Annotated in this window: 41 protein-coding genes, 1 tRNA gene and 1 pseudogene (1 of these 43 running past the window's edge); 24 read left to right on the top strand and 19 right to left on the bottom strand. The window is 39.7% G+C overall.

The window, feature by feature from the left end:
• Positions 1-905: the 3' portion of an AraC family transcriptional regulator gene (locus ABDW33_RS23150; protein ID WP_343692476.1), read on the top strand. The gene continues 16 nt to the left of window position 1, outside the view; the window shows 905 of its 921 coding nt (coding positions 17-921); its start codon lies beyond the left edge, outside the window; it ends in the stop codon at positions 903-905.
• Between the two features lie 252 nt (positions 906-1,157).
• Here ABDW33_RS23150 and ABDW33_RS23145 read toward each other — a convergent pair whose 3' ends face one another.
• Positions 1,158-1,928, bottom strand: a complete 771-nt coding sequence (locus ABDW33_RS23145) for a hypothetical protein (protein WP_343692475.1) — start codon at positions 1,926-1,928, stop codon at positions 1,158-1,160.
• 73 nt (positions 1,929-2,001) lie between these two features.
• Complete coding sequence (locus ABDW33_RS23140; protein WP_343692474.1) at positions 2,002-2,295, bottom strand: hypothetical protein; 294 nt, start codon at positions 2,293-2,295, stop codon at positions 2,002-2,004.
• Between the two features lie 114 nt (positions 2,296-2,409).
• On the opposite strand from ABDW33_RS23140, the gene bla reads away from it, so the two are divergent.
• Positions 2,410-3,126 (top strand): subclass B1 metallo-beta-lactamase, encoded by a 717-nt coding sequence (gene bla, locus ABDW33_RS23135; protein WP_343692473.1) that lies wholly within the window; start codon positions 2,410-2,412, stop codon positions 3,124-3,126.
• Positions 3,127-3,312 carry a hypothetical protein gene (locus tag ABDW33_RS23130; RefSeq protein WP_343692472.1) on the top strand — a complete coding sequence of 62 codons (186 nt, stop codon included), beginning with the start codon at positions 3,127-3,129 and terminating at the stop codon, positions 3,310-3,312.
• Positions 3,313-4,080: 768 nt separating this feature from the next.
• On the opposite strand, the gene ABDW33_RS23125 is transcribed toward ABDW33_RS23130, so the two are convergent.
• Positions 4,081-4,539 carry a YhcH/YjgK/YiaL family protein gene (locus ABDW33_RS23125; protein WP_343692471.1) on the bottom strand — a complete coding sequence of 153 codons (459 nt, stop codon included), beginning with the start codon at positions 4,537-4,539 and terminating at the stop codon, positions 4,081-4,083.
• A 154-nt stretch (positions 4,540-4,693) separates the two neighbouring features.
• Between ABDW33_RS23125 and ABDW33_RS23120 the strand changes: the two genes are divergently transcribed.
• A complete protein-coding gene (locus tag ABDW33_RS23120) occupies positions 4,694-7,099 on the top strand; it encodes an ABC transporter permease (RefSeq protein WP_343692470.1) in 2,406 nt (801 codons plus the stop codon).
• A gap of 167 nt (positions 7,100-7,266) precedes the next feature.
• Here the strand turns inward: ABDW33_RS23120 and ABDW33_RS23115 are convergent, their stop codons facing one another.
• Positions 7,267-8,391, bottom strand: a complete 1,125-nt coding sequence (locus ABDW33_RS23115; RefSeq protein WP_343692469.1) for a DUF5009 domain-containing protein — start codon at positions 8,389-8,391, stop codon at positions 7,267-7,269.
• 450 nt (positions 8,392-8,841) lie between these two features.
• Positions 8,842-9,159, bottom strand: coding sequence for a hypothetical protein (locus tag ABDW33_RS23110; RefSeq protein WP_343692468.1), 318 nt, complete (start codon positions 9,157-9,159; stop codon positions 8,842-8,844).
• Between the two features lie 356 nt (positions 9,160-9,515).
• On the opposite strand from ABDW33_RS23110, the gene ABDW33_RS23105 reads away from it, so the two are divergent.
• From ABDW33_RS23105 to ABDW33_RS23070, 8 genes are all read left to right on the top strand, one after another.
• On the top strand, positions 9,516-10,058 hold the full coding sequence (locus tag ABDW33_RS23105) for a hypothetical protein (protein WP_343692467.1): 543 nt from the start codon (positions 9,516-9,518) through the stop codon (positions 10,056-10,058).
• A gap of 84 nt (positions 10,059-10,142) precedes the next feature.
• Positions 10,143-10,226, top strand: a tRNA-Leu gene (locus ABDW33_RS23100).
• Positions 10,227-10,714: 488 nt separating this feature from the next.
• Positions 10,715-12,538: a patatin-like phospholipase family protein gene (locus ABDW33_RS23095; protein WP_343692466.1), complete on the top strand. Its 1,824-nt coding sequence runs from the start codon at positions 10,715-10,717 to the stop codon at positions 12,536-12,538.
• Positions 12,539-12,591: 53 nt separating this feature from the next.
• Complete coding sequence (locus ABDW33_RS23090; RefSeq protein WP_343692465.1) at positions 12,592-14,670, top strand: hypothetical protein; 2,079 nt, start codon at positions 12,592-12,594, stop codon at positions 14,668-14,670.
• Positions 14,636-16,150, top strand: coding sequence for a hypothetical protein (locus ABDW33_RS23085; RefSeq protein ID WP_343692464.1), 1,515 nt, complete (start codon positions 14,636-14,638; stop codon positions 16,148-16,150). The genes ABDW33_RS23090 and ABDW33_RS23085 overlap by 35 nt, the downstream gene beginning before the upstream one ends.
• Positions 16,151-16,185: 35 nt before the next feature.
• A complete protein-coding gene (locus ABDW33_RS23080) occupies positions 16,186-17,004 on the top strand; it encodes a hypothetical protein (protein ID WP_343692463.1) in 819 nt (272 codons plus the stop codon).
• A gap of 9 nt (positions 17,005-17,013) precedes the next feature.
• The gene (locus ABDW33_RS23075) at positions 17,014-18,114 is read left to right on the top strand and encodes a hypothetical protein (protein ID WP_343692462.1); all 1,101 of its coding nucleotides are present in this window, start codon (positions 17,014-17,016) and stop codon (positions 18,112-18,114) included.
• Complete coding sequence (locus tag ABDW33_RS23070; RefSeq protein WP_343692461.1) at positions 18,083-20,488, top strand: hypothetical protein; 2,406 nt, start codon at positions 18,083-18,085, stop codon at positions 20,486-20,488. Before ABDW33_RS23075 ends, ABDW33_RS23070 begins: the two co-directional genes overlap by 32 nt.
• 492 nt (positions 20,489-20,980) lie before the next feature.
• Here the strand turns inward: ABDW33_RS23070 and ABDW33_RS23065 are convergent, their stop codons facing one another.
• The 3 genes from ABDW33_RS23065 to ABDW33_RS23055 form a co-directional block, all read right to left on the bottom strand.
• Positions 20,981-21,241, bottom strand: coding sequence for a zinc ribbon domain-containing protein (locus tag ABDW33_RS23065; RefSeq protein ID WP_343692519.1), 261 nt, complete (start codon positions 21,239-21,241; stop codon positions 20,981-20,983).
• A gap of 864 nt (positions 21,242-22,105) precedes the next feature.
• Positions 22,106-23,440 carry an HlyD family efflux transporter periplasmic adaptor subunit gene (locus tag ABDW33_RS23060; RefSeq protein ID WP_343692460.1) on the bottom strand — a complete coding sequence of 445 codons (1,335 nt, stop codon included), beginning with the start codon at positions 23,438-23,440 and terminating at the stop codon, positions 22,106-22,108.
• 10 nt (positions 23,441-23,450) lie between these two features.
• A complete protein-coding gene (locus ABDW33_RS23055; RefSeq protein WP_343692459.1) occupies positions 23,451-25,637 on the bottom strand; it encodes a peptidase domain-containing ABC transporter in 2,187 nt (728 codons plus the stop codon).
• A gap of 225 nt (positions 25,638-25,862) precedes the next feature.
• On the opposite strand from ABDW33_RS23055, the gene ABDW33_RS23050 reads away from it, so the two are divergent.
• The 7 genes from ABDW33_RS23050 (at position 25,863) to ABDW33_RS23020 (ending at position 37,254) form a co-directional block, all read left to right on the top strand.
• A complete protein-coding gene (locus ABDW33_RS23050; RefSeq protein ID WP_343692458.1) occupies positions 25,863-27,494 on the top strand; it encodes a vitamin K epoxide reductase family protein in 1,632 nt (543 codons plus the stop codon).
• Between the two features lie 800 nt (positions 27,495-28,294).
• On the top strand, positions 28,295-28,882 hold the full coding sequence (locus tag ABDW33_RS23045; RefSeq protein ID WP_343692457.1) for a methyltransferase domain-containing protein: 588 nt from the start codon (positions 28,295-28,297) through the stop codon (positions 28,880-28,882).
• A gap of 11 nt (positions 28,883-28,893) precedes the next feature.
• Positions 28,894-30,210, top strand: a complete 1,317-nt coding sequence (locus ABDW33_RS23040; RefSeq protein ID WP_343692456.1) for a hypothetical protein — start codon at positions 28,894-28,896, stop codon at positions 30,208-30,210.
• A 31-nt stretch (positions 30,211-30,241) separates the two neighbouring features.
• On the top strand, positions 30,242-31,102 hold the full coding sequence (locus ABDW33_RS23035; protein WP_343692455.1) for a beta-1,6-N-acetylglucosaminyltransferase: 861 nt from the start codon (positions 30,242-30,244) through the stop codon (positions 31,100-31,102).
• Between the two features lie 40 nt (positions 31,103-31,142).
• Positions 31,143-32,276, top strand: a complete 1,134-nt coding sequence (locus ABDW33_RS23030) for a TlpA disulfide reductase family protein (protein ID WP_343692454.1) — start codon at positions 31,143-31,145, stop codon at positions 32,274-32,276.
• A gap of 779 nt (positions 32,277-33,055) precedes the next feature.
• The gene (locus ABDW33_RS23025; protein WP_343692453.1) at positions 33,056-34,660 is read left to right on the top strand and encodes a hypothetical protein; all 1,605 of its coding nucleotides are present in this window, start codon (positions 33,056-33,058) and stop codon (positions 34,658-34,660) included.
• 341 nt (positions 34,661-35,001) lie between these two features.
• Complete coding sequence (locus ABDW33_RS23020; protein WP_343692452.1) at positions 35,002-37,254, top strand: hypothetical protein; 2,253 nt, start codon at positions 35,002-35,004, stop codon at positions 37,252-37,254.
• Positions 37,255-37,524: 270 nt separating this feature from the next.
• On the opposite strand, the gene ABDW33_RS23015 is transcribed toward ABDW33_RS23020, so the two are convergent.
• Positions 37,525-38,154: an NAD(P)H-dependent oxidoreductase gene (locus tag ABDW33_RS23015; RefSeq protein WP_343692451.1), complete on the bottom strand. Its 630-nt coding sequence runs from the start codon at positions 38,152-38,154 to the stop codon at positions 37,525-37,527.
• A gap of 133 nt (positions 38,155-38,287) precedes the next feature.
• Here ABDW33_RS23015 and ABDW33_RS23010 point away from each other — a divergent pair, with 133 nt between their 5' ends.
• Entirely contained in the window at positions 38,288-38,644 is a 357-nt protein-coding gene (locus ABDW33_RS23010; RefSeq protein WP_343692450.1) for a winged helix-turn-helix transcriptional regulator, read from the top strand.
• Between the two features lie 310 nt (positions 38,645-38,954).
• On the opposite strand, the gene ABDW33_RS23005 is transcribed toward ABDW33_RS23010, so the two are convergent.
• Positions 38,955-39,614, bottom strand: a complete 660-nt coding sequence (locus ABDW33_RS23005) for a hypothetical protein (RefSeq protein ID WP_343692449.1) — start codon at positions 39,612-39,614, stop codon at positions 38,955-38,957.
• 544 nt (positions 39,615-40,158) lie between these two features.
• Between ABDW33_RS23005 and eptA the strand changes: the two genes are divergently transcribed.
• A complete protein-coding gene (gene eptA / locus ABDW33_RS23000) occupies positions 40,159-41,688 on the top strand; it encodes a phosphoethanolamine--lipid A transferase EptA (RefSeq protein ID WP_343692448.1) in 1,530 nt (509 codons plus the stop codon).
• 235 nt (positions 41,689-41,923) lie between these two features.
• On the opposite strand, the gene ABDW33_RS22995 is transcribed toward eptA, so the two are convergent.
• From ABDW33_RS22995 to ABDW33_RS22955, 9 genes are all read right to left on the bottom strand, one after another.
• Complete coding sequence (locus ABDW33_RS22995) at positions 41,924-42,676, bottom strand: SDR family oxidoreductase (RefSeq protein ID WP_343692447.1); 753 nt, start codon at positions 42,674-42,676, stop codon at positions 41,924-41,926.
• 62 nt (positions 42,677-42,738) lie between these two features.
• Positions 42,739-43,335: a Crp/Fnr family transcriptional regulator gene (locus ABDW33_RS22990; RefSeq protein ID WP_343692446.1), complete on the bottom strand. Its 597-nt coding sequence runs from the start codon at positions 43,333-43,335 to the stop codon at positions 42,739-42,741.
• Between the two features lie 76 nt (positions 43,336-43,411).
• Complete coding sequence (locus ABDW33_RS22985; RefSeq protein WP_343692445.1) at positions 43,412-44,932, bottom strand: glycosyltransferase family 39 protein; 1,521 nt, start codon at positions 44,930-44,932, stop codon at positions 43,412-43,414.
• 330 nt (positions 44,933-45,262) lie between these two features.
• Positions 45,263-45,682, bottom strand: coding sequence for a DUF2147 domain-containing protein (locus ABDW33_RS22980; RefSeq protein WP_343692444.1), 420 nt, complete (start codon positions 45,680-45,682; stop codon positions 45,263-45,265).
• 10 nt (positions 45,683-45,692) lie between these two features.
• Positions 45,693-46,295, bottom strand: a complete 603-nt coding sequence (locus tag ABDW33_RS22975; RefSeq protein ID WP_343692443.1) for a hypothetical protein — start codon at positions 46,293-46,295, stop codon at positions 45,693-45,695.
• Positions 46,296-46,379: 84 nt separating this feature from the next.
• Complete coding sequence (locus ABDW33_RS22970) at positions 46,380-47,141, bottom strand: LytTR family DNA-binding domain-containing protein (protein ID WP_343692442.1); 762 nt, start codon at positions 47,139-47,141, stop codon at positions 46,380-46,382.
• A gap of 8 nt (positions 47,142-47,149) precedes the next feature.
• Entirely contained in the window at positions 47,150-48,085 is a 936-nt protein-coding gene (locus tag ABDW33_RS22965) for a histidine kinase (RefSeq protein ID WP_343692441.1), read from the bottom strand.
• A gap of 267 nt (positions 48,086-48,352) precedes the next feature.
• Complete coding sequence (locus tag ABDW33_RS22960) at positions 48,353-52,813, bottom strand: efflux RND transporter permease subunit (RefSeq protein WP_343692440.1); 4,461 nt, start codon at positions 52,811-52,813, stop codon at positions 48,353-48,355.
• Positions 52,814-52,838: 25 nt separating this feature from the next.
• The gene (locus ABDW33_RS22955) at positions 52,839-53,921 is read right to left on the bottom strand and encodes an efflux RND transporter periplasmic adaptor subunit (RefSeq protein ID WP_343692439.1); all 1,083 of its coding nucleotides are present in this window, start codon (positions 53,919-53,921) and stop codon (positions 52,839-52,841) included.
• A gap of 762 nt (positions 53,922-54,683) precedes the next feature.
• Between ABDW33_RS22955 and ABDW33_RS22950 the strand changes: the two genes are divergently transcribed.
• The 3 genes and pseudogenes from ABDW33_RS22950 to ABDW33_RS22940 form a co-directional block, all read left to right on the top strand.
• Positions 54,684-55,115 (top strand): hypothetical protein, encoded by a 432-nt coding sequence (locus tag ABDW33_RS22950; protein WP_343692438.1) that lies wholly within the window; start codon positions 54,684-54,686, stop codon positions 55,113-55,115.
• Positions 55,116-55,582: 467 nt separating this feature from the next.
• Positions 55,583-56,950, top strand: coding sequence for a T9SS type A sorting domain-containing protein (locus ABDW33_RS22945; protein ID WP_343692437.1), 1,368 nt, complete (start codon positions 55,583-55,585; stop codon positions 56,948-56,950).
• A gap of 16 nt (positions 56,951-56,966) precedes the next feature.
• Positions 56,967-57,671, top strand: a pseudogene (locus ABDW33_RS22940) (hypothetical protein); the annotation flags it as partial.

Below are 57,671 nucleotides of genomic sequence, written 5' to 3'. Positions count from 1 at the left end.
ATTTAAACCACGTTGCACTATCGTCGTCGCGCGAACTCCAGACATTGGTAGAAAACAGAAGGATCTTCAATCTCAGAAATTGTGAGTTAAATATATTTGAGAGCTATGAGCAGGCTCAACATGTGCCGCTCACCTTCCACGATCTCGTTATCACCTCTATGGTGCGTGGTCACAAAGTGATGCACCTGATGGATCGCCCCTCGTTCGACTACTTTCCGGGTGAAACCGTTATCGTACCGCCTAACGAAACAATGATCATCGACTTTCCTGAAGCCTCGCGGGACAACCCCACCCAATGTATTGCACTGGCCGTAGACGACTCCTATCTGAAAGATACCATAGCCTACCTGCACTCCTATTACAATATCGGGGACGATAAGACTGACTGGCAACTCTCCTTCAATAAATATCATTTTGAAAACGACGACGACATCACGGCTTTGATCAATAAACTGATCAGTGTATGTAGCAGTGGTGACAGGGCAAAGAACATTTATGCTGACTTACATCTGAAAGAATTGTTGATTCGCCTTATTCAAAGTCAGCACCTGGAACATGCACACGCGTCGTTGCATAGTTCTAATAACCAGAACCGGATGCAATACGTTTTGCATTATATACAGGAACACCTGACAGAAAAGATTGCAGTAGATGCCCTGAGCCGGAAAGCTTACCTGAGTCGTAATCTCTTTTTCAAATGGTTCCGCGAACAATTTGGTATTACGCCATTGGAATATATAAACAGGGAGAGGGTAAAGCTGGCGAAACAGTTATTATCGCAACCCGCGCAGAATGTGAATACCGTGAGTAAGCAATGTGGGTTTAGTGATGTGAATTACTTTGTAAGGGTATTTAAGCAGCTGGAAGGGATCACGCCTAAAGCGTATCAGTCTTGTATTATTTAAGGTGTAGATCTTTTAATCTGGTATATTCTGAACACGACGTATCGGTCGTGTATTAAACATATTTTAATCTGGTCAATAAACAGATGTTGACCATGACGTATTAGTCGTGTATTATACATCCTTTAATCCGGTAAATAAACAGTTCGAAGGATGCTGATCATGATATATCAGTCGTGTATTATTTGAGGTATATAGCACGTAATTTCTTTATTGGCAGGTACCTGCATGGCCGTTGCTATGGGCAATAAATATTTATTTATTACAACAAACCATTTCCTCTCCTACCGGAAATATCTTCCCCAGCTGCTCAAACATTACCGTCATTTTCCCGGCTGTCAACTGCCGGTTGATATCAGCCAGGCGCGGTATATTCAGCCCATTTTCTTTCAGCACCCGGTTAATGTCCTGCAAACTCCATCCTTTTTCTCCGGCGTATTTCCCCATCATTTCAAGGGCCCTCGTATGCTGCAATAACCGGCATACAATATCACTGATCATCTCGGTTTCATAAATATTCAGGGAATCGGGATCCATTCCATAATACAACGCAAAGATCCTGATTGCATCGTCAATATTGACTTCCTGCAATTCATATGGGATCGTTTCATGAATCCGCTCTCTTGATGTTACGATGACCGTCCACTTGTATGCAGTAAGATAAGCCAGGAGTGAAGGATCGCCTGGTGCATTATCCATACATAACAACTTATCACCGCCCATGTGCACCAATTTATCGAGTACTTCATGTACACTGGATAACTGCCAGCAATTCATCAGCACTGTAAAATCATTTTCCAGCCACAATGCATGCTGGTAGTAAGGCTGTCCCATAACATTGAGCCGACGGATTGCTGTGTTGAAAAACTGTTTCAGCAAAGCAGTTTTACCGATACCCGCTATACCGCTCACACATACGACCCTGTTTGAAATACCGGCAAAAGTATTAATAGCGTCCAGGTCGGTTCTCCTTCCTTCGAACAGGTCTTCGGCCGGAGCAGCGGTTAGTAGAGAAGGTATCGACATTTTGTACAGTTAGGTAAAAAGTTGTGCTGTTTGAAAAGAAAATCCGGGGTATTTAAAAAAGATGGGGTTTATTTTAAATTTTTCCATCCTGTGGCATCACGATACCGTTATGCGCCATGCGCATCAGGCCGGCAAGCTGTTGAATCAGGGGAGGCTGCGCTGTTAACAAAGCCACTAATTCATGTTCTGCACTTTCCTGTAAGGACCGATCAGTAGGAGATTTTCGAAGCGCCGCGATAATGGTTGCAGAAAGCCTGCTGCTAATCCATCTTGACAGGGGAGTTTCCACAGCGCCACCTATATTCAGATTAGCACTAAGCGCATTTACCGCACCGGCAGCGAGTTCTGAGATAGCTTGTTTATCCATGACAAACGAATTATTGATACTACAGATGTTAAAAGTAGGCTATCTATTATCAGGAACGAGTTAATGAGAAGTTAACAAACAAATAAACTACATTTATGGGCTCATTTTTATCAGATGAAAAGAACCATATTTTTATTACTTAGCGTCTTTGTTTTTCCGCGCTGTGTGTTCGCACAAAAAGGTCTGACGATTCAACACTTAACCGGCCCACTTTACACATATGTTACCTGGCATGAAAACGACGGGGAACAGTATCCGGCAACCGGCATGTACCTGGTGACCCGCAAAGGCGTGGTCATAATTGATACGCCCTGGGATACGACGCAGATCGGGCCATTGAATGATAGTATCCGATTGAAACATCATCAGCCGGTAGTCATGGTGATTGCTACCCATCATCATGCGGACCGCGCGGGTGGTTTTGATGTTTATAAAAGAATGGGTATTCCAACCTATTCTACTCAATTGACGTTTGCGCTTTGTGAACAATACAAAGCGCCTAAAGCGGCCTATACTTTTAAAGGAGACACTACTTTCACAATCGGGGGGTATGCATTCCAGACTTTTTATCCGGGGGAAGGGCATACGAAAGACAATATTGTGATCTGGTTTGGACCTGATAAAGTGCTGTACGGGGGGTGCTTTGTTAAGAGCCTGGCAGCAAAGGATGCGGGATATGTGGCTGAATCAAACCTGGCAGCATGGCCAGCGAGTATAGCGCGGGTGCAGCAGGCATTTCCCGGCGCAAAGTATGTCATTCCCGGGCATTTGGGAGGGACGAGCCCGGCTGCATTAGAACATACAAGTGAGCTGGCAAAACAACAGCGGTAATTGGATATTCGGGGGGAAGGTGCTATAGGCTCCTGCGCATGGACCCGTGCATTGCCTGAACAGACAGCTGGCTCCATCAGGGTAACTGATACAGCCTTACAGGTTGTCAGAAGTAAGGGAAATCAGAATGCATGGACCCGGGCATTGCCTGACCCAACACCTGGCTCCGTTACGGTAACTGATTAAGCCTTACAGGTTGTCAGAGGTAAGGGCCATCAGAATGCATGGACTCGGGCATTGCTTATACAAACAGCTGGCTCCATCACGGTCACTGATAGAGCCTTACAGGTGTCAGAAGTAAGGGCCATCAGCATGCATGGACCCGGGCATTTCCTGAACAGACACCTGGCTCCGTTACGGTAACTGATTAAGCCTTACAGGTTGTCAGAAGTAAGGGAAATCAGAATGCATGGACGGGTGCATGGCCTGAACAAACAGTTGGCTCCGTTACGGTAACTGATTAAGCCTTACAGGTTGTCAGAGGTAAGGGAAATCAGAACGCATGGACGGGTGCATGGCCTATACAAACACCTGGCTCCATCAGGGTCACTGATACAGCCTTACAGGTTGTCAGAAGTAAGGGCCATCAGAATGCATGGACCCGTGCATTGCCTGACCCAACACCTGGCTCGGTTACGGTAACTGATTAAGCCTTACAGGTTGTCAGAAGTAAGGGCCATCAGCATGCATGGACCCGGGCATTGCCTGAACAGACACCTGGCTCCATCATGGTAACTGATACTGCCTTACAGGTTGTCAGAAGTAAGGGCCATCAGCATGCATGGACCCGGGCATTCCCTGAACAAACACCTGGCTCCATTACGGTAACTGATACAGCATTATAGGTTGTCAGAAGTAAAGGCCATCAGAATTTCCCCGGTCACTAACAGGACGAAATCACATATAAACGACTCTTACTACCTTTGACAACCCATGCTGCTATCTGTTATCTACTCAGGCGTCGACACTGATCTTAATGACCACCTTTTTTACCGCCGCCGGTTTGTCAATCTTAATATTTGGCATGTGCAGATCTGTAGGAAAAAATATCGCAAACATCCCTGTCTTTAATACGGAAAAGAACAGCGGCTTTTCTGCAAACAACATAAAGTCCGCTTCCGGATCGTATGCCTTTGCCGGCTGATGATGCAACATAAAATCATGGCCTACCAGCTCCTCTCCCTTTAAGATATATTGAATATCGATATACTTCTTATGCGATTCCATTTGCTCTTCAGCCGCATCCACCGTATCATATTCATTCACGATGGCAAAAATATCTTTCCCGTCAATTTCATATTTTCCCTTCTCTACCTTGCTAAAATCGGTAGACAATAAGTATTCAAACGCCCGGGTGAATTTAGGGCCTAAAAACGTATACCTTGAATATTGTGCTAATGTATCCAGTATCATAAATTAAATTTCGACAGGAAAGATAATCAAAACCGCACAGCATTCGTATCAAAAACGGACACTTGCGCCCGCATCGACATTACAACATATTGATTTACAATTCCATTTAATTTGGCATTTTCTTAGTGAGCCACCTCTTCAAATACAGATCTGCATGCTGAAGAATTATTTAAAGATAGCACTCCGTAACCTGTGGAAGCATAAAGGCTTTTCGGCCATTACAATTTTTGGACTGGCGATTGGACTGGCTACCTGTTTGCTGATCACCCTTTTTGTGACAGATGAACTGAGTTATGACAAATTTAACCCGAACGCTGACAGGATTTATCGCCTGGATGCAGACTTCCTTATCAACGGTACCGCCTTCCATGAAAGAAATACACCTGCCGCCTTTGGCCCTACCCTGAAAAGAGATTACCCACAGATTGAAGAATTTGTCCGCTTTGGTAATATGGGCCAGGCCCTGGTGAAGAAAGGTGAAGAAACCGTTATGGAAGAAAATACCAGCTTTGCAGATAATGGTATTTTCAAAATATTCTCCATTCACTTTCTTGCCGGAGATCCTGCGACCGCGCTGACACAGCCTAATGCACTTGTTATTTCAGAACGGGTGGCACGGAAGTATTTCCAGAGTACTGACGTACTGGGAAAGACCTTGAAAATGGATAATACGGAATATTATACCATTACCGGGGTTATTAAAAACACCCCGCCCCAGTCTCACCTGCATTTTGATATGATCCGTTCCATGGCTCACCGTGCAGACGACATGATGGACAGATGGCTAAGTAATAGTTTTATAACCTACATAATGGCAAAGCCGGGCGTTTCTGCTGCCCGGGTACAACAAATCGTCAACGAGTGCACAAAGCGATATATAGAGCCGGGTCTTATTAGTTATCTCGGGGAGAATATCGCACAACTGGAAAAGCACGGCGGTTTCTTTCGTTACAATGCTATTCCTTTAACAGATATTCACCTTCGCTCTACCAATACTGACGAGGCGGAACCCGGTGGGAATATCACCTATGTATACATCTTTATTATTACTGCCATATTGATCCTGCTCATTGCCTGTGTCAACTTTATGAACCTGAGTACTGCCCGTTCTGCAGGCAGGGCCCGGGAAGTCGGGGTACGTAAAGTATTAGGTTCTGAAAAGCGGCACCTGGTCTTCCAGTTTATCAGTGAGTCTGTTTTAACTGCATTTTTTGCGCTCCTGCTTGCGGTAATCATAGCAGGCGTCCTCCTGCCCTACCTGAACAATCTTTCTGATAAATCAATCACCCTTCACTGGAGCAATCTGACCTGGATTCTGCCCGGTCTTATTGTAACCTGCCTGGTGGTAGGCTTACTGGCGGGTAGCTACCCCGCATTCTTCCTGTCTTCATTTGAACCGGTGAAAGTGTTGAAAGGGAAGTATTCCAAAGGCATGAAAGGCAGCTGGCTGCGCAATGGACTGGTGGTTTTCCAGTTCACAGCTACTATTCTGATGCTGGTTGGTACGTTGGTAATCTATAAGCAACTGAAATTTATCAGGAACAGCAATACAGGTTATAATCGTGAGCAGGTGCTGGTGTTACAGAATATCGGCGCGCTATGGACGCATGCTAAGAGCTTTCAGCAGGAGATCAAAGCGATTCCTGGGATCGTCAATGCAACCATGACCAGTTCACTGCCAACTTCTGAAAACAGAAATACGAACGCCTATTCAAAAACACCTATGGCGGGTGATGGTAAATTGATGGCGCTGGTGGAATGGATGGTAGATGCGGATTATATCCCGACAATGGGTATGAAAATGGTCGCAGGCCGTAATTTTTCGCCGCTCATGCCAAGTGATACCAATGCCGTGTTGCTGAATGAAACAGCGGCAAAAGTATTAGGATACCAGGATCTGAAGGACAGGTACCTGTATAATAATGGAAAATTTACCGTGGTGGGGATCGTGAAGGATTTTAATGCTGGTACAATGAAGAGCAGGATTCCTCCTATTATTTTCAGATTGGGCGAATATCGCCAGTATATGGCGATCCGGATTAAAAGTAATGACCTTACCGGGGTGGTGGCACAGATCAAAGCAAAGTACCAGGGACAGCAGGATATGGCGGGACAACCTTTCAGGTATACGTTTATGGACGAGGACTTTAATCGCATGTATAAGGCAGAGGAGCGTACGGGGCAGGTGTTTACAATCTTTGCGGTACTGGCGATCGTTATTGCAGCGATGGGCGTGTTTGGCCTGGTAACGTACGCAGCGGAGCAGCGGGCGAAGGAGATCGGAATCCGCAAGGTACTGGGGGCAAGTATTTCGGGTATTGTGGCGCTGTTGTCGAAGGAGTTTTTGAGGCTGGTGATTGTGGCAATCCTGATAGCGACTCCGCTTTCGTATGTACTGATGAACCGCTGGTTGCAGGACTTTTCCTATCGTACCAGTATTGGCTGGGCGGTGTTTGTCATTGCGGCGCTGGTGGCGATCAGTATTACTTTGCTAACGATCAGTTTCAGGGTGGTGAGAGCGGCGCTGGCGAACCCGGTGCATAGTTTGAAGGCGGAGTAAGGAGAAGGAAGAGGGCTTCCATTTAAACCAACATATTATGTATTTCAACGAGGTTGTATCCAAAGTAATTTGAAGACATTGAGAATTTAAAATTCCTCTCCATCAGGTATTTGAATTAAATCCGGGAAATTTTACTTTTGATACAACCTCGTTTTCTATCGCTGTCATTATATCTTCAGTCTTATATTGATTTTCTCCATTCTCCCCACTATCCAAATGACAATAAAAGCCACTGCTATGGAACGGAGAATGCCACCCGGTCCGCTGTTTAGAAAAGCGGGATACTGAAAGTTAACCAATAGCATGATTGAATATAATAAATAAGGTATCAGGTAGCAGGTCAACGTACTTGTTCCTGCAGGTTTGATAAAGGAAAACCAGTGCATCTTTCCTTTCTGGTCTACCAACCAGATCATGCCTGCGAATACGACGGTACTGATACCAGCACAGATCAATACCCAGCTGGGTGTTGAACGGATCTTTGAGATACCCTCTGTATAAGGCCTTACAATCAGGCCGATAGCAATAGCGGCGATGCCTATCCCTACCAGCAGGGGAATCGTTTTTTTAGGTATGCTGGAAATGACCACGCCTGCCATGATTAGGCTAATAGAAGAAGCGTCTCCAATGATGGGTATATTCAATGACAACACGCCGGTATGCTTTGCAAAATTGATTGCCAGGAATACACCCAGCAGGGCTACCAATGCAGGGAACTTGCCCTTTACCAACAGGAATACCGTGGCGCTGACGAGGTATGCCCAACCTATAATACCAAGGATGCCCCACCAGGAAGGCCGCATCCATTGTCCGCCTTCTCCTTTATATAATGCTGCCATAGCAACTAGTAATACAATACCCAATCCCTGTAGCAGGTACTGTTTCTTTTTATAGTCCATCCATATCAGGAAGAATGCGATGGTAATCAGGATTTCCCATACTGCGTAAGGTAGTAGCGCAGTCGCGCTGTTATATCCTTCCAGGTTGACATGAAAGAATCCCATGATGATCAGCGCGAGTGAACGGGTTAGAATATGTCCTTCAGTTTTTATAAAAGACTCCTTTTTGGTAATGCGTTTGCCGATCGCGAATGGGATTGAAAGTCCGACGATAAACAGAAACGCGGGGAATACGGTGTCTGCAAAACCCATCCCATCTTCATTGGCTTTTACATGGTCAATCCAGGCGGGTATGTTGGATACGCCGCTGACGTCGTTGACGAAGATCATGGTAAGCATGGTGATAGCGCGGAAGGCATCGATAGATAAGAGACGTTGAGACAAGTTTTTCATAAACGAACATTACAATAACAAAATAGGGATTTTATTTTAATGTTTATAGATATTTGAGGGGGCGACAGGTGGATATAGTCGTGTGGGGCATACTTACTGCAAATCCAGCTGTATAAATAAGGTAAGACATACTTCTGTTTAATGAAAGATAATACGTACGGGCTGACGAAAAGTAAACTTTCGCGGCAGCGGGAAGGCAATACTTACTATTCATGAAAGGCAATAATCTTCGGCGGGGGAAGATAACGCTTACCGGTACATGAAAGCTCACTAACCTATGTAAAAGGCATTATTTACAAGTGCTTAAGATGCAAAAATAACTGTTTGGTTTTGCTGCCCTCTACCCTATTGATACAACCGACGACTTCAGATCCATCTATTGTTTCTTTCAACATTGACCGAAAGCAAATTTATAAAGAGCGATTGTTTTCCTATCAAAATGAGGCAGTTCTATTTTCCTCTTATCATTTTCATTTGGGTACTATCTAATGTGCAATTGGTCATCGTCAACAGGAGATCCCTGTCTCTGGCATATCTGACCGGGATCATCAACAAGCCGGAGCCATTTATTGTATAGGGCACATGATAGTATTGCAATACAGCAGGGAAATTCCTGATCATATTATTGGTGAGGGGAATTACGACCATTTTACCATCGTCGACCTGGATTGGTTGTAGTTGTGTATAGGAGCTACCGTGAAACCAATAGAATACGACTAACAGGGTCAGGAGTGTAATAGCTGTCATAATACCGTTGCGTCTATTCATGGTTGAGCGTTTTTGATCCTGCGGATTAGAAAGTACTGGAATGGCGGAAGTATGGGTGTAACAATTCACTATCCGATTTAGTCCGGGTGAACTGGAGATAAATATAGGAAAACTACCATTGTCATGTAACCGGTGATGATGAAATCCTTTGGCTAAACAGGGGGCAGCTTCAATGAGCTTTCGAGGTGATACCTACATCAATAGTACATTACAAGTACATCAAAAGTACACTTGTATATCGATTGGATATTGAGGTGCACATGTAGTGATAAATTGGTGATGTATTAGTACTCATTTAGTACAAATGTTTCACTGTAGACAAGTACTATTTATTAAATTGAATCAAATTGTTTGTTATGGCTCTTGTAAAAGACAGCTTACTTCTTCATGCCGTTCGAGGCACGCTTGGCGATCAGATTACGATCTACGAAAGAAATGGCCAGATTATAATGGCTAAAAAACGCGCCAAATCAAAGAAAAAACCGACTAAAAAGCAGGTAGCAGCCAGGGAAAAAATGGCTATTGCGGCAGCTTATGCAAAGGAGATTCTGAAGGATCCGGAGGTAAAGGCATATTATCAATCGTTGGCCGGTCCGGGACAGAATGCTTATAATATGGCGATTAAGGATGCGTATAGATCTCCCGAAGTACAGCAGATAGCACTGAAAGAGGATACTGTCGTCGTGACGGCGAAGGATGAATTCAGGATAGCGGAGGTGCAGGTACGGGTGGTTGATGAGCAGGGAAAGGTGCGGGAAAATGGAAGGGCTGTTGTGGGGCGGAATGGGGTGGATTGGTATTATAAGGTGGTTGACAGGCCGGTTAAAGGGAAGATAGTGATTATAGCGGTGGACTTGCCAGGGAATGCGACGGAGAAGGAGCTGGTGTTGGGTGGGTGATGGGGGAATTTAACGGAAGAATTATTTTTTGAGATGACGAAAAATTAAATACATTTGCACCCCGCAAGTGGTGGTACTTGTTATGCCCAGATGGCGGAACTGGTAGACGCGCTAGACTCAAAATCTTGTTTCCGAAAGGGAGTGCAGGTTCGATTCCTGTTCTGGGCACAAAGGCGGAAAGGTCGGAGATATCTCCGACCTTTTCTTGTTTTAGGGGGTCAAGGTCCGCTCTGGACCGCGTTATTAGCTCTAGTAATACATGAGGTTCGGCGGTTCGAAGTTGATTTTCTGAGAAAATCAGTTTTTCAGGAAATATCGAACCAACGATTTGCTTTTTGCCGACTGGGGAGGCTGTAATGTAGCGTGTGGCTATGTTTTTTATGATTTCTCCCCCATGGGATAAATATTCCAGATAGTTATCCTTAGTTGATAGCAACTTCGTTTTCCTCCTTTCAAGCTCTTCTATCTTCTTTAGTAGATCTGTCTTTATGTCCTTAAATTCTTCAGCCGAAACCCCTATTTTTTGAGTATGGCGTTTAACGAAAAATACAAACTAGTTGGTATTGATTTGGAATAAAATACGGTATAATTTCGTCCATTAAATTATATCAACTATTAATGCAATCTTAAATTAGCATTTACATTATAATTAATTTATGTCTACCCCAACATTACCTGTTCTTCCAAACGGGATTCAGAATATTGCGCTGAGTTTTTCAGGCGGAGGCTTTAGGGCTGCTTCTTTCACTTTAGGATGTGCTTCTTTTTTACATCAGTTGCCTTATGAAGGTGAGCCGCTACTGCACAAAGTAAAGTTTATTTCTTCTGCATCGGGCGGCAGTATTACCAATTTGTTTATGAGTTATAAGCTTAGGGAGAAAGTGGGCTTTGAAGATATATTCAGGGAACAAGTGGCATTTATGACCGGCGATAAACTTATTGATAGAGTCTTTGAAACGCTGCATGACGACAGCATCTGGACAAACAGACCAGAGAAAAATCGAAACCTGATCAACGCATTTGCTATTGTTTATAACGAACGGGTGTTTGCCGGAGGAAAATTAAGTGATCTGAAAAAAGTGGGATCGGGGCAGGGATATATTGTGGATGAGATCTGTATTAATACAACCGAGTTTGATAATGGAATGAACTTCCGTTTTGGAACAGGGACTGGTTTGATAGGGAATAAATTTCTGCATTTTAACAAGGATGGAGAATCGCAGGAAACCGCAGGTAAAATTTTGTTGGGAGATATATTAGCCTGTTCTTCCTGTTTCCCGGCAGGGTTTGAACCCGTTATGTTTCCATTTGACTTTACGCATAGTGACCTTACCAAACAACAATTGAACAAGGCAATTTATCAAAGTAATAATTATACAGAAAAAGAAACAGCGGCTTCTCAAACAAATGATGAAGTTATTTTCGGTTTTATGGACGGGGGTATAGATGATAATCAGGGTGTCTATGGCTTTTTACTAGCTGATAGCAGACATCAGCAGTCGTTCGATTTTTATTTTTCCTGCGACGTAACCAGTAATTTTCTGTCGGAACCGTTCAAATACCCAACGCCATCATCCGCCGAATGGCTAAAACAATCATGCCCATCATTAATCAGCAAGATCAAACGCGGCATAAGCATATACCTGACGGTGGCAGCTATTCTATTTGTTGCGGGAGTAATATTGAATGCATTTATATCCAGGTTAGGATTAGTGCTGGCAGGCTTCTCAGCAGCGGCCATTGTTATTCCGGTTTTACTCTGGTCGATTCTTAAAAGGAAATTAGTGAATGTATTAGTGGAGCGGTTAGCTCCAAAGGGCACCGACTCCTGGGGCACTACCTTCAATAAATATAAAGGTCAATTGTTTAGTTTGCCTTTAGGTGGGTTGCTGACAATGCTGCAGTCACGATTGACTTCAGTACTGCTATTGGCCAGTACAGTATATCTTAAAAAGATCCGAAGAATCAGCTATGACTATCTCTTTGCAGTGAAGGAGCTGGACGTCTATAAAAAAATGGTAGAGGGTGCTAATAAAAGTACAGTGCCTGTGCCGCTAAATCCCGGAAAGGGCTGGAGAGATCATATGGGGGTAACAGCATTGTATTTGTTATCCACAAAGAATGATTTTATGCTGAAGCGAATTCTGGCCAGACCTGAATATGTAGGGTTAAAATTAAGCAAAGATAATAATACAGACTTGTCTCAGTATCTGCAACCTTCTATACAATTGCGAGCAATCGTTGACAGAGGCCTGGAAATGGATACTACCTTATGGTTTGCAGCACACGATGTAGCGGAGAAGAGAATGGAGTCAATCATTATTGCGGGTCAGGCTACCATGTGTTTCCACCTAATGATCAACGTCTGGCAGTTTGACGATGCCACGCCTGGACTGATAAAATTAAAACAACAGCTGATTGAAGATTGGGGAAAGTTCCAGAAAGAGCCTTCTTGGCTGTATAGGAAACTGATAAAGTAGATCAATCTGCGGCCTCCTGATAATCTGATTTCTTAAATAGATTCTTAATAGCCATGAAAATTGTACCTCCATTTCGGAAGCTAAGGGGTTATACATTTGATCCTGCTTTGTCAAGTAAGATGGAAACCGCATCTATTAACCAGATTGTTTACAATGTACTTTGGGAAGATTTAGAACCGGCTGAAACTGAAAAATTAAGAAATAACAGCACAAGGACTAAAAAGAATGAATCTGATGTAAAGCAGGGTGCCGGGCCTGTTGGGGAATATCTTGAAATTATAGATTATGACCCGACAACCAAGAAGTTTTACAAACCTGTTAATCTGAATGAAACTTATATCCTGGCACAGGATGGACTTGACCCCAGTGAAAGTAATCCTATGTTTCATCAGCAAATGGTGTATGCAGTGGCAATGACCACTATTATGAATTTTGAGAGGAGCTTAGGTCGTAAAATTATTTGGGCCAGCAGGCATTGTTTTGAGGAGATTTTTGATAAGAAAAAGAAGAGGAAATTTAAGCAAAAAAAAGAGGAATACGTTCAACGCTTACGCATTTATCCCCATGCGTTAAGAGAAGCAAACGCTTATTATAGTCCTCAGAAAAAGGCGTTGTTATTTGGATATTTTAACGCCTCGCCTGCAAATGTTACATTGCAGATGCCAGGCGCCGTTATCTTTACCTGTCTTAATCATGATATTATAGCGCACGAAGTAACACACGCTATCATTGATGGCTTGCATCGTCATTATAATGAACCCACGAACCCGGATGTTCATGCATTTCATGAAGCCTTTGCGGACATCGTTGCGCTGTTTCAACATTTTACTTTTACAGAAGTACTGAAAGATCAGATTTCAAAAACAAGAGGTGATATTGGTGCTCAACAAAGCTTGCTGGGTGAGATTGCGCAGGAGTTTGGTTATTCGATGGGTAAGTATGGTAGTCTTAGAATGGCCATTGGCAAATTTAATGAGGAAGAGAAGCGCTGGGAGCCCGCCAAGCCAGATGGAACAGAGTATCAAACCCAAATGGAGCCACATGCCAGAGGAAGTATTCTGGTAGCAGCCGTATTCGAGGCATTTATCAATATTTACAAAAAAGGTGCGGCGGATTTATTAAGGATTTATACCAACGGCTCCGGCGTACTTCCAGAGGGAGAGTTACATCCTGATCTGGTAAACAGATTGGCAACGGAGGCTTCGAGAGCTGCTAAGCATGTGCTGGGCATGTGTATCAGGGCACTAGACTATCTGCCTCCAGTGGATGTTACATTTGGGGATTTCCTGCGCGGTATAATTACTGCTGATGTTGACCTGGTAAAGGAAGATGTGAAAAACTACAGGCTGGCTTTTATTGAAGCTTTCAAAAAACGGGGTATTTACCCCGAAGGAATCCGGACCATGAGTGTGGATAGCTTACGGTATAGACTGCCTGTGGATATTAATAAGGTCGTGAAGCGGCCGCTGGACATTATTTCCGAATTTCTAAAAAAGTATAGAGATGAAATCGTGTATGTAAAAGATAGAAAAAAAATATATGACATTTCCAGAAGGTACATGTCGGGAAAAGGGAACGATGAGTTTCTGGGTCTGGAAAAACAAATTGATAACGAATTTAATAGCAGTAATAAAAAGAAGATTGAAGCGGAAAACGCTTTTGAAGTACTGACCGGTTTGATCTTTTTTAATACCTGGAAGAAATTTGGTAATAAAACAGAGGATGATAATTATGACAGACCTCCGTTTGCTGTGCAACAGTTAAGGTTGGTATCAAGAGTAGGGCCAGATGGGAGCCAGATAAATCAGATCGTATTCGCTATTACACAACGCTCTGAGCTTTCAAATACAGAAAAAGACGGTAAGAAAAAACAATTAGTATTTTCAGGCGGGTGCACACTCATTTTTGATATGGATACGATGAAATTAAAATATGCAATTAGTAAACCGTTGCTTGATTTAGAATGCTTTACAACGAATGGACATATTAAACTTAATATGACGCGTATTGAACATCAATACAACTACCAGGTGGAGCACAGGAACAGGTGCGCCAGTGAATATAACCGGTACTTCGAGCCGATGGTCGATACCATTCATGATGAACCATTTGCATTACTACATAAACACTAATTTTATGCGCCAGATAACTGATATAAGAGTACGCATGTATAAAATGGGCACTGGTGATTGTTTTGTCTTGTTTTTTGAAGCAGAGAATGAATGCACATTTAAAATGATGATTGATTGTGGTACCTGCCAGGGTACTTATGAAGACATGGCACCGGTTATTGAGAAATTATTAGGTGACGTAAGTAATTCTATAGATCTGTTGATTGTAACGCATGAACATAAAGACCATGTTCATGGATTTGATGTGTGCAAAGAATTGATTACTAAAAAACTAAATGTAAAAAATGTATGGCTGGCCTGGACGGAAAATGAAGAATCGCCTCTTGCAAATAAATGGAAAAAGGATTACGGCCAGAAGAAAAAGGCTTTAGCAAAAGCTGCCTCCAGACTTAAACAGGCAGTGGCCACGCAGGCTTTTGAAGATATGTATAAGCATGAAATGAATGGAGAACCGCTGATGATAAAAAAGCGGGAGATGGTGGAGAAGATTATGGAATTTGCCGATTTACATATGGATAAAGGAGTGGATTATGAATATAAAGGAGGTTTGGCAGGTATGAATGTGGTAAAGGAGATAATAGGTGCTCCCAATAAAATTTCCTATCCGGAGCCTGGTTCTATACGTGGAAATATTAGAGGTTTAGACGGAGTGAAGATTTATATCATGGGGCCATCTACTTCATGGGAACAGATTCGGAAAAAATCTGTGAAAGAGGGGAGCCATTATACCCGCAATTATATGGATGTAGCGGAATGGCGTGGTTTCTCTGAAGCATTACTCAGCGACAGGAACAGTACATCCCCTTTTGATGAAAGTTACGTTGTATCAGAGGATGATTTACTGAGCCGGTATCAACAGGAATCCGAATGGCGGAAAATAGATCATGACTGGCTTTATGGGGCAGGGGAACTGGGATTGAGAGTGAACACCGTTACAAATAATCTGAGCCTAGCTATTGCGATAGAATTTGGAGAAGAAAATGACCGTAAAGTATTGTTGTTTCCTGGGGACACAGAATATGGAGGATGGGCTGCCTGGCATGATCTAAAATGGGACACCGAAGAAAAGAACGGGCAGAAGCATTTAACAGAAGAATTGCTAAACAGGACGGTGTTCTACAAAGTTTCACATCATTTAAGTTACAATGGTACTCCCAGGGCATTGGGATTAGAAATGATGAACCACCGTGATTTAGTAACAATGTGTACACTCGATTATAATAAGATTGGTCCCGGATGGAGCCGTACTATGCCAAGTTATGATCTGTTAAGTGAATTGCTGATAAAAAGCAGGGGTAGATTGTTGATCATGAACGATGAAAATATTTTCGCGAATGACGAAAATACAATGCTCTTAAAACCGCACATTGAGGCTACGAAAAAGAAAAGAATGACTAAGCAGGAATTTTACGAGTTTCGGAACGCTTGCAGGGAAGAAGAGTTTTTTATAGAATATAAAGTTAGCGCAAAGAAAAAATAACAAACAATCCTTTGTAACCAAAATGATAGAAGAAAGTGGGAGTATTTCAAGAACTGCTGGACGCAGAAAAGTCCAGTAAGGTACCGGCCTCATTATGTCTTTGCTACACAGTGACATTTAAAGACCCCAGCATATTTGAGAGAAAGTATGATATTGAGTTGTTAAACTATAAACCATATGATAGTCGCAGCGCTTTGTTGTACTATGGGAGACCTTATTTCAGGGAGAATGATAGTGGTAAAATTGACGCTTATCCTCCAATTACATTTTTATTCAACTTTGACAAGTTTGATAATTTCCAACTAAACAAAGTATCTTCATTTGATGCCAGTCTATTGAGTAAAGTTACAGGGAACGAAAATTATACTATAAGCAATTTTTCCTATGAAGACCCCTGTCTCTGCATTTTACCCGTCTTTGTCAGTTTGCTTTTTGGGGACAATGATAATTTTCTAAGTGATGAAATACATTTTGAAAGACTAGATCTGCTGGTACAAAAAAGAAATGATTTGAGCATCATCCGTGATGTTTACAAGATGAAAAAAAACAAATATGGTTATCCATCAGCATCCATAGAAGTAAGGTATTTAGACAAAATGCCTATGCATCCATTCCATATCATACTTCCTTCTATTGTTCGTGATAATGACAGTTATAAAGAAGATGCATTTAAACAATTGTATAACGGAGCAGCCATTTCCTATTACGGAGAGGATGAATATGATAAACATCAGGATTTGCCTCCTATTGATTGCCACCAATTATTAAGGACCGAGGTGAAGAGAGTATTGAAGGAGATGAGTCAGGAAAAGTATGTATGTAAAGCATTCAGTTGTATTAATGAGAATATTTAACTCCTTATTGTGACATATAAAGTGAGAAATCTGCTGCAGGATGTTGTAAATTCTGTACACAAAACGGTTGATTATACTTATATAGGCGCTGTAAAGCCTGCTCCCGGTAGCGGGCGATTTGTGATGTCAATATTTAAAAACAGCCAACAGACCTATTTTTATCAGGAAGTGAAAGATGGGATAATTAATGGATTTAAGGAAATAGATATTGATAGAGAACAAATAATTACTGTAGAAAGAGGGATAACTGTGAAGGTTGGGCAGGATGCTATCTACACATTTATCAAATCTGAAAGAGTAGATAGACCAGATGAGGAGGATAACCCTGAAATGGAGATTGGGATGAATGTGGTCTTGTTATTTTTTGGTAAAAAAGAGGAGGTTGTCTCGTACCTAGCTCAATATGTAGACGATGAAAATCTGAATATTTATACAAGACTGGAGATTTCCAATTTTTTTGAACTCTACGGTAAATCTGCCGCCCTGCAGCAACGGCTGAAACCAGATTATAATATCAACATATTTGAACAGAAGCTTTCCAACAAAATATCATCTTCAGAGAGTAAGCTGGATGCAAATGAGTTTTGGGGTGAGGTGATGGACAGATTTAAAAAACTAAATAGTCTAAACGGATGTATTGCATTTTCTGATTTGATTTTTCTTGGGAAAGGAGGGACGTTTTTTCAGGACGTAAAAGTGACTCTAAATAACTTATTTAATAAAGAGATTTTTCTGGATGGAAAATATAAGAAAGCAGTTAGTGATTTTATATCCAACTCATTTAACAGGAAGCATATCACGGAAGATGATGTGACGAAAAATAATTCTCTCTTTCAATGGATGCTAAGATCGGAATATGTGGAAATGAGTGTTTTAAGTGTGTGGAAGGTGGATGAATCGTTACTGGACGTTGGCGCTGATATGGAAAAACTTAGCTTAATGGAAGTTAACGGGATAGGTGAAGTTATTCATGATGATGAGCGCCCTGATAGTGAGTACGAGTATCTCGGTAAGGCATCACCAGAGAGCTGGAAAATAGATGAAGTAATGGAAAATATTATAAAAAAATATTCAAATTATGACCGGAAAGAAGCCGATTTCGTTGAATGACAGGGAGTTTTTATTTAGTTGGTATACCCCACAGGATATTGATATTGTTATTGATGACTTTAAGCGGACCACGCTGGGTGTTCGATTTGTATATGCCATTGATACATTTGATATGGTAGAAAATTATCTACCATATTTTGAAAAGAACCTCTTTTCTGAAAAGAATATTGAGCATAGGGCGCACAAATATATATGTTATGACCATTTCTTTGGAAGTCATAGTGATGCCCAATCTGTGCTGCTGGATGAATATAAATTAGAGTTTTTGTTTGTTAAGAAGAAGCTTAGCAAACATTTAGCAGATGCAGCGAGAATTCTTGATAATTTAAAATCTTTGCGGGAAATAACCCAGGATTTTACCCAGGATCTTGAAAAAGTGAAGGCTTTTTTCGAAAGTAACCTGGAATTTATATTAGCCATGTTAATTATTAACAAAAAGCAGGGAAATATATTAACTGAATTCGTTTCATTTCTTACTGATAGATTGGATGTATATGACTTTAAAAATTTCCCGTCAGAGCTTATAGGGAAATTGAGGGATATTTTTGAGGATAGTGTGCCGTCTGGCTTGTCCGTTAATGTTTTCAGAAAGTATATTGATAAAATTAAGTTGAGATTGCTTGCCATTGAAGATCCTCAGCTGAGAAATATTTACCTAGATAATACCTACAGGGATATAAGAGCGATTGAACGGGTTGTTAAAATAGATAAAAAGATAAGGGATTCCGGGCTTAAATGTAAAGTGATTTATTTTTCTACGGCCAAGAAAACGGAGGAACTTGTAACGCTTTGTAAACATGAACTGGGAAGCACTTTTGTAAATATACATAGGAATATTTATCATTATTTTCTGCTGAAGATCATATCCAGGGACTATCAAGATAATGTAGAAAAAGGAATTTCTGTGTTGAACGCAATAAAGGAAAACTTCAAGGCCCGGCATAGTGATGTGGAGTATGTGCCGGGAAATAGTAATCCCGGTATGGAAGAAATCAATACGTCAATTGATCAGTTATTTCGGGAGAATGCCAATGTTGTAGACAATCATTTCTATTTAAAGTTATACGATCAATATAATGGTATATATAACCTGGACGATCAGCCACAGGGTGGAAGTGTAGATACGAGGATTTTAGATGCTGTAAAGGAACTGGAGAGTAATTGGTCCGAACTGAAGGGTACATATATGCGGTTGGACCAGTCTATTTCCAGGTTGAATCAGACTATTAGCATCAAGGATGTTTATAGTGGGCTAGTAAATTATGACCCGGTTTATAAGTTTGGTTGCGATACGATCAGGGATCCATTTCATCACTTGCCGTATTTACTGGACCTGAATGTTTATTTCACAAATGAACAGCAGGAAATAGTATATGGGTTTCTAAATCTGTCTGCAGTTTTTAAAAACCCCGACAAAAAAAGATTACAGCTCCATTTGCATAAAATTATTGATATTATTTCTGCGAACGAAGTGAAGCATATAGAAGGCAAAATATTTAAAGATATGTTTGTTTCATATCTCAATTTTGTTGCTCAAAGTAATCAACCCAATGATACAAATAATAAATTAATTACTGAGGAGCAGATTATAAACAACCTGGAAATGCTGGTAGAGGTCTGCGGTATACAGTTTCAAAAAGTAGACGTTGGAAAATCTAATCAGACAAAACATATTCAAACGTTTGAATCCCATAAAACGGCTGTACTTCCGGAGATCCAATATTTGTTGCTATGGCTATACCGCCGGAATAACCGCATTGAAGAAGGCATCAAATTAAGTAAAACATTTGAAAAAGACAGATTTTCCGATCCACGGTTTTCACATGGTACGGGTATGTTGTATGTGGCCAGGTTGTATGATGGAATTATCAATAATAAGTTCGTTGAAGATGATGCATTTACTGCCCGGGAGTATTTGATGATGGCAAAGGACGGTTATATTAAATGGATTGCAGGAAAACATAAATACGGCTTAATCCGCAAAGTAATTTACAAGAACATTATAGCCATTTGTAACTTGTTGGCAGACCTTGAAGTGAGGTTAATTGAAGAAAACAAAGTGGGCGATGTTTATGTAAGTATTGATGCCGCCAAAGCGTTAATGAACCTTGCGAAATCTTATTTCCGATTCATCGAAATATCTTATGATGATAGCGCTACTTATAATACCAGCGAACTTGAAATTATTTTAGCTGAAATAAGGTTATTGAAACAGCGCGGCGATTTTAAAGGAGCGATGCAGATCATTCAGGAGGGTGAAAAAAAGCAACGACTGATAGAAGGACTACCTTATTATAGTACATATGTAAATAGTTACTTCCATAAGAAAATAGCTGATTTTAATATCCTGAAAACAGAGGTCATGGAAATCTGATTCCAGAAGTGCTTTGGAACTTAAATTCTTTCGATGGTAGAGGAAAACAATTCTTAAATGGGACTATTTCGTTAAGTGTTTAAATAATAAAATCGAGATTATCTTATAATTTAGATTTTCACTCTGTCATCAAAGATAGTTAAGAACTGATTAACGATCGTTTCTTAAAGATTCTTCATAAATGATAAGGTCAATGGCAGCTAACCGATATATGAAATCAATAATCAGGGGAAGTTCCTCTTCTGTATAAGCATATATATCTGCCTGTAGCAATTGTCTTGCGTCATTTAATGTTGGCTTAATGGGTAAACGGTGTTGGGCTTCCTGTTTAATGCTGATGATATATAAAAAAAAAGTAACCAACGTAAAAATTCACTTTCCGCTTTAGGCAGTTTTGGGAAGAATTATGCTGAATTTTGTCGAATTATGTCAAGTTATGTCACTATACCCGGCAACTACTCAATTGAACATACTAAATGCATGTTCTATTGATTAGTTGCCTATGATTAGTGCATTTACAGCGATTTGACTCAGTTGCTTTACAAATATCTCATTGGCAGTTTCGGTTCGAAACCGCTTCTTACACAATTTAACAGACTGGCAGTGATAATAGTAGTATACACCTCCGTTACCACGGGAACCACTTACACTTAAAGGCTTACCACAACGCTGACAGGTCAGAAATCCCCTAAGAGGTAGATGAATATCGATTTCCGTAAAGACATTAACCCTCGCCTTACGTTTTTTGCCCATTAACATATCCTGAACGTCATCAAATAATTGTTTTGACACAATAGGTTGATGAATCCCTTTTACACAATATGCTGCCTCATTTTTAAAGGCAGCAAGAAAGAGCCAAGGCAGGTGGCTAGTTTTGTAGTGAAATACTCAGTTGAGCAACAGGTCCCAAAAGCCCCCCCCTTTCGCTGGTGCAGCAGATGAAGCAAGATCATTTTTTTGGTTGGTAATAAAGGTTCTACCCTCACTAGGGAGCGTGATCATTATTGGCTACCAGTCCAACCTCTCTGCCTGCGGACTCTTTCTCTGAGAGAGAGGGAAACAACCGTTTTGTAAAACCTATTACCTCTCTCGGGGAGAAAGGTAATATTACCTTATCGAATGTCATCGATTAGTAGCAGGTTCCCCAGGTTGTCTTTTTCAGTATGATCCGGATCTGTACGGAGATACGTTACATTTCCAATCCTTATGGTGCCTACTTCAACACCAACCTTCCAACTAGCTGTTTCGTAGTTATAGATTACAGTTTGCACTTTGTGTTTTGCCCCAATTAAATTTTTAAAACATTTCTGCGACTACGAGCTATATTTATATAGTGAAAATGTAACGGTATTTACAGAGGGGAATTCCTCCGGTAAATGGGTGAGTTTGGATAAAAAATTTACCTGAAAAGAGTAATTTAGTCCACAATAAGCGAATATCTCGCCAGCTAAGCACTTTCAATGTCAGTTAATCCCATAGAAATGAAACGAATTACCGGTTCAATGCATCCTGCTCATCGGTCAACTGGGTTAATAATTCAAACAAGGTGTTTAGTCAAGGTTTTTGTTTTTAAAAGTGAGTGAATAAGCAGAGGCCATTTAAATGTTAGTGTATAAATTAATTAGCTCCATGTTTAAATACTTCCAGGATCCTGCTAGAGAGCCTGGTTTCTTTGGTTATAATAGTTGTCTGCGCTTTTAGTCCATTTTGTAAAAATACTTTTTCTCCGTTTACTGTCTTTAAGTTATTATCGATCTTTATAATAGCAAAGAAGCCACTATCTGAAGGAATTGAGGATACATAGCTTATATTCCCTTTTAAATAACCAAATTCACGATAGGAATAGGCATCAAATTGGCAATACACAGGCAAACCAACTTTAATCTTACCAAAATTATGCTGAGATAAATAGGTCTCAGCATACATCATAGTATCTTCCGGATTAACATAACCAATCAGTTTTCCAATGTTCAAAACCTGATTTTCTTTTATAGGAATAGTATATATAAGTTTTCCTGTGATCGGAGCTTGAATTAAAAACTTATGTTTCCAGGCATCAACGGCAGTCTTCAGGGTAAGTAAAGCATCTTCAAAGATAACTTTCTGTTGTTCTTTATCATGATCCAGCTGTGTAATTTCCTGCATTTTTTGAGACATCTGAGCACCATTCGCCATATGGGAAACTTCCAGTTGTTGAAACAATATTTTCTTATTGATCAATTTAGCTTCTTCTAATCGCATTCCTTCAGAAGATATTACCTTTTGATCATGCAGAAGGGTATTCATATTGAATGATGCTTCAGTAAGGCCCATGTCTTTATCAGAAAGCAAAATTTCTGTGCTGATAGCAGTATCAATATTACGCAAACTAGTAAACCCCTTCATAAGGTTAGCTCTTTTTTTCTCATAAAATCCGTTGTAAAAATAATCTTTATATAACTCAAATTCTTTATTAAAAATCTGGTAATCTTCTTGAATTTCCCCGAGCCTATAAAAGTCGCGTTCCATAAATGTAACAGCCTTATGCGTATTTCCATTTCGAAGTTGTTGTAAACAGCTATCGATACTATTTTCCAGTTTCAATACCGCTGTATGATCAGCCGTACTTTCCATATATGCAATGATATCATTTGCTGATACCTTGTTTTCATTTCTCTTTAATAGTTTCACCACCCGGCCTTCCTGTTTGCAAATGACTGCTTTGGGAGAATTAACAGCCACAACTATTGCCGAGCCTTCAATTACATCAGGATAATTAATATAAAAAGTACTTATGCCCATGATGATTATTATCAACAAAAACAATAGTAGCGCCCACTTTTCAAAAAATCCGGGTTTTCTGGATATTATTTCCTGGGCCAGTTCGGATCTCTGATCTATCAGTGTGTCGCTTACTCCCTCATCAATATGTAGAAGGTTAAATTTCTCAGCGTTTATATCAACGGTGTCCATTATATTATTTTTAGTTACCTAATTCAAGCTGGTTTCTTACCAATTCATAATATTTTCCTTCTTTAGCAATTAGAGAATAATGGTTTCCCTCTTCGATAATCTTTCCTTTATCTATAACGATAATTTTATCTGCATCTCTAACTGTACTTAGACGATGAGCAACAACAATAACCGTTCTGCCTCTGAAGAACCTATCCAAATTTTCAACAATCAATTTTTCATTATTAGCATCTAATGAATTGGTAGCCTCATCAAACAATAGATATTCAGGATTTTTGTAAACTGCACGGGCAATTAGCAATCTCTGTTTTTGACCCTGGCTGATTCCTACTCCTTCTACACCCAGCCGGGTATTAAACCCATTAGGCAAAGACTCTATAAAGGATAGGATATTGGCTATTTTACAACTTTTAACGAGTTTGTTCATATCTACAAATTCATCTCCTACTGCTATATTTCTTGCGAATGTATCATTAAATATATAGCCGTCTTGTAGTACAGCACCAGTTTGTCTGCGCCATGATTTCGGACTAATATGTTTGAAATTACTATCCCCTATACGTATCTCACCTTGATATTCTCCATAGATCTTTAAAAGCAACTTCAAAATGGTTGTTTTGCCACTTCCACTCATTCCTACTACTGCTGTAACTTTCCCTTCCGGAATTGTAAATGACACATCATCTAAAACCAGATCATTATCTACTCCTGGATATCGAAATGAAAGGTGATCAATATTAATTGTTTTATTATGAGGCAATTCCTTTATAAAGTGTTTATTCAGCGGCTCTTCATCTTCCATTTCATGTACTTCATTCAACCGCTCCAAACTTATTTTAGTATCCTGGATACTTTGCGTCAGGCCAATTAACTGATTCATAGGGCCACTCAATTGCCCGATTATATATTGGACTGATAACATAGCTCCAAATGTGAGTTGCCCTTCCACAACTAAACGTGCCACCATAAAACTTATTAACACATCTTTCCCATTATTAATAAGCAGCGCACCGGCAGACTGTAGTTGTGAATAGTTCAGATTTTTAAAAGTCAGTTTAAAAATCCTTGCCTGTATATCCTCCCATTCCCAACGCTTCAATTGCTCTGCATTATTAAGTCTGATCTCATGCATTCCCTGTACCAACTGTAGGGTAGCATTATTTTCAATAGAAGAAATATAGAAGCTATCATAATTTAGCTTTCTCCTTATAGGAAGAAATATCCTTAGCCATAGGAAATAAAAGAAATTTCCAACCATAAATACCATAAATAGGGTAGCATTATAATATACAAGTATGATGGCATATATAAAAAAGGTTAATATAGAAAATATGGTAGATAACGGTCCTCCAGTAAGAAAACTTTGAATGGCCTTGTTATCTCCCAATCTTTGCATCGTATCACCTGTATGATGCCGTTCAAAATAGGACAAGGGAAGCTTGGTAAGCTTAATCCAAAAATCGGATAAAAGGGACAGATTCACTATACTGGAAATACGCAACTGAATTCTGCTTCTAATATAGGAATTAATCGTACTGCTTATACTGAGCATCATTTGAGCTGCAAGTGTAATAATGATATAGTCAATACTATGAGATTTAATGCCTACATCCACCATACTTTGAGTAAGAAAAGGAACGATCAATTGCAAAAGCATCCCAATTAACAAGGATATAAATACCTGCATCAGCGGTTGTCTGCAAAATCGCAGATATTGGGTTACCAGCCTCCAGCTTAACTTGTTTTCCTTCTCTCCATCTCCTTCATAGAACAAAGCAGTTGGTTCCAATATTAGTGCAGTGCCAACAGCGCCGATTTCTTCAATTTCGTTCGACTTCCAATGGGTCAAAAATTCTTTTTTTTTGTATCTAATCATTCCACCTGCCGGATCAGCAATTATCGCATATCTATTTGTTATCCTGGTTAATACGACGAAGTGTTTTTGATTCCAATGTAATATTGAAGGCAGTGGTACAATCTGTAGCTTGTCATAATTTATTTGTACGCCTCTTGTTCTGAAACCTATCTGTTCTGCGGTTTCACTTATTCCTAACAAAGAAACACCTAATTTCGAGAATCCGGAAACTTGCCGGATTGTATCCGTTGAATAATGTTTTCCATAAAATTTGGCTATCATTCTTAAGCAAGTAGGGCCACAATCCATAGCATTTAGCTGGCGATAAAAAGGAAAACTCATGAAAGGACAATGTATAGTTAACAAAGAAAAGTTAACTAAATGTATTCAATATGTGTCAAAAAATCAAAAATATGAGATCAATTTAAGCGCAGTGGTGTACATTCATCAAAGGCTAAAATACGGTTAATATTAGTTAAAATATGACCGGACAATTCCCGATGAAATTTATAGTATTGTAGTGGACACACTGCAATACGTTTTCTCCCATACAAATAGATGTAACCCATGTTTAGAAAACTTTTCATTAATCCAAGAGAAAATTGCGTGGAAGCTACTTCCCTACTTTTTGAAAGCCTAAACGCAAGCATAACATTCACAACTATAGAGAAGAGAATAACATCTCATCCGAACTATCCCAGCGCCATTTGTATCAGTGATCTTTTGGATTCCCTAAAAATACATAATCTCTCGTTTACTGTGACGGAAGAATTTCTGGACAGAGCAGATGATCCATTTCTGACGCTTATCCATAGCGATCAATATCATATTGATATGTATACGATAGTGAAGCCTCGACCACACAATAAATTAAGTTATTTTGACCCGGACCTGCATAGCTGGAAAACATTATCCCACAAAGATTTTATCCCAAAATGGAATAGAAATTTCGTAATGATGTTCCAGGCAGAGGAACCTGTTATAGAGGAAGATTATAAAGCAAATTTATTTGCTGAGCGCCGTCAGCTTCTATTTAAATATCTGGCATATATATCCTTACCATTATTATCTATTCTTGCAATTGCCTTAAACTTTATAATTTCTGGTGCGAAAGCTGTTAATTCAAGTATGTATCTGGTACTAAGTATAACCGGATGTATCACTACGATCTTATTATTGGGATTTGATGTTGATAAGCACAATCCTGTTTTAAAAAGCATTTGCGGCAAAGGCAGAAAAATAAATTGTAGCGCTATCCTTGGCTCAAAATTTTCAAAAATAGCCGGTATCAGCTGGAGTGCCATTGGTTTTACATATTTTGCAGGGCAGCTTCTTTTAGGGTTATTTAATATTTTCACGAATCAGTCAGCGATTGAAAACGCACTTTTTTTCACTAATGCACTTGCATTACCATATACTATCTATTCTATTTCCTTCCAAACGAAGGCTAAAGTATGGTGTTCATTATGCTTAGTAGTACAAATACTGTTGGCATTACAGTTTATGGTCAACATGACATCCGGGTGGTATTATATTTCACACCTGAATAAATTATTAGAGCCACAATTGCTGGCTTTAGTAGTACTTGCATACTCTCTACCTGCTATAACCCTTTCTATTTTGATGCCAAATCTGATTTCAGCGAAAGAAGGAAGATATACCCAAAAGGAACTAGCTCGCTTAAAGCATAACCCGCAAGTATTTGATTTATTACTAAAACAACAAAAGCAGTTAATCTATTCACCGAATGAAATGGGAATAAAAATTGGAAGCGGAAATAAAAAAATCATAAAGGTATGTAATCCATATTGTACCCCTTGCTCCGATGCACATAAACACATTGAAGAAATATTACGTACTAACCCAGATGTTGAAGTGCAGATAATTTATTGGATATCCCCTGCTGAAGAATCCAGTAATATTGTTAAACATTTGCTAGCAATTGAAAAGTTATATGGTTCTGAAAAATTAAAAGAGGCCCTTGATGATTGGTATTTAACCGAAAATAAAGTTTATGATAATTTCGCTATGAAATATCCTATAGATGGAGCCCTTTTGAAACAGGAGGAAGCTCTTGGATTAATGCATAATTGGTGTACTAAAGAAGAAATATCATTTACGCCAACATTCTATATAAACGGTTTTCGTATACCAGGCAGTTATAATGTAACTGATTTAAAATTCCTCCTTGCTAGTTAACTCTTATTACATCTTAAAGGTTTTCTTTCTTTCAATCATTTAAAAAAAGATCAAGAAATGAAAAAGCTAAGATTACAAACACTAACAATTTGGTGCAAGGGAAATTCTTTCCAGATCACAGTTCAAAAACGTAATGGGAGAAGATGATGGCAGCACGGGAGGCTCTCCCTCTTATCCAGTAAAGGAAGATGTCTAACCGGGGAAAGCAGCAGTACCTCCTGTGTTCCAAGACCATTGTTCAAGGATTGCTATTTTCCGTCAGGCATCGACATTGGTTGCGCTGTTGCTTAATGAAACTACTATATATACAAATGGCCGGTTATTGATAATACTAAATTGAATTTTAAAAAGATTATTGCAAACAGTAACCCGATTTAAATAAATTAAATACTCCACTTATAAATTAAGTTTCCCTTACATAATGTATAGGAGTTTTCTACCAATCAATTAAATCCAAATCAAAAATGAAAAAGTTAAAATTACAGGCGCTCCAGTTTGGAGCCAAAGAAATCTTATCCAGATCCCAACTTAAGAATGTCATGGGAGGAGATGATGGCAGTGGAAGTTCCTCCGGTAATTATTCATGTACAGGAACTTGTAGCACTGGAGAATCCAGCTCTGTTTCTTGTGTTCCGAGAAAAATGTTAGGTGATTGTTATTGCGAAATTGGGAATCCTAGAAATTGTGCACGTGCCTAATCGCTAGTTTTAACAACCTATCAATTTTAAATGGTAGGTTGTTAAATTCTGTAAGGCTATTAAAAAAAAGAATATTATTAACTTAAAAACCGAAAAATAATTATGGCATACGAAGGACTTCATTTTGTATCAAATGAAAAATTACCACATTTGGGTGGTAATATTGCGGAAGGCGACCCACACACTTTTGCCCCTAACGTTTGGCAGTATTTAATAGAGCGCTTTGCACTCACATCTGTATTGGATCTGGGTAGTGGAATTGGTTATTCATCTCATTATTTTCATAAAAAGGGGCTGAAAGTTATTGCTGTTGATGGTTTATATGAAAACATACAGCATGCGATATATCCAACTATTCAAATGGATCTAACAAAGCAGTCAATTCATTGCCAGGTAGATCTGGTACATTGCCAGGAAGTGGTAGAGCACATTGAAGAAAAATACATAGAAAATTTACTACAGTCGCTGGCGAATGGGAGGATTATTGTTATGACTAATGCATTGCCCGGGCAGAGCGGTCATCATCATGTAAATGAACAGGAAACCGAATATTGGATAGAAGCTTTAAAACAATATAATTGTCACTTGCTACATGAAGACACTGATAGAATCAGAAGAATTGCTAAAATCGAAGGCGCTGAATTCTTAGCCAAAACAGGAACTGTATTTGCAAACAATTCAAGATTATAGGAAAAATTCGTATGAATAAAATTCCAACTTACATTATTAATCTTAAAGAAAGAGAAGATCGAAATATCCATACCAGGAAACAATTTAGCAACAGAGAGGAATTCTCCCTTACAATTGTAGAAGGCATCAGGCACGAAAATGGGGCTCTGGGATTAATTTTAACCATACAAAAAATATTAAGCACAATGGTGCCAGAAGCTGCTCGTTATATTATTATAGGAGAGGATGATCATCAATTCACTGAGCATTATTCTAAGGAATTACTATTTGAAGCGGTTACAGCAGCCGAAAACAAAGATGCTGATATGCTTTTATGTGGCATAAGTGCTTTTAAGGGTTTCATACCTATTGATTCACGTTTAAACTGGGTGAAGGATTTTACTGGGACTCAATTTGTAGTATTATTTAGAAAGTGTTTCAAGTCAATCATTAATGCGAAGGCTAATATAGGACTAACCGCAGATGGATTATATACAACATTATCGAACGATAAATATTTTATATATCCATTTATATCAACACAGAAAGAATTCGGTTATTCAGACGCAACAAATGAAAATAATGAAATTGGCAGAATAACAGAATTATTTGAAAAAAGTGCTACAACCGCCAATCTGTTAACTAAGGTGTATTCATATTATCATGAATTGATTCCTACCCAATCGATTCAAACATCCGATTATGAAGGAATGGTATTACCAACATACATAATTAATCTTCCTGAAAGAGAAGAACGTCGAATACACATACTTGGGCAATTTGATGGAAGAGCGGAATTTGACTACAAGTTAATTAAAGCTGTCAAACATTCAGTAGGTGCATATGGGCTCTGGCAGACTATCCGAAAAATAATTCATCTGGCTATCGAAAATGATGACGAAGTAATTCTTATTTGTGAAGATGATCATGAATTTTCTGCTGGCTATTCCCGTGACTTTTTATTCAAAAACATTTTGGAAGCACACCTTCAGGGTGCCGACTACATTTCTGGAGGAAGTGGCGGTTTTGATTATGCACTTCCTATTACTGAAAACAGGTTTTGGGTAAACCCATGCTATTCTACTCAATTTATTATCATTTATAAAAAATTCTTCCAGCAAATATTGGATGAACCTTATGATGAGACAGTCATTGCGGATATTTTATTACCTTCCATGACAAGCAATAAAATGCTACTCTATCCGTACATTTCCTTTCAGAAAGACTTTGGTTACTCAGATGTAACACCTCTTCACCAAGAATACAAGGGTCTTATCACTCGGATATTCAGTAATAGTGAGAAGACATTGGCATTACATCAGGATATTTACATCAGGCATTGTAAATAAACGCTAAAAAAACACAATTCGTTGATCTACCATGGAAATAAATTACCTTATACTGGCCCATTCCAATCTTCAGCAGGTTGATCTTATGATTAATACGCTGATGATGCCCAATACTTATTTTCATATTCATATTGATAAAAAGGTATCTCTAAAAGAGATACAATCTCACAGTTTTTATAAAAATAAAAATGTAACCCTTCTAAAAAGAAGGAAGTCTTTAAACTGGGGGGGATTTAGCCTCGTTGAGGCAACCCTTAACTTAATGGAATCTGGTATAAAAAGGAGCAGGACCGGAGGATATTTTGTACTATTGAGTGGTAAAGATTTTCCGATTCAATCTAATCATAAAATTCATTCATTCCTTGCAGACAACTTCGGATCGGAATTTATTAACTGTGATCCACTTCCATTTAAAAACTGGAATAATGGCGGTTTAGAGAGAATTCAATACTACTGGCTAGGAGATATTCTTCCTACAGAAATAAGTAGAAATTTCTATCAATTTCAAATTGAGAACAATCTACCACGCCCCTTTTTCGAAGATTTCCATCCTTTCGGAGGATCCCAATGGTGGTGCTTAACATCAGACTGTATAATATATATATTAAAATTCATTCGCTTCAACCCAATTCTACTAGATTTTTTTAAGTTTTCTTTTATACCGGATGAGCTTTTTTTTCAAACAGTTATAATGAACTCTCCTTTTTGTGAAAAGGTAGTTAATGATAATTTGAAATACATCATTTTCAATAAACATGAAAGTCACCCTAAAATTTTCAGGGCGGAAGATTTTGAAAGTTTGATTGAATCAAATAAATTGTGGGCCAGAAAGTTTGACATTACGGAGGACGTTACAATTGTTAACCGGCTAATGGAAGCTATTAAAGAATAAGCATACACGTGAGTTATGATGCTACATTATTATTTTTTTTATGAAATATATCCTTTGCATACTGATCACACTCGCTAGCCCAGTTTTAATATTGGGTCAAAAAAAGTTCAATGTAACCTTTGTACTTCCGGATAGTGCATATGTCAAAAAGATGAATTTTTATTATTATGATTGCATAGAAAGGTCATACATTCCTGTTTCTGCAACTTATACTAATAACACGGCAAATATTTCCCATAGCTATAATACTATATATGCGAAGATTCTCATAGATTATAATTTTGGTAAAAGGCCATTTATGTCAATAGTTACTACTGAGAAACCGGCTACAATAACGCTCAATTCACCTATTAATGAAGCTGATCCTTTTAACAATGCTACAATAATAAACGCACTCGATTGGAAACAGGAGATTTCAGCTATGACAGCCTATATCAAGGAACCTCAGGAACGATATAATCAAATGTATGATTCCATTGTACCTGGATGGACTCCACATGATAGCCTTGCATTTGAAAGGCTTAAAGAAGCCAGAATAGCAATTGAAAACAAACGATTGGAATACATAAGGGAACACTCATATTCTTATTATTCTTTTTCACTGTTTGAAAAGTTCTCTATTATTAACTTATCACCGGATCTTCTTTTACAACAATTTGCAACAATTTTTCCAGCCAGATTTAAGAATAGTGAAGAAGGAGCCAGTGTTAAGAACTATTTATTAAACAGAGCTATTTTGGAGGATAAGAAAAAAGCCTTATCATTTACAGCTACAGATATTGATAGTAACAAGATCGTATTGAATGAAATTTATAAAAAAAAGCAGGTATTGCTTGTATTTTGGGGCACCTGGTGTAAACCGTGTATAGATGAGATTCCTTTATTGAAAGCAATAAGAAAAAAGTATTCGATAGATCAATTAGAAATAATTGCCATTGCCTATCAATCGCCGCCTGAGAAAGTCCGGCAATTAATTAAAGAGCAACAATTGGACTGGACTCATATTGTTAACAATGATAGTATCAGTTTACTTTACCAGGTCATGGGTTATCCCGAAATTTACCTAATTGACACTAACGGGAATATTAAATATAAAAAAAGCAGTTATCCAGATATTAATTTAGAGAATTTAAACAAAATATTAGACATTGGCTTTCGGTCCATAAAAGAATGATCGCACGTCTATAACCGAAGCCATTCACTTTTCTTTGGGGGCGAACGACACTATGCCCCAAAGCATAAATAAGCCTATAACGTTTTATATTTGCATTATTTGTTTTTTTTTAGCATCAAACTTAATTCTCAGGGCACCTTACTTTTCTTTGGGATAAAATTTTCAAAAAGAAATAGTAAATGTCAAATTTCCTTTCCTTTGGATAATTTAAAAAGCTATGTCCGGCTACTGAGCACCAAAATAGTAACCCCTCACTAGTTGCGGGTTTACTATTTTACAGTCTTTATAATCATTGAATAAGTAATTTGTAATCAGGGGTAAAGAGGTTCGATTCCGGATGCTCACTCAATGGATTTGAAGATCACGATCTGTGAATCGGCTGGAACTGAAAGGGTACAAACGTAAGCTGATTGATGAACCTGTTTTCTTAAAATGCCATCAGTCATTCAGACGCAGAAAGGAACTACTCCAGTTTCACATTATCTCCATTAGGTAAAATATCCGGATGATCTCCATGACCCGATCTTTAGCCCTCCTCCCACGTAAACTCTGCTGCACTTTCTTCGCACCTCAGTCAATTGATCTCTATACGCACCTTTCTTTGATCTTCACAATTATTACCGCCTTCTACATAGGCTATCTATTTTTTACCATTACTTAAGAAAAGACCTAAAAGAGTCTAGATACAAATTAAATATATATTTTATTAATTATTTATTACATTAGCATTTTTGTATAAAACCTGGCCGAATTTTAGTGTTGCCCAACAACTATCTATTATGGACTCGAAGCAAATAATAACAGACGAAAAAATAAAGTCCTTCAAACGTCTTTTCACAAGTTGTAATTCCCTGATCGTTACCTTTGAAGAAGAAGCGAAGAAAACCGGTAAAATACTGGAAGAGAATGTAGATCGTGCCATTGCGAATATAGATGAAATGATTAGCATGCTTCCGATACAATTCCCACCGATATTGGAGTACGAAAGTACACAGCGCATGCTCCTGATCAATTTAAATGATCCGGAAGATGAGCCGAAACAGATAGCAAAAAAAAATAAGAGTGGATTTGTAAGCTATTCAGTGCCCGAAAATGTGCAGATCTTGCTTGAACATTCTGTACATATGGCATTGGAAAAATGGAAATTCAAATTATTGTCTCAGGCAGTATTCCTAAGCAAAGACCCTGTTATAGTGGCAAAATACAAACCACTAAGGCTGGAGCAGGCAAAAAATTGCATGGATAAGTTTCACTTTGAACCGACCATGGTTGCCTGGGAAAGAGATTTTTATCTGGAAAGTGCCAACGTAATCGGATGGACCGCTTTTTTGGAAGAGCAAGACCCCGGGAAACTGGAGGAAGCACTGGCAACACTTGAAAAAGGATTTATACGATCTAACTGGTACCAGTATAGTTATCTTAAAGATACCAAAGCACGTCTACTGATAAAAATGGGACGGGAGGCGGAAGGTTATGAAATTATTAAGGAAGGATTGATACATAATCCTGATCATGCAGATTTCACGGATTTCAAAACGGATAAAAAGTTTTTGCAATGGTGGGAGGAAGAAAAAGAAAGAGAGGCTGCTGCAAAGATCAAAGAAGAAGCCAATTATCAGACATTCCTGCTGTTTATGGAAAAAGAACAGGAAAAACTTGTGAACCAGTTTGTGAACCCGGATCATCCTTTGATAAAAGAACATGCTACTTCGCTTAACCTGATCAAACAATTGATGTTGGAGATTGAGCTACGCAGGCAATATAAAAAATCTGAATGGCAAGCGCCAGGTACTAAATTTGACAAGTGGTTGGCTGAACTTAAGAAATGGTCCGTAGAAGACATCGCTGCTTATGAAAAAACACATGCTATCCGTCTGCCGGATCAGCTTAAAGTGTACCTGATGGAAATCGGTGAAGGAGGTAGACAATATTTTTGTTACAATGGCATTACGATGCTAACAGATGAAGAACTGGCAGATATTAGAAAGCCTTTTCCTATCACGGCTGATAAAATGCATCCCATTGACGATAATTGGGGAAGGGATGTATGGGCGGATCCCGATGATAAAGATTGGAAAAAGCTGAAGATCTTTCCAAAATCGGCAAATATGGAAACCTTGTTTGGATTACCTGATGGCGCAACAATCCAGGATGGATGCTGGTGTTTCGGGGACTCATACGGACAGGACCCTTTATTCCTGATTATGAACGGTGAATTTGAAGGAGAAGTATGGGTAGATACATTACAATATGGTGCTGAGGCAAGAGGATGTTTTGCAGCGGCTACGCCACAGAAACTATGTTTTCTCTCATTCCTGGCAGAAAGTATACGCCGTAAAATAGAAGGTTATTCCGGCAATGGATATACAGGTTCATGGATGTAACAACCTCCATCCTGACGTAAACTGTAACTTGATCGAAATGCAGGATTATGACTTCGGGGGATATAATTTATTGGACCAGTATTGTGCTACAAGCGCCCTAACAAATTGCATTGATATTGCCTTGGCTTTTCGAACAGCGAAAGCGTCAACGTTCCTTGAACGAAGGCCGTCCACCCCTGTGAAATACATAACCTGCTGCTGGTAAGAAGCCGGAAACGCGGGAGATTTGTGAAACGTTGATGAAATAGTTTAAATCGACTGGGAATGCATCCGGCGCTTTTTACCTTACCATAACACAGTAAATACTTTACATACTTTTACAGCGCTCATTAGTCATCACCATGAAAAGACCCGAAACAGTTCCGGCTAACGCGAACTGGAACCCCGAAGACGCCCAGTGGGAACTTGGACAATACAACACAACAAATCAAAAAACAGGTCTCTGGCAGGCATGGCATGAAGATGGTTACCTGACAGGTACGATCGATTACAAAGATGGACATCCCCCCTTCAGGTACACCGGTTACCATCCCGATGGCAGTATTTCGCAGGAAGGCAATTGGTACGGCGGCCAGCAATGGAAAGGTACTTACCGCTGGATTAAAAGTGAAAACCCATCTCCGGAACCCTTTCCCGCAGGGAATGCCCGGGACAACCCCAATATATGGATTGTAGAATTTGACTATACAGAGGAAGAAGCTGTCTATAACGCTCAGCGTTATTTCAATAAGGAGCACCAACCGGTCTCCATCATAGGGGAACCTTTGCCTCCCAGACCGGCCAGTGTACCGGTACATGCCCACTTCGTACACGGCTCTCTTACCCATAACCGAAAAAGCTGCTGGGTAGCCGGACAGATCAACGGGTTAACGGGGAAATTTATTGATGAATATGAGGAATGGGACGAACAGGGTAATCAGGCTGTAAAACGTGTATACCACCACACTACATTCCAGGTATTGGAAGAACATCAATACCGCAATGGACTAATCTATCAATCCTTTATAAATGGCCCCGGTGATCAAACGCTGACCAGCTATTTTTATGATAACATCACCCCTCCGGTCGTTAAAGAAAGTGTACACTCAGTAAATGATAACAGGTTTCGTACTTATACCTTCTTCGACCCAACCGGTAAACAACTCTACTCGTTACGAACAGAGAAGATCAGTGAGCTGCACAACAAAAGGTATTACAACGATGTGCTCTCTTATGAATCCGACCTCACAGATGACAAGATCAATGTACATTATTATTATCCTGACGGTACTGTGATGATAGAATATGTAACAAACAACGACGGTAGTGGTAAATGGCAGTACCATGAAAATGGGAAAGTGGCATTGACAATGGTTGTGAATGATGAAAAGAAATTTAAAGAAGACGCTTCCTGTTCAGCGTTCCTTACCTCCTACTCAGATTTTACATCAACTACTACTGAAACTGACTGGGAACTGTCTGCCATTGCTTTCAAAAAACAACAAGCAGTGCAGGAGAAAGAAGAACGGTTGGCAGCATTGCCTGTACCGGCATTCCTGGAGAAAGAACTGAAAAAAATCGAATGGAAAGAATTGGATGTAGCAATGTATGGAGGCGATAAACTTCCCATCTATATCAATGCCCTGTTTGCCGGGGACGAAGCAATTGCATCCATAGCTTCAGATCACATATGGCTGGAGATAGAACACCAGGGTAGTATTTACGAAGCAACCTACAGGGTAGCAACTATCATCGCCAGGTGTCGTCATCATTATAAAAATGCACCTGTAGTCTATTCCCGTCTCATGGACTTCATATTCTCCATATTGGCACTGCCAGGTATTGAAGCGTATAAGAAGTTCTATAAACAACTGATAAAAGCTTTCTCAGACGCACAGCAGGAACTGCTTGACATCGCTGCCGATACAGATGACGCAGTAGCATTAAAAGCATACTACATGCTATTACATGCAGGTCTGGAAAATAATCTGACTGCAACTTTCTTTAACCAGCAGTGGACAAACCACGAGAACTCTCTCACCAGAAGAAGCTATGCTTTGTTCACACTGGGCGAACTGTACCTGCGCACTAAGCAGGAGGAAAGGTTAGTCAACGAATTTTCTTCCTTGCTGGATACCGCCACTGAGAAATTCAGCAGGCTCATACTGGCGCTACAACTCGTGACAGCTACAAAAAAACAGGCACAGGATAAATGGTTAATAGAAATAGTCAACGCCTTTGCAGATCCCGCTCCTTTTGAGGAAAATTTTAATGAACTGCATCCTTACATAGGAGATTATGATGTGCAGGAATACATGCTGATGGTACTGGGCTTTGCGAAACCAGATGTGTTGAGAGAGAATATTGCACCTGTCATAGAAATGCTGCCAAATGTAAACGCACTGAAACAGGAAACGCTGCTGGATGCAATATGCGCTATATTGTTTCCTACAGCATCAGCATTCAAAAAAATCAGTCCCATTCAAAAACAAGCTTTGCTTGCAATGGCGCAAGTGATGGACCAGGATATCGTTTTTGTAAATCACAAAGATGTATTGGATGCCTATGGATTGCCCACCACGACATTGGCATTACAACAACTGGCAGCCAAATAACAGTTTCTTTTGTTCTTAAATTAATACGCTCAAACGATATCAACTTATTAAAGATCGATATTAATTGGTGCGATAAATTTTCCAATTCGACCGACCGCTGTATCGATAACAGCAGGCGAAGGAAGTTGCAGGATGATGTAACCGGGTTGAAAATTGGACCCATGGCTTACATATAACTAAAATTAAATTTGAGGGCGAACTTTTCGCCCTCAATAATGCTATAATGCTGAAGGCACATCCTAACGGATGGCTGCCTGTTATGTTTCCAGGTTAATTAATAAAGGTTACAAACTCAGCAAGAGGAAGCCTTACTTTCTTAAGCGATGCGTAAGGGTCATTCTCCGCATCACGATACCCTAATGATAAGATGACAACTGATTTAAGGCCTTTAGGTGTAAGCCCAAGCAGCGAATCGAATTTTGCAGTGTCAAATCCCTCCATCGGGGTTGAATCTATTCTCAATTCCGCCGCAGCGATTAATGCTGTTCCTAAAGCTATATAAGCCTGCCTTGCCGCCCAGGCAGCATTTTCCTCATCAGACCTTGACAGCAGCCCTCCTATTAATGCCGTTTTGAAACCAGCCAGTGCATCTTCCGGAATATTGCGTTCACTTGCCAGGTAGGAAATAAAGGTATCAATATGTTCGCTGGTTATCCTATCAAAGGCAGCAAAGACCAAAAGATGAGAAGATGCTGCGATCTGGGCATTAAAAGACCCTTCACCAAGTTCCTTTCGCAACGTTGCATTCTCGACAACGAAAACACGGTATGGCTGAAGACCCGTTGAAGAGGCGGACAAATTAATAGCTTCCAGAATTTTATTCAGATCTTCAGAGGTCACTTTTTTTTCACTGAATTTTTTCGTGGCATAACGCCATTGGAGACTTTCTGTAACGTTCATATTTTCAATTTTTCAGCAAAGTTGAAGATTTTTGGTTTACTTTTGTCACCGACAGACAAAAAGTAATAGTGTCATTCAGGTAACCATGTTTAAAATCACACCCACCCCTACACACGACTGCAAAAAAGCAATCATGAGCGTACACGATGCTATGTACATTCTCGGTGGTAAATGGAAAATACATCTCATAGCCGCTTTGTTATTCGGCCCTAAACGGTATTCCGATCTGTTGCGGGACATCACCGGTATTTCAGGAAAGGTACTTAGCAGGGAGTTAAAGGAAATGGAGATGAACCACCTGGTTAAGCGATCGGTCAGCAACATACAACCTATTGCCGTTTTTTATGAACTGACGGAATATGGGGAGTCCACAAAGCCGATCATCGCTGTCCTTGCGGAATGGGGAGAGGCACAGCGGGAGGTCATTGTTAATAACAAGATATCGATAAATAATAGCCCTCGTGCGGTTCGGGTAAAAGTAAATAACTGAAGAAAGAGGAATAAAGTGGTGCACGTTACTGATAGGCAGGACGGAAAAGTATTCCGTGATTCTAATGAGTGCTTTTAAATACTACCAATAAAGTTTTACCTTCTGCCATATTTAAATATGGCAGAAGGCGTTTAAATATTAATAAACAAAACAGTGTTTTACACAAAAAAGAAGGATACCTTATTTTATGAGACACCTTCTTATAACTGTACCTCCTACCCTACCACTTCAAAAAAGTGAAGGCGTCAAACTTAAAAAACTGTCAGCCGGAAGACCGGGAGCTACATCACCCCGGAGAACGGGTATCACATCAAAAATGCAATCTGAACTCTACATTCATTGCAGGCCCTGTCTTGTTGTCCCACACCTTTGACCCGGGAACAGCCGCCCCATCTGATCCATAGATGGTCGTACTTTGCTGTAACACAGCCACCAGCAGCTGTACGCCGAACTCCGCTTTCTGCGGAATGACTTCAAAGAAAGGTCCTATCCCGCCAATCTCACAAAAAGCATGACCTTTCACTTTTACATACTGCTCTGGACTGGCACTCACCATGCTCTTCACACTTACAGGTCCCCAGGTAGTACAGATAATCGGTTCAAGGAAGAAGTTTCTGGAAATAGTGATGTGATAATTGACAAGAGGGCCCATCAGGAAACTGATCCCACGGTTATAGACTCCTTTGTCTTTCTTGTCCACAATACTATATCCCCCGGTCACGGTTATCCCGACGGACAACTTATCTGCTACAAAATATCCTCCTTTGGCGGAAAGACTGGCAGACGTACCAATATACTGCCCCATGGGAGCTACAGAACCCTGTATGCCCAAGCCTCCTCCCAGCCAGTAATCCCCCTTTTTTATCTTGAGGGTGTAAGATTGTGCAGAGCAGGTCAGGAAAGTGAATAAGGGAAGAAGGGATACTAGTACCCCGAATGTAAAAGGCACTTGTTTAAATTTGTTTTTCATCTAATTGTTTGTTGTACGTATAGAATTGGAATCACATGGACTGCTTCCTTTTGGTTGATATTTTGATGCTGAGGCGAAAACAAATGTAATAACTTCTGTAATAAGACTCAAAAAAAAGCCTTTTGGGGGGTGCTTGATAACTTTTCCATTGTTTGTAATTGTCTGTGTATACTACATCCAAATGCTGGGTCAAAAGATCTGTTGGCTGCATATATGCCCGGAAAGCTGCCCCAGGAAGTTTTATGGGTTCTTTTTACAACCCCAACCGGGCTAATTATTTCGTTTATATGGGTAGCATAGGAGCGCATTATCCCCTAAACGTTATTATTGGCAGTATTATCGGATATCTCCCCGCCGGGCAGCAATCGGTATCAGTCGGAAATATAGAATCCGGGCTTCGGTTAACAATAAAGGGTACTATATGATTTTTATATTACTAATACTGGTCTATTTCGTGTTGCCAATCAGCTAAAAATTAACAAAAATTTGACAATGTTATATTTTGTATTAATTTTATCGATTGTACTGTTTTATAAAATGGCTTATGCGGTTATTAAAAGATAATGTAAAAATCGTTCCCTTCTCCTTATTAATAGGTTTTCTTAACTTCTTATTCTTTCATTTTCCTTTTTTCAAATTTATTTTTAATAATGTTGATTATAAAAGCTCTAACGGCATTACCATCGTTATTTGCTTTGTTATTCTAATGGTGGTTGCAAATGCTTTTGTCTTTTTTTTGGTGTTCTTTCTATTACGGTCTGTAGGAAAAGTTATACTGGCATTACTCTTTATTTTCAGCGCAATTGCAGTTTACTTTATTAATACTTACGGTATTATAATAGATGCCGAAATGATGGGGAATGTGGTAAATACCAAGTATTCCGAGGCATCTGGTTTTTTTTCCATAAAATTACTCCTCTATATAATTTTGCTTGGTGTTATTCCTGCCATTATTATCATTAAAACCAAAATAGTACCTGTAACATTCAAGCGATTTTTAGTCATCGTTTCAGGTAGTTTGTTATTTATGCTAGCGGTAGTATTTGCCAATTCTCCAAATTGGTTGTGGGTTGATAAAAATTCAAAAGTATTAGGTGGGCTTGCAATGCCATGGAGTTACTCTGTAAACCTTCCGCTGTTTTTTATACATAAACAGCAGGAAAACGAAAAAGAAATATTACTGCCCGATGCTACCATAAAAGATAACCGGAAGTCGGTTGTTGTCTTAGTGATAGGAGAATCCGCCAGAAGTGAAAACTTTTCTTTATACGGGTACAGCAAGAATACAAATCCATTACTCTCAAAAACCCCTGGTGTATTTCATTTTAATGCTACTTCCTGCGCCACCTATACTACTGCTGGCGTAAAGTGTATTTTAGAACATAAGAATACCGGCGATTTGTATGAGATTTTGCCCAATTATTTATATAGAAATGGCGTTGAGGTGGCCTGGAGAACCACAAACTGGGGAGAGCCACCCGTTCATATAAAAAATTACCTGAACAAAGAGGCGCTGATGAAAGATTGTAAAGGAGATAGATGCGATTACGATGAAGTTCTTTTGAATAACCTGAAAGAGCAAATAGCAGCAAGTACAAAAAACAAGGTATTGATAGTATTGCACACAAGTACCAGTCATGGACCTGAGTATAGCAAGAAATATCCGCCTCAGTTCGAAACTTTTAAGCCAGTTTGTAATAGCGTTGAATTAGCAAAATGTTCTAATACAGAACTGGTCAACGCTTATGACAATACCATTGGTTATACCGACTATATTCTATACAATGTGATTGAAGACTTGAAACAATTAAAGGAATATAGAAGTGCCATGATCTTTGTTTCCGACCATGGCGAATCTTTAGGAGAAAAAAATTTATACATGCACGGTTTGCCTTTAAGCCTGGCGCCGAAACAACAATATGATATTCCTTTTATAGTTTGGACATCTGATAACAGTTTAAAACAATTGAACACAGAAAGTTCATTGTCACAAGACTATGTATTTCACAGTGTTTTAAATTTTTTGGGCATTCAAAGTCCTGTTTATAATGAGGAATTGAACATTTTTAAATAGAGAACGACTCGTTGACGTGGACAATAACCTGTCCGCTTCTCCAGAATAGTTTTGCTACCGAGCACATAATGGCCCTGTAATCACTTGATTTACAGGGCCATTTTTAGTTTTTGCTTGTCAATAGATCAAATGTTTTTACGGATCAGGTTGAATTCTTCGGGATAGGCTAAAAATTTGTTGCCTGGCAACTCATTGAAGAACGAATAAACCTGGATCAGCGTAGACTTCAAAATGCCTACCACGGGTTATTGACCACATGCTCATCTACATGAGTAAAGAAACATCCGGTAGGGCCATCATCCTCCAGACAGGCTAACCATACTGCGGGTCTTGCGCCTTGTTCAACAGTATAAGGAGCATTAGGGCCACCTGCGTCTGTTTGGGTAAGGCCAGGATCTGCGCTGTTCACCTTAATCCCTTCAGGTCTTAATTCTTTGGCTAATGAAACTGTAAACATATTTAAAGCAGCTTTTGATGCAGCATAAGGAAGGCGCGCCGGCTTAGGGCCATTCTGGTGGAGATGTTCGCTGGCAATAGTCACCGACCCAATGGAGGAAGACATATTAACAATACGACCAGCCTTGCTTTGTCTTATTAATGGTAAAAAAGCCTGGGTTACACTTACCTGCGCCAGGAAATTAGTTTCTAAAAATGTAAGCAGTAGTTGCGGGTTGACAAGACTGGGTGCTCCTTCATCACCTGCTTTAGGTAGGATGGCAGCGTTATTAACCAGAATGTCTAAATATCCAAATTGTTCGCTGACAACTTGCGCTGCATGGGCAATGCTATTGAGTTCTGATATATCAAGCTCAAGGAATATTGCATCAACTCCTTCGGCCATTAATCGCTCTGCAGTTGCCTGGCCAGCCACTGCATTTCTGGCTCCAATTAAAACTTTGATCTGCTTTTTACCTAACTGACGGGCAATCTCAAGACCCAATCCCCTGTTAGCTCCGGTTATCAGGGCTATTTTTTGTCGTACTTCCATCTTGTTTTTGAATGCAAGGTAACGCCGTCTGATACGGGTTACGCTTGTCCAAAGACAAGAAATCAGTCCTGGCGCATTTTGCTACGAATCCGGCTCAAGCTGCTATCAGTCACATTTAAATAAGAGGCAATATATTTTAAAGGAACTCTTTTAATCAGTTCAGGCTCGTTTTTTAAAAAATAAAGATACCGTTCCCGTGCGTTCAACCTGACCCTGAAAAGCATATGTTGTTTGTAGCTGACAAGCACCTTTTCATATAATAATCGTCCGAATTTCTCAAAATCAGGGAAATTTCTGAATAAGAGATCTAAAGCCTGCTTATTTACACAAATGATGCTGGAATGCTCCAATGCTACTACGTTTGACTGACTAACTGTACCGCCCTGGAAACTCAACAGCTCACAGGTGAATGAGCCCTCTCTGAAAAATGAATTTGTATATTCATTCCCTTTTGCATCGCATGAATAAGACCGAAGTAAGCCTTCATAAACGAATCCCCACCAATCACCATACTGACCTTCCTTCAGCAGGTATTCCCCCTTTGATACAACACGGCAGTTGAAGGAAGAAGCAATGTTCATAGCATCCTGGTCCGACACCGGAATATAAAGACGAAGTTGTTTGGTAAGCCAGCTAGAAATTTCCTTATCTGATATCATTGGACAATTTTTCATAAATCATGTGATCTGGTATTTACAATCTATAGCCCCCCCAAAAGACAAGAACAACAACCTGCTAATACTTCCTCTCTTCTACAATTTCATCTTTTAGTCGCGCCCTTATATCTATTTTAGCGCCCGTAAAAAGGAAAATGGTTGTCCCATATTCCCTTGCATTCGGATTGGTGACAGAATCAGCAGCCACCCCAGTAAGGAAATAACCACCTGTTTGTTGCAATTCATCACCCCTGTCATAATATTCTTTCACTCTGATCAAATTATCATACCGCTCATCCAGTACAAACCAATTGATATAATCAGCATTAAATGAGACTGCCTGTATACCTTTTTTAGAATAATAATTTATGGCGCCTGCCTGTCCATAATTATCACAAAGCACCAGGGTTTTGCTCCGGGTGGGAAGTTGCGCATAAATACTATCCACTTTGTGAGCCAGTTCTTTCCATCCAAGCATGTCTGCAAAGTCTTGCGGTAGCGCATGGTCTTTACCATCCTCCCAGCGAAGACGTCCAAACCTTTTATATTCCTGCTGGTGCTTCAGGATATATTCGGGACCATTATTGGGAAAAGCCACCTTGTACATTGGAAAGAAGACGAGCAGGGGCATAATAATTACCAAAGGACGTAAATACCTTTTCCAGTCCCCTGACAATACCCTGGAAAGGAAAACAGCGCCAAAAGCTATGTAAACAGGATATACACCTATGGCATAATAATCTTTTGCCTTAAAGTAGATGAAAAGAGATAAGGTGAAGATGAATGTCCAGAAGAAAAGCCTATATTTTTGAAATGGCCTGTATGCTACCAAAGCACCTAATCCAGATAAAATTACAATAGCTGCACCAAAAAAGAAAAGCAACTGGGATTTTAAAAAAACCACCCTGCTTACGTTCACCAATTGGTAACGCGATAACTCTTTCATGTGGCGCACAACCGGAAAATCGTTGTTGTATTGCCAAAGCAGGTTCGGAAGAATAAGTACGAATGCAAGTAAAGCCGCCAGATAGAACCCTCTACGGGTAAATACTTTTCGTTGAGGTGATAGTACAAGTGCCGGAAGCAGCCCGAGGAGCTGGAATATTATGTTGTATTTATTCAGGAATCCAATGGCGAAAACAATGGCGGCAAGCAACAACCATTTCTGTTTTTCTGAATTTATATACCTGATGATGCAATAGTAAAAGGCCGTCCAGCTCAGAACATCCAGTGAATTAGGTTGATATAGCGTATTTAAAGCCAATATGGCTGAAAACAATACACAGGTTGCTCCTGTAATTAAGGCGAACATATCTCCATCTAATTCTTCAATTGCCTTCCATACTATTAAAATAGTCAAGGCTCCGAATAGCGCAGGAAAGAACTTAATCCAGAAGATTGAATTTCCCAGTAGCAGGATCAGGAACGAAATCCAGGAGGTCACTGGAGGTACTGACAAATAACCCCATGCCAGGTGATGTGCCTGATCAAGGTGCAAATATTCATCCCGTTGTAAATCGTATTCAGGGCTTATCAGGAGATATTGTAATAAGAATTTTAATATTATGAATGCGATTAAAACTATTGTTCTTTTCTTCATATGAAATTCAATAATACGGGTTTGTATTGAAACGGATTTATTACAATAGTCATGTAAACGTTGTATAAAATTGAAAACTCATTATTCCGATACTGATACGGAATTTCAGCCAAAAACTGGTGCGTTTCATACACTAAGTTTGGGTTGCTCGACAATCATTGCATTTCGTTTTTGCTAAAGTCCAATTGAAATGCAACGGAATATCCCTGCAGATATTCAGTCCCACATTTAGCCAACGTCTGCGCAAAAATATAGCATAAATGCATTTTAATGCAAATCAAGGAATTTAACTGAAGAAGTTGTCATTTAATTCTAACAGTTGAATTCCCGTCAATCAACCTTCTCCCATACCTGCGTCCTTCCCATAGCAGCAAAACCAACATACCCCCGTACCTTCAAATACTTACCATCCCGCTTTATAATACACTTATACTCATCGCCTGACTCGGGGTCCATAATTCTCCCTCCTGAATACTCATTACCATCCTTCTGTAGCCCTCTGATGATTTCCAATCCGATCATCGGTCTCCCCTTCCTATCACCTACACAAGCCACACAATTATGATTTTCCGGCTCAACCAGCAGTTGAACGATTCTCCCATAAAACTTTCCATCCTGGTTTTTAAATATCTCAATAATAGATTCCGCCTTCCTGGTTTTATCATTGAAAGTCTTCCACTGTCCTTCAATCTGGGCAAAGGCATGCATTGTTCCAAAGCAAAAGATTGCCATTACAAATAAATGTCTCATATCGTTTAGATTAAAATAACTTCGTCGTTATACCTACTGAAATACCTATTACATCGTAGCTATTGATCTTTACAAAGGGCTGTTCCATATGAAAGAGATACCTACCCTCAATAAAAATAGCTGCACTTTTAACAAAATAGAATTCAATGCCACCTGCACCTGCCATCATTGGAACCATTTTCGATTGCTGCGATACGCTATACCCATCAGTTACCGTCGTTATATATGGATATGAATAATTACTGGCTCCTCCCTGAACTAAGGCATACGCTCCTATCCCTTTATAAATCTTACAACGATATCCCACTCCTAGCAGAAAATCGTTCGCGCTAATTTCCCCTTTTAAGACATTCGTATTATTCACTGCCTCATTTTGATAATTATTATTACGGCTGTTATAATCAAACCGCAAGAATAGCCCCTGCCTGTTCTTTATACGAACTTCCGCACCGGTATTCAGGGTAGTGCCAGACTGAATACCTCCGCCAGGAGATACTCCATACCCGATGCCAAACGGTAAGTATAATTTATCAAAAAACGATCGGCCCGAAGACTGCGCACGCGCATCCACACTGATAAGATGAAAAAGAAAAAAAAGACACAGGTTTCTCATGGTACAATTTATTTGACAATAATATCCCGTACGCCGAAAACCAGCGCATGTGATTACTAATAATTAAAGCGAATGATTAAGAAATTAAATCTGATTCAACCATTTTTTAAGATGGTTGGAACGCTCCCGGCTAATTAAAATTTCGTCTTCGACGGCAGGAGCTAACTCAATTTTCAATTGTCCATTATGAGAAAGATGAATGGCCTTTATACTTTTCAAACTAACCAGATACTGCCTGTTTAACCGGAAGAAATTGACGGGATTCATTTCATTCTCCAATTCCTCCAATGTTTGATCGACTACAAACAAATCGCCTTTATGCGTAGTTAAATAAGTATTTTTATTGGCCGATCTAAAGTAGGCTATCTCCGACTCTCCTATAGGCACTAATCTATCCCGATGTGGAAGCAGGAACCTGGTACGGTAAACCGTTTGCTTATGTTGCATATTTTTCAACAACTGAACCAGACTCTCATCTCTTACTTTTAGGTTCATTGACTGTACTTTCTGAATGCTCCGCTGTAATTTATCTGTTTCTAATGGCTTTAACAGATAATCAATTCCATTTACCTGGAACGCTTTTAATGCATACTCATCATATGCTGTTATGAAAATAACAGATGACCTGATATCCACCTGGTTAAATATTTCAAAACTGTTGCCATCTGTTAACTGTACATCCATAAAAACAATATCAGGATGGTTGTTCATTTGCAACCACTCTACGCTGGATTTAACCGTTTGTAGCCGGCCAACAACCGAAATTACTATATCCAATTCCAAAAGGCATTTTTCAAGTCTTTTGATATTAGGTAATTCATCTTCTATAATTAATGCTGATATCATATATTAAATTATTCCTGGTCACTCAATTTAATTAAAGGAATCTCAACAGTAAACGAGCCTTCCTTATCAATTATAACAGGCTTTACCTCATTCATCAGTAAATATCGTTGCTCTATATTCTTTAACCCCATCTGTAATCCAATTCCTTTATGCAATCGCGGCGACTTGTTATTTTTAACTGCAATCAATTCCCTATCTGTAATAAGTATTTGAATTGTCAGCGGCTCATCCAACGAAAACATATTATGCTTGATAGCATTTTCTATTAAAAGCTGTAAGGTTAACGGAGGTACACCATATTTATGCGCCTGTGAAAACTCGTCTATCTCAACCCGGATGCTATCGCCATACCGGGTTTGATATAAATATAAATACCCTTTGATAAAATCCAGTTCTTCCTGTAACGAAATAATATGCTGAGATTTATTGGAAAGCATATACCTATATATCGATACCAGTTTTGTGATAAAACTAATAGCAACCTTAGGCTCATCTTCCACCAATGAAATTGCTGCACTTAGATTATTGAATAGAAAATGTGGGTCGAGCTGCAATTTCAGTACATCCAGCTGTGCCTGATTAGAAAGACGCTCCAACTCCAGCCCCCTTACACTGGCATCATTCCACTTATGGAAGAAATATTCAGCTGTGAATACCGCATTATTAAGTACGCATAGTATTATTCCTATTATCATTACCTGCCGGTAAAGTGTGTCATCATGGAAATATGACCTGAGATATATTTCGAAAAAGAATAGTATTAACAATAAGGTGATTATACTGTGTATTCCAAACTGAATAACAATTCGCTTACCTATACTTCTCTCCCATGGGTACCATTTATTTAGCAAATGTGTGAGCTGAATGCCTAACTCAAATAAAATAGAAGCATAACCTACACAGAACAGAATTTGCAAAAAGAACTCACCAATACTCATTGACATAAAGTCTCTCAGCCAATTCTCCACGGGATTGATCAGCTGAAAGAAAAGATATAATAGTACTCCGAAAATCGGATACCCGTATATTCTAAACAATCTATAATTATGGTTACGCATACGCTAACTTAATAATATTTAAAACAATTTCCGAAGCCATCTGTTTATAATGTGTTTTTATGAGGCCCGATAGGAATATCGGGCCTGTCTACTTATCCTACAACTGCATTGCTTTTTCGCAAATCTATAATTATCAATCCCTGTAAATACTATTTAATGTATACTCCCTGTCACCTTAGACAACGTTGCGATTGCTGATAAATATTCAAACACACCCTGTGTATAGTCATTATTTGATTGTAACAGGGACAGATCAGCATCTGCCACTTCAGTATATTTAACCAAACCCATTTTCCAGCGGCTGCGAACAAATTCAAGGGATCTTTCCCTGGCTATACATAACTCCTTTAACCGTTCTATCTTACTTTTACTTTCCACTAACGATGCCATACCATTACGTATCTGTAAGCTCGCCTGTTTAGTCAGTAATATGCGTTCAGCAGCCAACTGGTCCAGCTGCAACATACTTTGCCTCACCCTGGCATCTGTTCGGAAACCGGTAAAAATGGGTATTGAAAGCTGCACACCGACAAACACGTTATTTGGATACTGATAGCTACCGAATTTAAAATTTTCGGATTGTGCCTGTATACCATACTGACCGATAAAACCTAAAGACGGCAAACGTTTGACCTTTTCATTGTTGATTTCCTGCTCAGCTATCTGTCTTTTCCAGTCATTCACCTGGAAATCCGGGCGTTTACTCTCTGCTTTCGATATTTCTACTAATAATTGCTGATCACCTAATAAGGACATACCTATAGTATCAGTCAAATCCAGTTCTGCATCAGGGGAAAGGTCCAGCATGCTTTTCAGATAATTGGAGCTGATTTCCACCGCTGTCTGAGCTTTCATAACATTAATATGCATCAGCGACACATTACTCCATGCCGTCAACGTATCATTAACGCTGGCATAGCCCTTTGATAATATCGTTTTACTCTCATTCAGTCGCTGTTCTGCCCTGTTCAATGCCGCAACACCTGTCGCCAGCTGTTGCCTGGAAATCAGCACGTTGAAATAGGCTTTACGAATTTCATCCGCCAGCTCCCAGCGGGATAGTTCGACATTTGCCATCTGCAGGTTTTCATTCAATTTTGCCGACTTAACATTGCCCGAAACGGTCGCGTTAAATAATGGCATATTAACATTTACGGTCCCGGTATATGCATTTGCAGCAGATGCAGGAATAGCCTGTAGTTGTTTAGCATCGTAGGTAATCTGCCCGGCTGCATTTATGCCAAAGGTAGGCAGATAAAATACCACAGGTTTTATATTACGCATGTAAGTAGCAGTCGCCTCAATCTGGGGATATAAATATGACTGCGCTTCCTTTAGACTGTATTTAGCTTTCTTCGCCTCAATCTCTGCTATTTTTATTTGTTGATTGGCTATCAAACCTGAATCAACAGCCTGCTTTAGTGAAAGCGATACCTTCTCCTGACTTTTCCCTTTCATGGTAAAACTGACAATAATCATTAACAGCAGAACCGCTTTCGCCGGTATATAGGCCAGCCGTTTACCTCCGGTGGAACGAAACCGTCTCCTCAACCTGGTTACCACATAATAAACAACCGGCACTACCACCAGGGTAAGAAACATGCTACTGCTCAATCCCCCGACAAGTACCCACGCCAGTCCACTACTGAAGGCGGCAGACGCCCCACTTGCCAATGCAAGCGGCAACATACCAATTACCATGGCAAGTGTTGTCATCAGGATCGGTCTGAATCTGGATTCACCCGCTTCAACCAATGCCTGAATTAATCTCCTGGTGCTAACATTGTCTCCCAGCAATTCATTTGTTCGGTCCACCAACAGGATACCATTCTTAACGACCAACCCCATCATCATAATCAAACCAAAAATCGCAAAAACATTCAATGACTTCCCGGTCAGTGCCAATGCCAGCAATGCACCACAAAGCGCCAGCGGGATTGAGAATAAAATAATAAATGGAGAAATCCAGTTATTGTATAATAAGACCATGATAAGGTAAACAAGAATCAGGGATACCAGTAATGCCGTTATCAGGCTACCAAATGAATCATCCTGCAACTCCAGATCACCTTCATATTTCACAGTAATACCATTATTGAGTTGTAAACCATCTATCGCAGTTTTAATATCCGCCCCGACATCACCTACCGGGCGGCTTGATACCTGACTTAAAATTGCAACGCAGGGCTGCTTATTCCTTCTGTTCAGTGCCGATGAACCTGCCTGTGTTGTTACCTCTGCAAACTGGTTCAGGTAAACGATCTGCCCTTTCTCATTCACAAAACTAAGGTTCAAAAGTTCACCTGTATGATTAATATCGTTTTCATTTAACTGAATATGGATGTCCTTTTCCTTATCATGGTCCCGGAATTTCATTTCATCATACCCATATACGCTCATACGCAGTGCATTGCCAACAGTTGCGGTACTTAGACCCATTGCCGCCATTTTCTCCCTGTCTAACACCAGCTTCAATTCTGGTTTGCCCTCCTGGGAGGATAAACGTGGGTTCAATACTCCCTCAATAAGTCTGATACGTTGTAAGATCCTTTCTGCAGCCAGGTTTACACTATCCCGGTTGGTGCCGGTAACCAACAATTGTATAGGTGCCTCATTTGCACCAAACAGACCAATCGGAGACACTCTGCTTTTTACACCCGGCACCTGCATGGCAAGGGCCTTTACCTCTCTTGACAATTTAGCAAGTGACTTTTTCCGCTCATTTACAGGTACAAGGCTAATATTTACGGTCGCAATATTGGTATTATACCTTTCGTCAAACCCGTCATTCTGATACCCAATGTTTGAAAATAACCTGGTTACCTCTGGAATGCTTTTCAGCTTTCCCTCGATAATTCTCACTGTTGAATCTGTTGCATTTAGCTTCGCACCTGGCTCTAATTCAACAAACAAGCTCATCTCTCCCTTATCAGCTGCCGGCAAAAATTCAGTGCCTACAATTCCCGTAGTTAAAAGTGAAATAGCTCCTGCAAGCGTAGATATAGCAACAATGCCAATGATAATTTTATGTTTCAGACTCCAGTGAAGTAATTTTCCATACCCCCGGGTCATTTGCCGGATTCGGCCCTCGAACCAAAGTCCTGCCCTGCCTAAGAAGGTTGCCGGACTTAAATGTTCAAGTTTAGAAAATCTTGAGGCCATTATTGGTGTGAGTGTAAAAGAGACAACCAGGCTTGACAAGGTAGATACAACAATTACCAGAGAAAACTCCTTAATTAAGCTACCTACCAGTCCTGTCACCAATGCCATTGGTAAGAATACCACTACATCCACAAAGGTGATTGACAATGCCGCAAAACCTATCTGATTACGTCCATCCAGTGCTGCCACTCTTTTATCTTTTCCCATTTCAAGGTGGTGGTAAATATTTTCGAGTACCACAATTGAATCATCAACCAATACTCCTATTACAAGACTGATAGCAAGCAACGTCATCAGGTTCAGTGAATACCCAAGTGCATACATCATTATAAATGCACTGAATAGAGAGGCAGGTATCGACACCATGATAATCACTGCATTTCTAAGACTATGCAGAAATACCAGCATGACCAGTGCTACAAGCAGGATGGCTACACCTATATCTTCGTATACCTGATGCGCTGCGGCGAGGGTGAACTCAGAACTATCCTGTGCAACATTGAATTGCAGATGATCCTGTTTATAATCTTTTTCCATATCAACGATTGCCTCGCGCACCAGCTTTGCTACTGCTGCGGCATTTGATCCTGATTGCTTATTTATAAAAATTGCTACTGATGATTTGCCATTTAAACGGCTACGTACATCTTCCTCTTTCGGTGCACCATACACATATGCCAGGTCTCCAACTCTGACTATGCTACCATCATCAAACTTTTTAACCACAATACTTTTCACCTGGTTGGTATCCGAAAATTTACCGCTTACTCTCACTCCAAATTGCGCATCATTATCTTTAATAGTGCCAACCGGGTAATCAAGGTTCTCTCTCTGAATAGCTTCAAACAAAGCTGTAATAGGCAAGCCGATACTGGTCAGCTTATCCTGCCTGGCTAGTACTTTAATTTCATTTGACCTACCTCCCAGTATCTTTACCTTACCTACCCCCTTTAACTGTGCCAACCTTGTTTTAATCTGGTTATTTACCAGATCATATAATGATGACGCACTCAAATCTGATGTTACCGCCAACTTTACGACAGGCAAATCATTTACGTTGAATTTTTCCAACACAGGTGTTTTAACCCCCGCGGGGAAGTCGGCCAAAATAGTGTTCACCGCACGTTGAACATCCTGTAATGCCTGTTCCTGATCTGCGTCTGCGACAAACTCAACAGAAACAACGGAAACATTTTCTAAAGAGTTCCCACTTACTTTTTTGGTTTTACTAACGGTGGATACTGCTTCTTCTATCTTCTTTGTTACGCTGTTTTCAACGTCTTCCGGTGACGCACCAGGATATGCAGTGATGATGGTAACAGCAGGCGTAGCCAGATCGGGCAATAACTCATATTTTAGATGCTGGTAACTCAGAAAACTTAGTCCGCCTAAAATCAGGAAAAGTACTATAAATAAGATCGGCCTTTTAATAGCAAGTCCGGTGATGCTCATATCGAAACATTGAAATATTATACAATTATTGGTGAATATCCACGTGCTGAATTTGCTTGCCATCGGCAGCGTTCAACATACCATTAATCATGATGGTATCTCCTCTTTGAATACCATCTGTGACCATTACATAATCACCATATGACTTTCCGATAGTTATCGCTGTCAATACAGCTTTATCTGATTTATGAATCACGTAAACAAAATTTCCTTTTTTATTTGTTATCATTGCTGTACGTGGGATAGCCGTACCTTTAATGGTTCTATCTGCATTAAATACAACAGATATACTCATCCCTGCCAATAGCTTAAATGGACGGTTATTCTTAACTATAACTTCTATAGGGAATGTCCTGGCATCAGAAGCAACCGGAATAATCGCATTTACTTCTCCTGAAAAAGGAACATCCGGGTAGGCATCTACTTTAATTTTTACATCGTCGTTGATTTTAACACCAGCAATCACTGTTTCGGGTAGATATACAGTGACTTTGACCTCATCGAGGGAAGCAATTGAACATAATGGAGTACCGGGAGCAACAAATTCTCCGTTATTTACTTTCTTTTCAAAAATGACACCTCTGGCAGGTGCGGTCACCACAGTTTGAGCTATTTGTTTCTCACTGATACTTAATTGAGATGCCGCGTTCTGCATTTGTAGTTTTGCATTGGATACTTCTATTTCTGAAGCGTTGCCAGTGGATAACAGGGCTTTTAGATTATTATAATCCTTAACAGCCTTTTCATAGACATCCTGATTGATTTTATGAGTGGCCGCTTTAGTAACAGGATCCAATTTTGCCAATAGCGATCCTTTAGAAACCTGTATTCCTTTTTCAATAGCAGAATAGATTATTTTACCCTCTGTTTCAGCCGTTACGGTAGTAGTCTGGCCGGCCTCCACTGAACCGCGATATACAAGAGAATCGATAAATATTGTATCACGAACAATTGCTGCCTGGGCATTATACCATCCCAGGCTCTGCTCTTCTTTTATTTCGTTCTGAACAGCTGCCTGGTTGCCACTTAATTTGAAATAGATACCTACCGATAGAATAATTACTACGGATAGGAGTAACAATATTTTCTTCGTCTTGGTCCAGTTCATTTTTGTACTTGATTTTATGCAAATGTGGGGCGAAGACGGGAGGGAAATTTTTCAAAGTGACTGACCTGCCATAAATGGCTACTGAAATTACACAGGCATGTACTGTATGATATCCTTTACTTTCAAAGTGGAGAATTGGGCTACTATTTTTATACATTAAGAAACACCATCATAGTGGGTTTTACCTTCAAATTTAAAGCTACCCACCCCATAACTCATTCATGGACAATCACTAACCGGTTCAATTCCAGGTACGCCCTTGTAAAACCCTGCTTATAGGATGGTTATTGATATACTTGCTGAAACTTTCTCTTTGTTACCCAATATGAATCTATAAAAATGATACCTTTGGAAAAAGCCCTTACTATTGAAATATGTTTTGCTGATAATAGCCGTGATCTTCAGTTCTATTTTTTTATTTTCTGCGAAGATGGTCTACGTTTTGCCAATAATGGCACCGGCCAGTTCTGGCTGCGGCATGCCAGGATTGGTTGGTATGATCTTCTTGTGGATTTGTGTTATTTTATTCGTAGTTAGTACCTGGTTGTGGGGAGTCACGATTGCCCGTTTCCGGCGTAAAAATAATACCAGACAATGAATAAAAATGTTCTATTCCTAAGGCCAAAATGCCAGAAAAAAATGTTCAGTCGTGATTATAAATTCGATGTATATAATAAACTAAAAAACACTGCTAATAGTGTGTTCACAATACGGTGATTTTATTTACATTATTTAAAACAAGCTCATAACCTTAGATCTTCCATGAAACCTGTATTCTACATGACATTGACGATAGCACTTTTCTTTACTTCCTGTAAGCGTCGAAATACGCCGCTCCCAAACGAATTTAAGGGTCTTGCCGGCAAATGGAAACTGATGGCAATTTACAAGGACCATTATATTACCGATGATTTCATAAATTGGAGGGCTGTGGTTGAGGACAAGTATGTAGAGTTTAATATGGATGGCAGCATGAAAGATGAGCGGTATAATGCTTTTAGAATTGGCGATTACTATTCCGACGGATACCTGGTGGAAGACAGCGTCATATTCACTTATAGAAATGACGGATTTCAAAGCGATACCACAAGTTATACATATACACTAACCCCCGATGAATTGATACTTTATCCAATCCAATTCGGGAGCTCGGGTGAAGTAGGCATGAAATATTTCCGTGTCTCCAGCAAATAATTGTGATCTTACGCCATATTTTATCCCGCGGATAGAACTATTCCTAAAATTTGGAATCCGATCTGAGAGGAGCTGGCATGCCGGAGCTGCATGGCTGTTTCCAGGAGTTCTTGTATATTAATCAATCCATTCCCCGGAGAATATTTGCGAATTCCAGGCCAAAGCCCGGCAGGCAGTCCCCGGTATCAAAAATGCGATTTAGGGTAGTATAATAATCACGATGACCAGGCTACGATCCTGGTTAAATTGCACCAGTAAATAAGTAGTCGTTTTTCATTGTCGAAGGATGGATACCGGGAAACAGCAAAAGTGTTGCCTATGAAATACTAACCCAAAAAACACAACCTGCTCAAACTTCTAAATTGCACTACTAACCATTTTTTAAAAAAAATCCGGGCATAAATGGATTATTAACCAAAAAATAAATATTACTTTCGCGGAATATCTACTTGCAAAAGGCACAAAAAATGATCCCTAGACGATTCGTAAACTTTCTGTCTGCAACGGCAGCAGTAACCCTTTCTATACAAGTTTCTGCCCAAGGTTTGATTATTAGTGATGGTGGTAATCTGGTCGTAAAAGATTCTGCAAAAATTGTAGTGAATAATGGTGGTATTGCCAACTCCGGAATATTTAATGGAGGAAACGGTTCAGTTGTTTTTACCGGCTCTTTACCCGCTACCGTATCGGGGTCGTCTATCACTTACTTTAATACCATAACACTCAGTAAGTCGACGGGTACATTAACATTATTGCAGCATTCCGGTGCAAATGGTCAGGTAAACATGGTTGCAGGAAATATTGACTTGAATGGTTATAACCTGGATTTGGGTAATACCGGGATTTTGAATGGTGAAACAGCTGCTGCACATGTCATTGGGCCAAATGGTGGCTTTTTGATCAGGACTGCCGATATTTCCGCTGGCGGTAGTGTGAATCCGGGTAACTTAGGCATGATAGTTACACCCACCAGTAATCTGGGTCTTACTGTTATAAAAAGAGGACAACAAGCGTTACAGGCAGGAAGCAATAATAGTATTAACCGGTTTTATGATGTAGCCGCAACAAACGGGACGAGCGGTAAAGAAGATATCACATTTCACTATTTTGATAATGAATTAAATGGCAACCTTGAAAATGAGCTTGCTGTTTATTATATAAAGTCTCCTGACACACCAGGCATATGGCGCATCCCTTATGCTGCTGACGTAAATAACAATACTATCCAGATCAATAACGATTCATTTAACGGAAGATATATCATTGGCAATAATAACGTTGACTCCATCATTGCCTCTCCCCTGTCGGGTGAATTGTATCAAAACAGGGCTCAGCTTAGCTGGACTACACGATATGAGAGAAATACGTTTCGTTTTGAATTACAGCGCAGCTCAAACAATAACAATTTCCGCAACATAGCCACGTTGCCCGCTGCAGGAAACTCCAATTCCACCCTGGCGTATTCTTATACAGAACCTACATCTGTAGCTGATGTATGGAGCTATCGCTATAAGATCATTTTTACTGATAGTACTTATAAGTATTCAAATATAGTCACTTTAACACCTGCTGGTTATCCAAACATTGTATTGCAGGTAACTCCCAACCCCACTACTGGTCCTTTAAATATTAAATTCAACAGCTTTGTTGAGCAGGAGGTGTATGTAGAAGTCATAAGTAATACCGGTGCAATGGTTACCCGTAAAAAGATCAATGCAGCAATCGGGGTTAACACCGTATCAATTGATATTAGCAGTGCCGGGGCAGGCACATACTACTTAAAAATGGTTAACCTTTCTGACAAGGCGATTAAAATAATAAAATTCAATCCTTAATATTTATTCAATACCCATGCAATTTAGAAAAATCCTTACAGGCTTTTTGCTTGCATTCACATTACAGGCTACTGCACAAAATGTAGGCGTTAACGTTGATGGCTCTCAACCTGATAATAGTGCTATGCTGGATGTAAAGAGCACCGTTAAAGGTTTACTTATACCAAGAATGACTGCTGCGCAAAAAGCTGCAATTGCAAGTCCGGCTACTGGTTTATTGATTTATCAGACTGATGGAACCAATGGTTTTTATTATAATAAAGGAACGGCTGTCTCGCCGGAATGGACTAGTCTTGGAGCGATGGGAACAGCTGGTGCAAATGGTTCGAATGCATTAATTAAGACAACGGTTGTTACTGCCGGTACAATCTGTAGTAGCGGTGGATCTAAGGTGGAAGTAGGCACAGATAGTAATAATAATGGCGTGTTGGAAAATGGGGAGATTGATAATAACCTTACAATTTATATATGTAATGGTGAAAAAGGTGCTGCTGGTCCGCAAGGGATTCAGGGTGTAAAGGGTGACAAAGGGGATATAGGTGCTACTGGTCCGCAAGGTATTCAAGGTGTAAAGGGGGACAAAGGAGATATAGGTGCCACTGGTCCGCAAGGAGCAACTGGACCTCAGGGGGCAACAGGGCCACAAGGAGACAAAGGGGATAAAGGTGATACGGGAGCCACTGGTCCGCAGGGTATTCAAGGTGTAAAAGGAGATAAGGGT

Origin of the sequence: Chitinophaga sp., assembly GCF_039596155.1 — a bacterium.
GTDB lineage: Bacteria > Bacteroidota > Bacteroidia > Chitinophagales > Chitinophagaceae > Chitinophaga.
Note: the sequence above shows the minus strand (reverse complement) of the source record. Positions and strands in the feature narration are given on the sequence as shown.

Bases quoted from the DNA above. Each gene is read 5' to 3' on its own strand.
- ABDW33_RS23145 (WP_343692475.1), bottom strand. From the start codon at position 1,928: ATGTCGATACCTTCTCTACTAACCGCTGCTCCGGCCGAAGACCTGTTC.
- ABDW33_RS23140 (WP_343692474.1), bottom strand. From the start codon at position 2,295: ATGGATAAACAAGCTATCTCAGAACTCGCTGCCGGTGCGGTAAATGCG.
- bla (WP_343692473.1), top strand. From the start codon at position 2,410: ATGAAAAGAACCATATTTTTATTACTTAGCGTCTTTGTTTTTCCGCGC.
- ABDW33_RS23125 (WP_343692471.1), bottom strand. From the start codon at position 4,539: ATGATACTGGATACATTAGCACAATATTCAAGGTATACGTTTTTAGGC.
- ABDW33_RS23120 (WP_343692470.1), top strand. From the start codon at position 4,694: ATGCTGAAGAATTATTTAAAGATAGCACTCCGTAACCTGTGGAAGCAT.
- ABDW33_RS23115 (WP_343692469.1), bottom strand. From the start codon at position 8,391: ATGAAAAACTTGTCTCAACGTCTCTTATCTATCGATGCCTTCCGCGCT.
- ABDW33_RS23110 (WP_343692468.1), bottom strand. From the start codon at position 9,159: ATGAATAGACGCAACGGTATTATGACAGCTATTACACTCCTGACCCTG.
- ABDW33_RS23105 (WP_343692467.1), top strand. From the start codon at position 9,516: ATGGCTCTTGTAAAAGACAGCTTACTTCTTCATGCCGTTCGAGGCACG.
- ABDW33_RS23095 (WP_343692466.1), top strand. From the start codon at position 10,715: ATGTCTACCCCAACATTACCTGTTCTTCCAAACGGGATTCAGAATATT.
- ABDW33_RS23090 (WP_343692465.1), top strand. From the start codon at position 12,592: ATGAAAATTGTACCTCCATTTCGGAAGCTAAGGGGTTATACATTTGAT.
- ABDW33_RS23085 (WP_343692464.1), top strand. From the start codon at position 14,636: ATGATGAACCATTTGCATTACTACATAAACACTAATTTTATGCGCCAG.
- ABDW33_RS23070 (WP_343692461.1), top strand. From the start codon at position 18,083: ATGACCGGAAAGAAGCCGATTTCGTTGAATGACAGGGAGTTTTTATTT.
- ABDW33_RS23065 (WP_343692519.1), bottom strand. From the start codon at position 21,241: ATGGGCAAAAAACGTAAGGCGAGGGTTAATGTCTTTACGGAAATCGAT.
- ABDW33_RS23060 (WP_343692460.1), bottom strand. From the start codon at position 23,440: ATGGACACCGTTGATATAAACGCTGAGAAATTTAACCTTCTACATATT.
- ABDW33_RS23055 (WP_343692459.1), bottom strand. From the start codon at position 25,637: ATGAGTTTTCCTTTTTATCGCCAGCTAAATGCTATGGATTGTGGCCCT.
- ABDW33_RS23050 (WP_343692458.1), top strand. From the start codon at position 25,863: ATGTTTAGAAAACTTTTCATTAATCCAAGAGAAAATTGCGTGGAAGCT.
- ABDW33_RS23045 (WP_343692457.1), top strand. From the start codon at position 28,295: ATGGCATACGAAGGACTTCATTTTGTATCAAATGAAAAATTACCACAT.
- ABDW33_RS23040 (WP_343692456.1), top strand. From the start codon at position 28,894: ATGAATAAAATTCCAACTTACATTATTAATCTTAAAGAAAGAGAAGAT.
- ABDW33_RS23035 (WP_343692455.1), top strand. From the start codon at position 30,242: ATGGAAATAAATTACCTTATACTGGCCCATTCCAATCTTCAGCAGGTT.
- ABDW33_RS23030 (WP_343692454.1), top strand. From the start codon at position 31,143: ATGAAATATATCCTTTGCATACTGATCACACTCGCTAGCCCAGTTTTA.
- ABDW33_RS23025 (WP_343692453.1), top strand. From the start codon at position 33,056: ATGGACTCGAAGCAAATAATAACAGACGAAAAAATAAAGTCCTTCAAA.
- ABDW33_RS23020 (WP_343692452.1), top strand. From the start codon at position 35,002: ATGAAAAGACCCGAAACAGTTCCGGCTAACGCGAACTGGAACCCCGAA.
- ABDW33_RS23015 (WP_343692451.1), bottom strand. From the start codon at position 38,154: ATGAACGTTACAGAAAGTCTCCAATGGCGTTATGCCACGAAAAAATTC.
- ABDW33_RS23010 (WP_343692450.1), top strand. From the start codon at position 38,288: ATGAGCGTACACGATGCTATGTACATTCTCGGTGGTAAATGGAAAATA.
- ABDW33_RS23005 (WP_343692449.1), bottom strand. From the start codon at position 39,614: ATGAAAAACAAATTTAAACAAGTGCCTTTTACATTCGGGGTACTAGTA.
- eptA (WP_343692448.1), top strand. From the start codon at position 40,159: ATGCGGTTATTAAAAGATAATGTAAAAATCGTTCCCTTCTCCTTATTA.
- ABDW33_RS22995 (WP_343692447.1), bottom strand. From the start codon at position 42,676: ATGGAAGTACGACAAAAAATAGCCCTGATAACCGGAGCTAACAGGGGA.
- ABDW33_RS22990 (WP_343692446.1), bottom strand. From the start codon at position 43,335: ATGATATCAGATAAGGAAATTTCTAGCTGGCTTACCAAACAACTTCGT.
- ABDW33_RS22985 (WP_343692445.1), bottom strand. From the start codon at position 44,932: ATGAAGAAAAGAACAATAGTTTTAATCGCATTCATAATATTAAAATTC.
- ABDW33_RS22980 (WP_343692444.1), bottom strand. From the start codon at position 45,682: ATGAGACATTTATTTGTAATGGCAATCTTTTGCTTTGGAACAATGCAT.
- ABDW33_RS22975 (WP_343692443.1), bottom strand. From the start codon at position 46,295: ATGAGAAACCTGTGTCTTTTTTTTCTTTTTCATCTTATCAGTGTGGAT.
- ABDW33_RS22970 (WP_343692442.1), bottom strand. From the start codon at position 47,141: ATGATATCAGCATTAATTATAGAAGATGAATTACCTAATATCAAAAGA.
- ABDW33_RS22965 (WP_343692441.1), bottom strand. From the start codon at position 48,085: ATGTCAATGAGTATTGGTGAGTTCTTTTTGCAAATTCTGTTCTGTGTA.
- ABDW33_RS22960 (WP_343692440.1), bottom strand. From the start codon at position 52,813: ATGAGCATCACCGGACTTGCTATTAAAAGGCCGATCTTATTTATAGTA.
- ABDW33_RS22955 (WP_343692439.1), bottom strand. From the start codon at position 53,921: ATGAACTGGACCAAGACGAAGAAAATATTGTTACTCCTATCCGTAGTA.
- ABDW33_RS22950 (WP_343692438.1), top strand. From the start codon at position 54,684: ATGAAACCTGTATTCTACATGACATTGACGATAGCACTTTTCTTTACT.
- ABDW33_RS22945 (WP_343692437.1), top strand. From the start codon at position 55,583: ATGATCCCTAGACGATTCGTAAACTTTCTGTCTGCAACGGCAGCAGTA.